At 61.7% G+C, this 52,252-nt stretch carries 50 protein-coding genes and 1 tRNA gene (1 of these 51 running past the window's edge); 24 read left to right on the top strand and 27 right to left on the bottom strand.

The features are described 5' to 3' along the window. The first annotated feature begins 480 nt into the window (after positions 1 to 480). The gene (locus tag HFO71_RS16445) at positions 481 to 2,421 is read left to right on the top strand and encodes a M23 family metallopeptidase (protein WP_077977731.1); all 1,941 of its coding nucleotides are present in this window, start codon (positions 481 to 483) and stop codon (positions 2,419 to 2,421) included. A 101-nt stretch (positions 2,422 to 2,522) separates the two neighbouring features. On the opposite strand, the gene clpB is transcribed toward HFO71_RS16445, so the two are convergent. The 6 genes from clpB to HFO71_RS16415 all read right to left on the bottom strand — a co-directional run bounded on the left by clpB (position 2,523) and on the right by HFO71_RS16415 (position 12,074). Continuing rightward, positions 2,523 to 5,123, bottom strand: a complete 2,601-nt coding sequence (gene clpB / locus HFO71_RS16440; RefSeq protein WP_131640800.1) for an ATP-dependent chaperone ClpB — start codon at positions 5,121 to 5,123, stop codon at positions 2,523 to 2,525. Between the two features lie 250 nt (positions 5,124 to 5,373). Next, positions 5,374 to 6,135, bottom strand: coding sequence for a DUF4167 domain-containing protein (locus tag HFO71_RS16435; RefSeq protein ID WP_077977733.1), 762 nt, complete (start codon positions 6,133 to 6,135; stop codon positions 5,374 to 5,376). Positions 6,136 to 6,477: 342 nt separating this feature from the next. Beyond that, a complete protein-coding gene (gene prmC, locus HFO71_RS16430) occupies positions 6,478 to 7,338 on the bottom strand; it encodes a peptide chain release factor N(5)-glutamine methyltransferase (protein WP_077977734.1) in 861 nt (286 codons plus the stop codon). Then, on the bottom strand, positions 7,335 to 8,414 hold the full coding sequence (gene prfA / locus HFO71_RS16425) for a peptide chain release factor 1 (protein WP_027666756.1): 1,080 nt from the start codon (positions 8,412 to 8,414) through the stop codon (positions 7,335 to 7,337). Before prfA ends, prmC begins: the two co-directional genes overlap by 4 nt. 28 nt (positions 8,415 to 8,442) lie before the next feature. Further along, complete coding sequence (ptsP, locus tag HFO71_RS16420) at positions 8,443 to 10,710, bottom strand: phosphoenolpyruvate--protein phosphotransferase (protein ID WP_077977735.1); 2,268 nt, start codon at positions 10,708 to 10,710, stop codon at positions 8,443 to 8,445. Positions 10,711 to 10,799: 89 nt separating this feature from the next. Then, positions 10,800 to 12,074: an aspartate kinase gene (locus HFO71_RS16415; protein WP_011653679.1), complete on the bottom strand. Its 1,275-nt coding sequence runs from the start codon at positions 12,072 to 12,074 to the stop codon at positions 10,800 to 10,802. 298 nt (positions 12,075 to 12,372) lie between these two features. On the opposite strand from HFO71_RS16415, the gene ubiG reads away from it, so the two are divergent. Continuing rightward, positions 12,373 to 13,119 carry a bifunctional 2-polyprenyl-6-hydroxyphenol methylase/3-demethylubiquinol 3-O-methyltransferase UbiG gene (gene ubiG, locus HFO71_RS16410; RefSeq protein ID WP_077977736.1) on the top strand — a complete coding sequence of 249 codons (747 nt, stop codon included), beginning with the start codon at positions 12,373 to 12,375 and terminating at the stop codon, positions 13,117 to 13,119. A gap of 101 nt (positions 13,120 to 13,220) precedes the next feature. Here ubiG and HFO71_RS16405 read toward each other — a convergent pair whose 3' ends face one another. Genes HFO71_RS16405 through HFO71_RS16390 form a run of 4 tightly spaced genes read right to left on the bottom strand, consistent with a single transcriptional unit; the run spans position 13,221 to position 15,579 of the window. Next, on the bottom strand, positions 13,221 to 13,649 hold the full coding sequence (locus HFO71_RS16405) for a DUF1178 family protein (protein WP_077977737.1): 429 nt from the start codon (positions 13,647 to 13,649) through the stop codon (positions 13,221 to 13,223). Continuing rightward, positions 13,646 to 14,503 (bottom strand): carbon-nitrogen hydrolase family protein, encoded by an 858-nt coding sequence (locus tag HFO71_RS16400; RefSeq protein WP_077977738.1) that lies wholly within the window; start codon positions 14,501 to 14,503, stop codon positions 13,646 to 13,648. Before HFO71_RS16400 ends, HFO71_RS16405 begins: the two co-directional genes overlap by 4 nt. A 10-nt stretch (positions 14,504 to 14,513) precedes the next feature. After that, the gene (gene grxC / locus HFO71_RS16395; RefSeq protein WP_077977739.1) at positions 14,514 to 14,771 is read right to left on the bottom strand and encodes a glutaredoxin 3; all 258 of its coding nucleotides are present in this window, start codon (positions 14,769 to 14,771) and stop codon (positions 14,514 to 14,516) included. A 31-nt stretch (positions 14,772 to 14,802) separates the two neighbouring features. Continuing rightward, on the bottom strand, positions 14,803 to 15,579 hold the full coding sequence (locus HFO71_RS16390; protein ID WP_131640802.1) for a ComF family protein: 777 nt from the start codon (positions 15,577 to 15,579) through the stop codon (positions 14,803 to 14,805). Between the two features lie 183 nt (positions 15,580 to 15,762). Between HFO71_RS16390 and HFO71_RS16385 the strand changes: the two genes are divergently transcribed. Further along, positions 15,763 to 16,647, top strand: a complete 885-nt coding sequence (locus tag HFO71_RS16385; RefSeq protein ID WP_077977741.1) for a methyltransferase domain-containing protein — start codon at positions 15,763 to 15,765, stop codon at positions 16,645 to 16,647. Between the two features lie 15 nt (positions 16,648 to 16,662). On the opposite strand, the gene HFO71_RS16380 is transcribed toward HFO71_RS16385, so the two are convergent. The 6 genes from HFO71_RS16380 to HFO71_RS16355 all read right to left on the bottom strand — a co-directional run bounded on the left by HFO71_RS16380 (position 16,663) and on the right by HFO71_RS16355 (position 20,781). Further along, a complete protein-coding gene (locus HFO71_RS16380) occupies positions 16,663 to 16,830 on the bottom strand; it encodes a Flp family type IVb pilin (RefSeq protein WP_221988225.1) in 168 nt (55 codons plus the stop codon). A 74-nt stretch (positions 16,831 to 16,904) separates the two neighbouring features. After that, the gene (locus HFO71_RS16375) at positions 16,905 to 17,222 is read right to left on the bottom strand and encodes a hypothetical protein (RefSeq protein ID WP_077977742.1); all 318 of its coding nucleotides are present in this window, start codon (positions 17,220 to 17,222) and stop codon (positions 16,905 to 16,907) included. Positions 17,223 to 17,348: 126 nt separating this feature from the next. Beyond that, complete coding sequence (mutT, locus tag HFO71_RS16370) at positions 17,349 to 17,762, bottom strand: 8-oxo-dGTP diphosphatase MutT (protein WP_011653687.1); 414 nt, start codon at positions 17,760 to 17,762, stop codon at positions 17,349 to 17,351. Next, on the bottom strand, positions 17,759 to 18,565 hold the full coding sequence (locus HFO71_RS16365) for a GNAT family N-acetyltransferase (protein WP_077977743.1): 807 nt from the start codon (positions 18,563 to 18,565) through the stop codon (positions 17,759 to 17,761). Before HFO71_RS16365 ends, mutT begins: the two co-directional genes overlap by 4 nt. Continuing rightward, positions 18,546 to 19,787, bottom strand: coding sequence for a bifunctional glutamate N-acetyltransferase/amino-acid acetyltransferase ArgJ (gene argJ / locus HFO71_RS16360; protein ID WP_077978064.1), 1,242 nt, complete (start codon positions 19,785 to 19,787; stop codon positions 18,546 to 18,548). The genes HFO71_RS16365 and argJ overlap by 20 nt, the downstream gene beginning before the upstream one ends. A 112-nt stretch (positions 19,788 to 19,899) precedes the next feature. Then, positions 19,900 to 20,781, bottom strand: a complete 882-nt coding sequence (locus tag HFO71_RS16355) for a peptidylprolyl isomerase (RefSeq protein WP_077977744.1) — start codon at positions 20,779 to 20,781, stop codon at positions 19,900 to 19,902. Positions 20,782 to 21,027: 246 nt separating this feature from the next. On the opposite strand from HFO71_RS16355, the gene secA reads away from it, so the two are divergent. From secA to HFO71_RS16340, 3 genes are all read left to right on the top strand, one after another. After that, positions 21,028 to 23,742, top strand: a complete 2,715-nt coding sequence (gene secA, locus HFO71_RS16350; protein ID WP_221988224.1) for a preprotein translocase subunit SecA — start codon at positions 21,028 to 21,030, stop codon at positions 23,740 to 23,742. Positions 23,743 to 23,923: 181 nt separating this feature from the next. Next, entirely contained in the window at positions 23,924 to 25,339 is a 1,416-nt protein-coding gene (locus tag HFO71_RS16345) for an oligosaccharide flippase family protein (RefSeq protein WP_221970553.1), read from the top strand. Next, entirely contained in the window at positions 25,340 to 26,617 is a 1,278-nt protein-coding gene (locus HFO71_RS16340; RefSeq protein ID WP_077977746.1) for a GNAT family N-acetyltransferase, read from the top strand. A 26-nt stretch (positions 26,618 to 26,643) separates the two neighbouring features. On the opposite strand, the gene HFO71_RS16335 is transcribed toward HFO71_RS16340, so the two are convergent. Further along, the gene (locus HFO71_RS16335) at positions 26,644 to 28,275 is read right to left on the bottom strand and encodes an AMP-binding protein (protein ID WP_077977747.1); all 1,632 of its coding nucleotides are present in this window, start codon (positions 28,273 to 28,275) and stop codon (positions 26,644 to 26,646) included. A gap of 216 nt (positions 28,276 to 28,491) precedes the next feature. On the opposite strand from HFO71_RS16335, the gene HFO71_RS16330 reads away from it, so the two are divergent. Next, positions 28,492 to 29,472 carry an aldo/keto reductase gene (locus tag HFO71_RS16330; protein WP_131640803.1) on the top strand — a complete coding sequence of 327 codons (981 nt, stop codon included), beginning with the start codon at positions 28,492 to 28,494 and terminating at the stop codon, positions 29,470 to 29,472. A gap of 90 nt (positions 29,473 to 29,562) precedes the next feature. On the opposite strand, the gene HFO71_RS16325 is transcribed toward HFO71_RS16330, so the two are convergent. After that, positions 29,563 to 30,141, bottom strand: coding sequence for a TetR/AcrR family transcriptional regulator (locus HFO71_RS16325; protein WP_011653696.1), 579 nt, complete (start codon positions 30,139 to 30,141; stop codon positions 29,563 to 29,565). A gap of 128 nt (positions 30,142 to 30,269) precedes the next feature. Here HFO71_RS16325 and HFO71_RS16320 point away from each other — a divergent pair, with 128 nt between their 5' ends. Together HFO71_RS16320 and HFO71_RS16315 are read left to right on the top strand one after the other, a co-directional pair. Then, the gene (locus HFO71_RS16320) at positions 30,270 to 31,565 is read left to right on the top strand and encodes an MFS transporter (protein WP_062941157.1); all 1,296 of its coding nucleotides are present in this window, start codon (positions 30,270 to 30,272) and stop codon (positions 31,563 to 31,565) included. A gap of 124 nt (positions 31,566 to 31,689) precedes the next feature. Then, positions 31,690 to 31,774, top strand: a tRNA-Leu gene (locus tag HFO71_RS16315). 193 nt (positions 31,775 to 31,967) lie between these two features. On the opposite strand, the gene HFO71_RS16310 is transcribed toward HFO71_RS16315, so the two are convergent. Next, on the bottom strand, positions 31,968 to 32,255 hold the full coding sequence (locus HFO71_RS16310; protein WP_003543268.1) for a hypothetical protein: 288 nt from the start codon (positions 32,253 to 32,255) through the stop codon (positions 31,968 to 31,970). Between the two features lie 169 nt (positions 32,256 to 32,424). After that, entirely contained in the window at positions 32,425 to 32,709 is a 285-nt protein-coding gene (locus tag HFO71_RS16305; protein WP_077977750.1) for a hypothetical protein, read from the bottom strand. A gap of 214 nt (positions 32,710 to 32,923) precedes the next feature. Here HFO71_RS16305 and HFO71_RS16300 point away from each other — a divergent pair, with 214 nt between their 5' ends. Then, on the top strand, positions 32,924 to 34,672 hold the full coding sequence (locus HFO71_RS16300; RefSeq protein WP_062941160.1) for a cation:proton antiporter domain-containing protein: 1,749 nt from the start codon (positions 32,924 to 32,926) through the stop codon (positions 34,670 to 34,672). 51 nt (positions 34,673 to 34,723) lie between these two features. Here the strand turns inward: HFO71_RS16300 and HFO71_RS16295 are convergent, their stop codons facing one another. Together HFO71_RS16295 and HFO71_RS16290 are read right to left on the bottom strand one after the other, a co-directional pair. Further along, the gene (locus HFO71_RS16295; RefSeq protein WP_077977751.1) at positions 34,724 to 35,053 is read right to left on the bottom strand and encodes a hypothetical protein; all 330 of its coding nucleotides are present in this window, start codon (positions 35,051 to 35,053) and stop codon (positions 34,724 to 34,726) included. A 117-nt stretch (positions 35,054 to 35,170) separates the two neighbouring features. Beyond that, on the bottom strand, positions 35,171 to 35,461 hold the full coding sequence (locus HFO71_RS16290) for a hypothetical protein (protein ID WP_077977752.1): 291 nt from the start codon (positions 35,459 to 35,461) through the stop codon (positions 35,171 to 35,173). Positions 35,462 to 35,658: 197 nt separating this feature from the next. On the opposite strand from HFO71_RS16290, the gene HFO71_RS16285 reads away from it, so the two are divergent. Together HFO71_RS16285 and HFO71_RS16280 are read left to right on the top strand one after the other, a co-directional pair. Then, entirely contained in the window at positions 35,659 to 36,249 is a 591-nt protein-coding gene (locus HFO71_RS16285) for a YqaA family protein (RefSeq protein WP_065281419.1), read from the top strand. A 76-nt stretch (positions 36,250 to 36,325) separates the two neighbouring features. Continuing rightward, positions 36,326 to 36,841 carry a disulfide bond formation protein B gene (locus tag HFO71_RS16280; protein WP_221970551.1) on the top strand — a complete coding sequence of 172 codons (516 nt, stop codon included), beginning with the start codon at positions 36,326 to 36,328 and terminating at the stop codon, positions 36,839 to 36,841. A gap of 75 nt (positions 36,842 to 36,916) precedes the next feature. On the opposite strand, the gene HFO71_RS16275 is transcribed toward HFO71_RS16280, so the two are convergent. Both HFO71_RS16275 and HFO71_RS16270 read right to left on the bottom strand, forming a co-directional pair. Next, on the bottom strand, positions 36,917 to 37,474 hold the full coding sequence (locus HFO71_RS16275) for an HNH endonuclease (protein WP_020051813.1): 558 nt from the start codon (positions 37,472 to 37,474) through the stop codon (positions 36,917 to 36,919). 111 nt (positions 37,475 to 37,585) lie between these two features. Continuing rightward, on the bottom strand, positions 37,586 to 38,278 hold the full coding sequence (locus tag HFO71_RS16270) for a DNA-3-methyladenine glycosylase family protein (protein WP_077977754.1): 693 nt from the start codon (positions 38,276 to 38,278) through the stop codon (positions 37,586 to 37,588). Between HFO71_RS16270 and gluQRS the strand changes: the two genes are divergently transcribed. Further along, the gene (gluQRS, locus tag HFO71_RS16265) at positions 38,277 to 39,158 is read left to right on the top strand and encodes a tRNA glutamyl-Q(34) synthetase GluQRS (protein ID WP_077977755.1); all 882 of its coding nucleotides are present in this window, start codon (positions 38,277 to 38,279) and stop codon (positions 39,156 to 39,158) included. The genes HFO71_RS16270 and gluQRS overlap by 2 nt on opposite strands. Here the strand turns inward: gluQRS and HFO71_RS16260 are convergent. Beyond that, positions 39,123 to 40,046, bottom strand: coding sequence for a YihY/virulence factor BrkB family protein (locus HFO71_RS16260; RefSeq protein ID WP_077977756.1), 924 nt, complete (start codon positions 40,044 to 40,046; stop codon positions 39,123 to 39,125). The two genes, gluQRS and HFO71_RS16260, sit on opposite strands and share 36 nt — an antisense overlap. A gap of 76 nt (positions 40,047 to 40,122) precedes the next feature. On the opposite strand from HFO71_RS16260, the gene HFO71_RS16255 reads away from it, so the two are divergent. From HFO71_RS16255 to HFO71_RS16225, 7 genes are all read left to right on the top strand, one after another. Continuing rightward, positions 40,123 to 40,956 (top strand): SDR family oxidoreductase, encoded by an 834-nt coding sequence (locus HFO71_RS16255; RefSeq protein WP_077977757.1) that lies wholly within the window; start codon positions 40,123 to 40,125, stop codon positions 40,954 to 40,956. Between the two features lie 18 nt (positions 40,957 to 40,974). Beyond that, positions 40,975 to 41,178 carry a twin transmembrane helix small protein gene (locus HFO71_RS16250; protein ID WP_020051818.1) on the top strand — a complete coding sequence of 68 codons (204 nt, stop codon included), beginning with the start codon at positions 40,975 to 40,977 and terminating at the stop codon, positions 41,176 to 41,178. A 21-nt stretch (positions 41,179 to 41,199) separates the two neighbouring features. Next, the gene (locus HFO71_RS16245) at positions 41,200 to 41,778 is read left to right on the top strand and encodes a cob(I)yrinic acid a,c-diamide adenosyltransferase (protein ID WP_221970547.1); all 579 of its coding nucleotides are present in this window, start codon (positions 41,200 to 41,202) and stop codon (positions 41,776 to 41,778) included. Positions 41,779 to 41,811: 33 nt separating this feature from the next. Beyond that, on the top strand, positions 41,812 to 42,597 hold the full coding sequence (locus HFO71_RS16240; protein ID WP_221970545.1) for a rhomboid family intramembrane serine protease: 786 nt from the start codon (positions 41,812 to 41,814) through the stop codon (positions 42,595 to 42,597). A 186-nt stretch (positions 42,598 to 42,783) separates the two neighbouring features. After that, positions 42,784 to 43,533 (top strand): electron transfer flavoprotein subunit beta/FixA family protein, encoded by a 750-nt coding sequence (locus HFO71_RS16235; RefSeq protein ID WP_077976785.1) that lies wholly within the window; start codon positions 42,784 to 42,786, stop codon positions 43,531 to 43,533. A gap of 25 nt (positions 43,534 to 43,558) precedes the next feature. Next, positions 43,559 to 44,500 carry an electron transfer flavoprotein subunit alpha/FixB family protein gene (locus HFO71_RS16230; protein WP_221976624.1) on the top strand — a complete coding sequence of 314 codons (942 nt, stop codon included), beginning with the start codon at positions 43,559 to 43,561 and terminating at the stop codon, positions 44,498 to 44,500. Between the two features lie 149 nt (positions 44,501 to 44,649). Next, the gene (locus HFO71_RS16225) at positions 44,650 to 45,531 is read left to right on the top strand and encodes a 3-hydroxybutyryl-CoA dehydrogenase (protein ID WP_003543296.1); all 882 of its coding nucleotides are present in this window, start codon (positions 44,650 to 44,652) and stop codon (positions 45,529 to 45,531) included. Positions 45,532 to 45,543: 12 nt separating this feature from the next. On the opposite strand, the gene tlpA is transcribed toward HFO71_RS16225, so the two are convergent. Further along, entirely contained in the window at positions 45,544 to 46,206 is a 663-nt protein-coding gene (gene tlpA, locus HFO71_RS16220) for a thiol:disulfide interchange protein TlpA (protein WP_131661252.1), read from the bottom strand. 40 nt (positions 46,207 to 46,246) lie between these two features. On the opposite strand from tlpA, the gene argH reads away from it, so the two are divergent. From argH to HFO71_RS16200, 4 genes are all read left to right on the top strand, one after another. After that, on the top strand, positions 46,247 to 47,650 hold the full coding sequence (gene argH / locus HFO71_RS16215) for an argininosuccinate lyase (protein ID WP_077977762.1): 1,404 nt from the start codon (positions 46,247 to 46,249) through the stop codon (positions 47,648 to 47,650). A 133-nt stretch (positions 47,651 to 47,783) separates the two neighbouring features. After that, a complete protein-coding gene (lptM, locus tag HFO71_RS16210; protein ID WP_077977763.1) occupies positions 47,784 to 47,996 on the top strand; it encodes an LPS translocon maturation chaperone LptM in 213 nt (70 codons plus the stop codon). Between the two features lie 11 nt (positions 47,997 to 48,007). Then, positions 48,008 to 49,276: a diaminopimelate decarboxylase gene (gene lysA / locus HFO71_RS16205; RefSeq protein WP_077977764.1), complete on the top strand. Its 1,269-nt coding sequence runs from the start codon at positions 48,008 to 48,010 to the stop codon at positions 49,274 to 49,276. 165 nt (positions 49,277 to 49,441) lie between these two features. Beyond that, positions 49,442 to 52,090 (top strand): TIGR02302 family protein, encoded by a 2,649-nt coding sequence (locus HFO71_RS16200; protein WP_077977765.1) that lies wholly within the window; start codon positions 49,442 to 49,444, stop codon positions 52,088 to 52,090. A 136-nt stretch (positions 52,091 to 52,226) separates the two neighbouring features. On the opposite strand, the gene HFO71_RS16195 is transcribed toward HFO71_RS16200, so the two are convergent. Further along, a protein-coding gene (locus HFO71_RS16195; protein ID WP_020665298.1) for a response regulator crosses the window boundary here: on the bottom strand, positions 52,227 to 52,252 show its final stretch. It continues 334 nt past the right edge of the window; the window shows 26 of its 360 coding nt (coding positions 335–360); its start codon lies beyond the right edge, outside the window; its stop codon occupies positions 52,227 to 52,229.

Raw genomic sequence — 52,252 nt, 5'->3', positions numbered from 1 at the left:
CAGAACACAAACCAGCAATCGCCAATCCGCTTGAGTTTCACTAGAACGAAAGACTTCGTCGCCAGCAGCGCCGCCGCCCTCGTTCAGTGAGTGGGCTTATAGAACTAACCCTCATAAACAGTCAACAGCGCTTTTCGAAAAAATTGATTTTTCTTTCAAGATATTGTTTTTACGGGAAAAATTTCGGACGACGCGCAAATTCGATCATTTCCCGGATTCCGACCGGCCATACACGGCCACGAAAGATGAACGTCTTTCGACTTTTCGTGGAAAGAACGCTCTTTTGTCCCCCGCGCCCCGACATCATCACAATCTGCTGGTCTTAAGAGACACATGATTCACACAGGCAAATGCAGGCAGACTGCCTTTTTCTGAGTGATTTGACTTCCATGCCCAAAATATGCACATCTTTCGCCCCAGCCAGGATGGCCGATACATGCTCCCACAGACGCCTGATGTAAGGACGCGGACCCGACTGCCATGATGACGGAGAAAATGATGATCCGCTCGTTGGGCAACGAGCCTCCGCTTCTGGCCGACGGCAGACGCGCGCCCGACCGGCGCGAAGTTTCCTTGCGCTGGCTCTCGGGCACGTTCCTCACCGGCATTACATCATCCGTCTTGATGGGTGTCGCCCTTTTTGCCGCACTTGACGGCCGCCAGCAATTGGCGATCCCCGCCGAAGCCTATGCGAGTGTTGCGGCAGACGCGCATGAGGATACGACAGTGGTCCGCGGTGGCCGGCTGATCGCGCCCGCCATCGCCGCAAAACCGTCCGACCGTGCCATCATGGAAGTCTCAACCGTCGTCCACGACGGCGAAAAGGAAGTCGTGCGCCGCCAGCCCTTCGCGCACGTGAAGATGACGCTGGCCGCCAACCATGTGGCGACGGAGGACTATCCCGACTTCGATCCTCTGGCGATCTTTTCCGCCGACGAGCCGCAGCCCGCGCCGCAAAGCCGCACAGGCGCGCTTTACGGCTCCGACGTCGAATCCGAAGTCAGCCTGAAGACCATTCCCTTCCCGACCGGCAAGACCAGCATGCAGATGGCATCCGGCCTGTCGCTTGAGGAGGTCGAAGAGAACGTGCGCTCCAACGGCTCGGTGCTGACGGACGGCAACACGCAGCTCGCAGCCCTTTATTACGTCGATCCGCGTCGTTTCTCCAACGAGGACGCCGATGTCGATCTGACCGCCGGTCTGTCCGCCCGCGTGCTCGAACAGAACATGACCGTCTCCGCATCGGAATCGATCACGCCGCAGACCGAAGAATTCGCCGACGACATCCTGCCGGTGCGCATCGACACGCCGATCGCCAAGGCGCTGACGGAGTCAGGCTATCCGCAGCAATATGCCGACGGCATCGCCGGCTATATCGCGCAGCAACTGGGTTCTGGTGATCTCGACAAGGGCGATGTGCTGCGCATCGGCATCATTCAGAAGGGCGAACAGGCAAAGATCATCCGAGCCAGCGTCTACCGCGGCACGCGCCATCTCGTCACCGTGGCCGTCGACGACAAGGGCAGATACGTGCCCGGCAGTGAGCCGCCGATGCTGGATGCCATCGCCACCGCCTTCGATGACAATTCCTTCGCACCTCCCCCCGGCCAGAACCTGCCGCGCGTCTATGACGGCATCTATCGCGCCGCGCTTTCCTACGGCATGACCAAGGATATGACGGCGCTGATCATCAAGCTGCTCGCCAGCAATGTCGATTTCCAGGCGCAACTGAGGCCGACCGACAGTCTCGAAGCCTTCTTCTCCGTCGCCGACAGCGCCGGTCAGGCGACCGAGGATTCCGAACTGCTCTACGTCAACGCCCGTTTCGGCGATACGCAGACGCGCTTTTACCGCTTCCAGGACCCCGAAGACGGCACGGTCGATTATTTCGACGAGAACGGCAAGAGCATCCGCCAGTTCCTGCTGCGCAACCCGGTTCCGAACGGCATCTTCAAATCGGGCTTCGGCATGCGCCGCCACCCGATCCTCGGTTTCGCCCGCATGCACACCGGCGTCGATTGGGCAGCACCCCGCGGCACGGCAATCATCGCCGCCGGCAACGGCACGGTCGAAAAAGCCGGCTGGGATTCCGGCGGTTATGGCAATCAGACGATCGTGCGCCATGCCAACGGCTATGAATCCTCCTACAATCACCAGAGCGCCATCGCCAAGGGCGTCGTCCCCGGTGCCAAGATCCGCCAGGGCCAGGTGATCGGCTGGGTCGGCACCACAGGGGAATCCACCGGCCCGCACTTGCATTACGAGCTGATCGTCAACGGCACCAAGGTCGATCCGCTGCGCATCCGCCTGCCGGGCGGCAAATCGCTGCAGGGCGAGGCGCTGGCGAAATTCGAAGACGAGCGCAAGCGCATCGATACGCTGCTGAACAACCAGACGCCAGACCAGGTGGCGAGCAAGTAATTTCCATTAAACCGACAAGCTGATGACCCGCCGGTCGTTACTCCCGCCTAACGAAAAATGGCGGCCGAAGCCGCCATTCTCATTCATCCGGCAAACCGTATTTACGCCGCTTCGCTCACCGTCTGCCTTGTCCTGAACTGCAGCCGGTCCGAACCGCTCGTCACCGTCACCGTCGATCCATCCGGCACCTGGCCGGACAGGATCTGCTCGGCCAGCGGATCCTGCACGAACTTCTGGATCACCCGCTTCAGCGGCCTTGCGCCGTAGACCGGATCGTAACCCTTGTTCGCCAGCCAGTGGCGGGCTTCCTCGTCGAGATCGATGACGATCTTGCGCTCGGACAGCAGAGCCACCAGCCGCTTCAGTTGGATATCGACGATCGCGCCCATCTCTTCGCGCTTCAGGCGATGGAAGAGGATGATCTCATCGATGCGGTTCAGGAATTCCGGCCGGAAATGTCCGCGCACGACCTCCATCACCTGCTCGCGAACCGTGTCGCTGTCGTCGCCGTCCCTCAACTGCGTCAGATAATCGGCACCGAGGTTCGAAGTCATGATGATCATCGTGTTACGGAAGTCGACCGTCCGACCCTGGCCGTCCGTCAGACGTCCATCGTCCAGCACCTGCAGCAATATGTTGAAGACGTCGGGATGCGCCTTTTCGATCTCGTCGAACAGCACGACCTGATAGGGCCTGCGGCGCACGGCTTCGGTCAGCGCTCCGCCTTCGTCATAACCGACATAGCCGGGAGGCGCACCGATCAGCCGGGCAACGGAGTGCTTTTCCATATATTCCGACATGTCCATGCGCACCATCGCCGTTTCGTCGTCGAAGAGGAAGCGGGCGAGCGCTTTGGTGAGCTCCGTCTTGCCGACGCCGGTCGGGCCGAGGAAGATGAACGAGCCGATCGGCCGGTTCGGGTCCTGCAGGCCGGCGCGCGCACGGCGGACGGCGCGCGACACTGCCTGAACCGCATCGCCCTGGCCGATCACCGATTTCGCCAGTTCGTCTTCCATCCGGAGCAGCTTGTCGCGTTCGCCCTCCAGCATCCTGTCGACCGGAATGCCGGTCCAGCGGGACACGACATGGGCGATATTGTCCGGGGCGACCACCTCCTGCACCATCGCGCTGCGGTCCCCATCCTGCTTCTCGGCATCGACGAGCTGCTTTTCAAGGTCGGGAATGACGCCGTAGGTCAGTTCGCCGGCACGCTGGAATTCGCCTTTGCGCTGGGCAATCGCCAGTTCGTTGCGGGCATCATCGAGCTGCTTCTTGAGATCGGCGGCAAGGCCGAGTTTCTGCTTTTCCGCCTGCCAGCGGGCCGTCAGCGCATCGGCCTGTTCCTCGAGATCGGTCACTTCGGTTTCAAGCCGCTTCAGACGGTCGGCGGACGCAACGTCCGTTTCCTTTTTCAGCGCCTCGCGCTCGATCTTCAGCTGCATGATGCGGCGGTCGAGTTCGTCGAGCTCTTCCGGCTTGGAATCAACCTGCATGCGCAACCGCGCCGCCGCCTCGTCCATCAGGTCGATCGCTTTATCGGGCAGGAAGCGGTCGGTGATATAGCGGTTGGAAAGCGTCGCCGCAGCCACCAGCGCCGCATCGGCGATGCGCACCTTGTGATGCTGCTCGTATTTTTCCTTCAGCCCGCGCAGGATAGAGATCGTGTCTTCGACCGTCGGTTCGTCGACGACGACGGGCTGGAAGCGACGGGCAAGGGCCGGGTCCTTCTCGACATGTTTGCGATATTCATCAAGCGTGGTCGCGCCGACGCAATGCAACTCGCCACGGGCAAGAGCGGGCTTCAGCAGGTTCGAGGCGTCCATCGCTCCATCCGCCTTGCCGGCGCCGACCAGCGTGTGCATCTCGTCGATGAACAGGATGATCTCGCCGTTTTCCGCCTGGACTTCATTGAGCACGGCCTTCAGCCGCTCCTCGAATTCGCCGCGGTATTTCGCACCGGCAATCAGCGCGCCCATGTCGAGCGCCATCAGCTTCTTGTCCTTGAGCGATTCCGGCACGTCACCGTTGACGATGCGCAACGCCAAGCCCTCGACGATCGCCGTCTTGCCGACGCCGGGTTCGCCGATCAGCACAGGATTGTTCTTGGTGCGGCGCGAAAGCACCTGGATGGTGCGGCGGATTTCGTCGTCGCGGCCGATCACCGGGTCGAGCTTGCCCTCGCGGGCTTCGGCGGTGAGATCGCGTGCGAACTTTTTCAGCGAGTCGAAACCCTGCTCGGCATTGGAGGAATCTGCCGTCCGACCCTTGCGGATGTCATTGATGACCTGGTTGAGGCCCTGGGCCGTCACGCCTGCGTTCTTCAGCGTCGAAAAGGTCGAGGCCGAGGATTCGATCGCCAGCGCCTGCAGCAGGCGTTCCACCGTGACGAAGCTGTCGCCGGCCTTCTTCGCCGCTTCTTCGGCGGTCGAAAGCACCTTGGCGAGGGGTTGTGCCAGATAGATGTTGCCGTTGCCGCCGGAAATCTTCGGCAATTTGGCGACAGCCGCGTCATTGGCCAGGCGGGCGGCCTTGGCATCGCCGCCGGCGCGCTCGATCAGCGACGCCGCCATGCCCTGATCATCGTCGAGCAGGACTTTCAGCACATGTTCCGGCGTGAATTGCTGGTGACCCTGCGCCAACGCATAGGTCTGGGCGGACTGGATGAAACCGCGCACCCGCTCCGAATATTTCTCGATATTCATATTCTACCTCCATGGATCGCCCTGCCCTGATAAGGCGCAGACCGATGATTGAGATCGACCCCCTGAAAAGGCAGGTCGCGCTTTGCCCGTAAGGGATTCGGGCGAAGCAGTTCGAAGAGAATATGGTAGCCTGTTCTGCGAGTTTAAAGAGCCCATAAAATGAAATCCCCGGCACAAGGCCGGGGATTTTCAAGCTAATTCGAGCAGATGGCATGAGAGTCAAGCTCTCCCCGTAGGGGAAGCGAAACCCTCATTCCGATGCGGCGTCAGCCAGCACTGGCGCCTCGGCCGAGGCACCCTCGCCTTCAGCGGCTGTTTCTTCGCCCTCAGCGCCGCGACGCGGGCGACGGGGACGGCTGCCGGTGCTGCGGCGGCGGGGCTGGCGTTCGCGCGGCTGGCCGCCGGCACCTTCCTCGTCCATCGCGACTTCGGCCGGAATGCCTTCGATCTCCGGCTGCGGGCCGGTTCCATCGTTGACCTCGGACTGTGCCGGTGCAGGCGCCTGAGCGGCTACCGGCTTCGGCTGTGCCTGCGGCTGGTGCTGTCTGCTCTGCTGCGGCTGGTGCGACCTGCTCTGCGGTGGCTGGACGATAACGACATCGTCGCCGTCATTGTCATTCTCATTCTCATTGTTGTCCATGTCGTCGCCGTCGCGGTCCGCACCGTCGCGATCATTGTACTCGCCGCGGTCGTCGCGCTGGAAGCGTTCCTGCATCTGCGCCTGGGCGCTGGCAATGATACGATTGTAATGTTCGGCGTGCTGGAGATAGTTCTCGGCCATTACGCGGTCGCCGGAGCTTTGGGCGTCGCGGGCGAGCTGCGCGTATTTTTCGGCGATATGCTGCGCCGTACCGCGAATCTTCACATCGGGGCCGGAGCTGTCATAGGACCGGGTCAGCGGATTGCCGCCCTTGCGGTTGAAATTGTTGTTATTGTTATTTCCGCCGCCGCCGCCGCCGTTATTATTGTTACCACGCCCTCGACCGCGCTTGTTCTGCTGTCCTGGCCTCATAGATCGTTCACCTGAATTCTCTGTTTGTGATGGATACATGGCACCAACCGCCATGACCGGAAAACCGGATCAGGACCTTTGTGCCGCGAGCATACTGCGCCTTTGCGCCGACCTGCCGCTTGGTTCTCAAGTCAGTTTGACTGATTCACGCATTGGGTCGTGTTCAACCGTTGAAACTCTCGTTTAAAAGAGCGGCCCCCCGAGGCAAACCAAGTACCGAACGAATCTCGTTCATTCCTCTCTGCCCAACACGTGACCGCAACCTATATTGCTTCACCGGGAAATCCAAGCCTTTTCTTCGCAATAACAATAATGTCTCGTCCAATGCCGCATTATCGTCTTTCACGCGAGCGCGAACACGAGCACCCTGTCGTTCTGACCATAATCTTTCACGGATTTGAGGCACCTGAAGCCTTTCGCTTCAAAGATCGCCGTCACGTCGTTTCGTTGATCGTAGCCGATCTCCAGTCCGACGACCCCATCGGGCCTGATGAACCTTGCCGCATCCTTGGCTATGGCTTTGTAGCCGTCAAGCCCATCCGGGCCGCCATCCAGAGCCGCAGCCGGATCAAATTTAGTCACTTCGGGAGCGAGATCGTGAATGACATTGGAAGCAATATAGGGCGGATTTGAGACAATCGCGTGAAAGGATCCCTGGATGTTCTCGAACCAATTTGACTGTACGGCCTCAAAACGATCCTGCAACCCGTTTCTTTCTGCATTCGATCTTGCCATCAAAAGTGCGTCCGCCGATATGTCGCTGCCGACACCTGACGCATCAGGACATTCGCTCAAAAGCGCAAGGCATATCGCCCCGGTCCCGGTTCCCATGTCAAGGATATGGAGACGGCTTTGCGCCTTTGCAAGGTCTTGGAGATAGATCAGAACCGTATCGACCAGGATTTCCGTATCCGGCCGCGGTTCCAGCGTTTCCGCCGAAAGCCGAAGCGGCAGGCCGTAGAATTCCCGCACGCCGAGAATGCGATGCACCGGCTCATGACCGAGCCGCCGCTCCAGTGCCTTGAAAATCACTTCGGCCTGCTCGGAAGAAAGCCTCTCGGCCGATCGCGTCAACAACTCGGTCGGCGACAGTTTCAGAAGGCCCGCGACAAGCAGCCGCGCATCGGTCGCCGGGTCGACGATACCTGCTTCGGTGAAGCGGCGGCGCGCTTCGGCAAGTATATCGGCGACCGTCGAGCTCATTGTTGCTCGCCGAGCTGCGCCAGCTGGCTGGCCTGGTAGTCGGCCATCAGCGCGTCGACGACCTCCTCGATCTCACCTTCCATCATCCGGTCGAGCTTATAAAGCGTCAGATTGATGCGATGGTCCGTTACCCGCCCCTGCGGGAAATTATAGGTGCGGATCCGTTCCGAGCGGTCGCCGGAGCCGACCTGGCTCTTGCGATCGGCAGAGCGCTCGCTATCGGCTCTCTGCCGCTCGGCATCGTAGAGCCTGGAGCGTAGCACCTGCATCGCCTTGGCGCGATTTTGGTGTTGCGATTTTTCCGAACTGGTGACGACGATGCCGCTCGGCAGGTGGGTGATGCGCACCGCCGAGTCCGTCGTATTGACGTGCTGGCCGCCCGCACCCGAAGAGCGCATCGTATCGATGCGGATGTCTTCAGCCCGGATCTCGATGTCGATCTCCTCGGCCTCCGGCAGCACCGCAACCGTTGCGGCCGACGTATGGATACGCCCGCCCGCCTCGGTTTCCGGCACGCGTTGCACGCGATGCACGCCGGATTCGAATTTCAGCTTGGCAAAGACCCCCCTGCCGGTGATCGTCGCAATGATTTCCTTGTAGCCGCCGGCTTCGCCCTCGCTTGCCGAGAGCACCTCCACCTTCCAGCCCTTTTCCGCCGCAAAGCGCTCGTACATGCGAAACAGATCGCCGGCGAAAAGGGCGGCTTCCGAACCGCCCGTGCCGGCGCGGATTTCGAGGATCGCGCTCTTTTCGTCGGCTGCGTCCTTCGGCAGAAGCAGGATCTGCATCTCCTGTTCCAGCGCCTCGATCTGCTCTTTCACCTCGGGCAGCTCCAGCTCGGCGAGGTCGCGCATCTCGCGGTCGACCGATCTGTCCTCGAGCAGCGTTTCCAAGTCGGCAAGCTCGGCGACGGCCTTCTCATAGACGCGGATCTTCGTCACGACAGGCTGCAGCTCGGAATATTCGGATGCGAGCTTCACATAGACATCGGCAGCCGGACCAGCCGACATGCGCGCCTCGATCTCGCCGAAACGGCGTTCCAGTTCGCGCATCTTTTCAACGGGAAGCTTCGCCACCCTTCACTCCGATTCTTCTTTTATCTGTCTAAAGGGGAATATTGTGGCTCTCGGCGAAGCGGGCAAGCACCTCGCGCATCGGCATCAAGGCATGGTGATCGTCCAGCACCTCGTCCATCGCCTTCGTCAGTGCCCCGACGTCGAGCCCGAGCAGCATCGCCTTCACCGGTCCGATCGAGGCCGGCGACATCGAGATCGAGCGGAAGCCAATGCCGAGCAGCGCCATCGCCGAGATCGGTTTGCTGGCGAGTTCGCCGCAGAGCGTCACCGGCGTCTTGTTCCTGTCCGCCCCGCGCACGATATCGCGCAGGATGCGCAAGAACGGTTTGCCGAGCGGATCGAACCTGTCCGAGACCCGTGCATTGCCGCGATCGACCGCCATCGCGAACTGGAAGAGATCGTTCGAGCCGACCGAGACGAAATCGACCGCCTCCATCAACTCGTCGAGCTGCCAAAGCAGTGCCGGCACCTCCAGCATCGCCCCGAATTGCAGCTTGCGCGGCAGCCCGTGACCGAAACGCGAGAGATGCTGCACTTCTTTCTGCAACAGCTCGCGCACCATCTTCAGCTCGGAAACCTCGGTCACCATCGGCACCATCAGCTTCAGCTCGGTGTCGGCCGATGCCTTCAGCAGAGCGCGCAACTGGGTGCGCAACAGCCCCGGCCGGTCGAGCGATAGCCGGATGGCGCGCCAGCCGAGGGCGGGATTTTCTTCCTCATGGCCGCGGAAATACGGCACGACCTTGTCGCCGCCGATATCGAGCGTACGGAAGGTGACAGTGCGGCCCGCCGCCTGCTTAATCACATTGCGATAGAACTGCTCCTGCTCCTCCGCCTTCGGCATGGTGGAGGCGATCATGAACTGCAGCTCGGTGCGGAAGAGTCCGATCCCCTCGGCACCCGATTCCGAAAGCTGCGGCAGGTCGACCAGCAGCCCGGCATTCATCATCAGCGCGATCCGCTGCCCATCCTTGGTGACCGGCTCGACGGCGCGCAGCGCCCGGAACTGCTCCTGCCGCCTGGCCCGGAAGCGAACCTTTTCCTCGTAGGAACGCCGGTGATCGGCCATCGGCCGCAGATGCACATGCCCCTCGTCGGCGTCGATGATCACAGCATCGCCGTTCTCGGCGAGCGCCACCACGCCCGCCGCCTGGCCGATGACGGGAATGCCCATGGCGCGCGCGACGATTACCACGTGGCTCGTCACCGCCCCTTCTTCCAGCACCAGCCCACGGACATTAGAACGCGGATAATCGAGCAGTTCGGCCGCCCCCATCGCGCGCGCCAGGATGATCGCATCGCTGGGGAAACCTTCGGCGGTCGTCCGGCCGGTATAGCCGGTCAACTGCCTGAGCAGCCGGTTCGCCAGATCCTCGAAGTCATGCATGCGTTCGCGCAGATAAGGGTCGGTCAACCGCATCATCCGCGCCTTGGTGTCGCTCTGCACCTTCTCGACCGCCGCTTCCGCCGTCAGGCCGTTGCGGATCGCCTCCTCGAGCTTGCGCACCCAGCCCTGGTCATGCGCGAACATGCGATAGGTCTCGAGCACCTCGCGGTGTTCACCCTCCATCGACACGTCGCGACGCGACAGCATGTCGTCGATCGAAATCCTGAGCGAGCCCATGGCTTCGGCCAGCCGCCGGATTTCCTTCTCGGCATCCTCGTTCAACAGGTTGGTGACGACGATGCGAGGCTCGTGCAGTACGACGTAACCGAGGCCGATGCCGTCATTATAAGTATCGCCGTCGACAGTGACCGAACGCGTCAGGTCGAGTTCGAGGCCGGGCTTGGTGATCTTCTTGAGCTCGCCGGTGGCGATCATCTCTGCAAGCACCATCGCTGTCGTCTCGAGCGCTTCCACCTCTTCCTCGCGATAGTTGCGGCTTGCCTTATTCTGCACGACGAGAACGCCAAGCGAGCGCCCGGTCCTGAGGATCGGCACGCCGAGGAAGGAATGGTAGATTTCTTCGCCCGTCTCCGGCAGGTAGCGGAAGGCAGGGTGCGACTGCGCGTCGGAAAGGTTGAGCGGCTGGGCCGAGGCCGCGATGGTGCCGACCAGGCCTTGCCCCATCTTCAATTGCGCCAGGTGCACGGCTTCGCGGTTGAGGCCTTCGGTCGCATAGAGTTCGAGTACGCCGTCGGCGCGCAGCACATAGACGGAGCAAACCTCCGCCACCATGTTGCCGGCGATCTGGCGAACGATCCGGTCAAGACGCTCCTGCGGCTCCAGCGGCTCCGCCATCAACTCGCGCAGCCGCCTGAGCAGCACGCGCGGACCGCCGGAAAGGTCTCTCATGGCGTCTCAAGCTCCCGAAACAACGCACTTAGTCCCCGGCGGGCCGGCCTCATCTCCTCAACCTGAAGGGGCAGGCCGCCCGCTGGGAATCAATTCTTATCCAGACCGTAGCAGGAATGCAAAGTCCTGACAGCGAGTTCTGCATAGGGACCGTCGATCAGGATGGAAATCTTGATCTCGGAGGTGGTGATCGCCTTGATGTTGATGCCTTTTTCGGCAAGTGCACGAAATGCGGTAGCGGCAACGCCCGCATGGCTGCGCATGCCGATACCGATGACCGATACTTTCACCAGCCCCGATTCGTTCTGCACGACATCGTAGCCGATCTTCTCCTTATGGTCGCCGAGCACCTTGATCGCCTTCTCGACGTCGCCTGACGGTACGGTGAAGGTCATGTCGGTCTTCGACCCGTCCTCGGAAATATTCTGGACGATCATGTCGACATTGATATGGGATTCGGCGAGCGGCCCGAAGATTGCCGCGGAAACGCCCGGCCGATCGGCAAGACGGCGAAGCGAGATCTGAGCCTCATCCTTGGCATAGGCGATGCCGGTGACTACTTCCTGTTCCACGATTTCATCCTCGTCACAAATCAGCGTTCCGGGCGGGTTCAGCAGATCGCCCATGCCCGGAGCATCGGGATCTTCGAATGATGAGCGCACGAAGGTGCGCACCTTATGCACCATGGCAAGCTCGACCGAGCGCACCTGTAGTACCTTGGCGCCGAGCGAGGCCATTTCCAGCATTTCCTCAAAGGCGATCTTCTTCAGCCTGCGCGCCTTCGGTACGATGCGCGGGTCGGTCGTGTAGACGCCGTCGACATCAGTATAGATATCGCAGCGGTCTGCCTTGACAGCTGCCGCGATTGCGACGGCCGAAGTGTCCGATCCGCCGCGTCCGAGCGTCGCGATCCGGTTGTCGGGTCCCAACCCCTGGAAGCCGGAGATGACGGCGACCTGTCCCTCGCCCATCCGCTTAACGATGTCGGAGCCGTCGATCTCCATGATCCGTGCCGCGCCATGCGCATTGTCGGTGCGGATCGGGATCTGCCATCCCTGCCAGGACCGCGCATTGATATCCATCGCCTGCAATGCGATCGCCAGCAGACCGGAGGTCACCTGCTCGCCGGATGCGACCACCGCGTCATATTCCCGCGCATCGTAAAACGGAGAATTGGCGCCGATCACCTTCGGCGTGCCCTGGACCCAGCCGACCAGTTCATTGGTCTTGCCGGACATGGCCGAGACGACCACCGCCACCTCGTGCCCGGCATCGACTTCGCGTTTTACGTGGCGGGCAACGTTCTTGATGCGGTCCAGGTCAGCGACGGACGTGCCGCCGAATTTCATTACGATGCGTGCCATATGCCTCTACCACGACTGGCGCCGGGAAAGCGGAAAACCGGACCCGGCATCACGAAAGCTCTGGGGCAGACCGCTTGGGCCAGAGAGCCGGATTCCCAACTTCCGGAACCGCTCTAAAAGCCCAGGCCCCAAAGACCCCAAGTTGCGGCGTCTCTTAGCGAGTTTGGCGGGGGGAGGCAAGCACGCGCGATAAAAGCTATTGGCGAGCGGTTCCGCGCTCACCAATCCCCTGATCTGCGCCCCTTGACTTATGCCCCCGATCGTCCGACTTCACATGTCACGAATGAAGGAGTGGACGATGACGGAAGGCGCCAGAAGCACGATCGACCAGGGCGAAGTGGACCGCTTCTCGGCGATGGCGGCGGAGTGGTGGAGCCCGACCGGCAAGTTCAAACCGCTGCACAAGTTCAATCCCGTTCGGCTCGCCTATATCCGTGACAAGGCCTGCGAGAATTTCAGCCGTGATCCGAAAAGCGTGCGCCCGCTGGAGGGGCTGCGCGTGCTCGATATCGGCTGCGGCGGCGGCCTGTTGTCCGAACCTGTCGCCCGCATGGGCGCTTCCGTCGTCGGCGCCGATCCGTCCGAGAAGAATATCGGCATCGCCTCCACTCATGCGAAGGCCTCCGGCGTCTCGGTCGACTATCGCGCCGTCACCGCCGAGGAGCTGGCGGAGGCTGGCGAGACCTTCGATATCGTCTTGAACATGGAAGTTGTCGAACACGTCGCCGACGTCGAGTTCTTCATGACCACCTGCTCGAAAATGGTCCGCCCCGGCGGCCTGATCTTCGTTGCCACCATCAACCGCACGATAAAGGCGGCAGCGCTTGCCATTTTCGCCGCCGAGAACATTCTGCGCTGGCTGCCGCGCGGCACGCATCAGTATGAAAAGCTGGTACGCCCGGAAGAACTGGAAAAGCCGCTGGTGGCAAGCGGCCTTGAGATCACCGACCGCACCGGCGTCTTCTTCAATCCGCTGTCGAACCAGTGGAACCTGTCTAAGGATATGGACGTCAATTATATGCTGCTAGCAAAGCGGCCGGCATAGTTCCCACCGTCAACAAGCCGGCTACACTTTCAGCAGTACGACATGCAGGCAGCAGTGCGACATGCAGGCCGAAATTGTAGACGGCCACTCGGACTGCATGGTCAGTTCACGTCCTCCGGCAAAACGGGAATGGCCGCGATCTCGATGCCTTCTTCCAAGAGCGCCTGCGCCTCGTCGACCGTCGCCTGGCCGATGATGCCGCGGGCCTCGGCCTCGCCGTAATGGATCTTGCGGGCTTCCTCGGGAAATTGCGTGCCGACGTCCTCGGAATTGGCCTTGACCGCAGCAACGGCCTCCTTGAGTTTTTGCAAGGCCTCGCGGCGCATGGCATCCATTGCCAGCGTCTGCATCGTGTCTTTCCCACGCGCGGTCGATACCGACGGCGCCATCAACAGCTTGGAAATGGCGGCGGAATGACAGACCGGGCAGGTCAGAAAACCGGTTTCGACCTGACGATCGAAATCGGCGCTTTCCGAAAACCAGCCTTCGAATTCATGGGCATTGTCACAGGTGAGGGAATAGCGGATCAAGCGGCGACGCCTCCGGCGATTGCGTCCGCAATCCTTTCGACCGAGAATTCCCGCCCATTCCTCAGGTTCGGGATCTTGTCATGCGCAGCCTTGACCGCGCTCGGATCGATCTCGGCGACGATGACCGCCTCACCGGTGGCGCCGGCCGACGCCAGCACCGTGCCCCAGGGATCGACGATCATCGAATGGCCGAAAGTCTCGCGCCCATCCTCATGCGAGCCCGCCTGCGCGGCAGCGATAACGAAGACCCCGTTCTCGATCGCGCGTGCCCTGAGCAGGATCTCCCAATGCGCTTCGCCGGTCTGCTTGGTGAAGGCGGCAGGAACTGTCATCACCTCGGCGCCGGCAACCGCCTGGGCGCGGAAGAGGGCGGGAAAACGTACGTCGTAGCAGATCGCGAAGCCAATTTCGGCAAAGGGCAGCGACAGGACGCGGGCCTCCGAGCCGGCCGTATAGGCGGCACTTTCACGCCAGCTCTCGCCATTGTCGAGGTCGACGTCGAACATATGGATCTTGTCGTAACGATTGAGGATCTTGCCGTCGGGGCCGAACAGGAAACCCCGATTGGCGATCTTGCCGTCGGCAAGGGCGATCGCCGTCGAACCGACATGCATGTGGATGCCGAGTTCCCCAGCGAGCTCTGAGCCGGTCTTGACGATGATGTCATGCGCCTCATCGGCAAGCACGGCGCGTGCCGCTGTACGGTCGCGCTGCAGCATGCCGGTCATCTCGGGCGTCTGCACATAGGTCGCGCCCTGGCCAGCGGCCTCGCGCACCAGCCGTGCCATGGCGGCGGCATTCTTCACCGGGTCGACCCCGGAGCACATCTGGACGGCGGCGGCCTTGAAGCTCATCGGTTCTTCCTCAGGCTGCCAGCATCGGATCGAGCTTGCCGGCCCGATCGAGCGCAAAGAGATCGTCGCAACCGCCGACATGATCGGCGCCGATGAAGATCTGAGGAAAAGTGGTACGCCCGTTCGACTTGCCGATCATCTCCCGGCGAAGATCCGGCGAAAAGGTCGCGTCGTGCTCGACATATTCGACACCCTTTTCTTCGAGAAGGGACTTGGCGCGGCTGCAATAGCCGCAGAACTGCCGTGTATAGATTGTGACGGGTACCATAGTCTCTCCAGACCGATGCCGGGTATTTCTGTCATATAGGCTCGGAGAGAGCCCTTGCAAAGGTCAAAACCGTTATGTCAGCCGCACCCGCCTTGCGCAGCGTCCGGCTTGCCGCAGCGACCGTTGCCCCTGTTGTATAGACGTCGTCGATAAGGACGATGCGCTTGCCGAAAATGTCGTTTTCGCAGCCCTTGGCGATCGCAAAGGCGCCCCTGACATTGTCTTCGCGCGCCTTGGCGCCAAGGCCGACCTGCTGGCTGGTGCGCTTGACGCGCATAAGCGTGGCGGCAAGCAGCGGCTTGCCCGAGAGCTTTGCCATGTGGCGGGCAAGCTCGGCTGCCTGGTTGAACTTGCGCGTCAGCATACGGCTACGGTGCAGCGGCACCGGCATCAGTGCATCGCAGCTTTCGACCGTCCCGTCGGAAGCGCGCAGCATCCAGGCTGCCATCATCGGCGCCAGATCGGTGCGATCGCGATATTTGAGCCCATGGACGAGATCGCGGACCGCGTGGTCGTGGGTCGCCGCCGACCGCAGCCGGTCGAAGGGCGGCGGGTTGGCGATCGCCTCGGCGCTGAGGATGCCGGCACCGAGATCGTGCGAGAAGGGAATGCCGAGCACCTCGCAATAGGGTCGTTCGATGAAGCGGATGCCGGACCAGCATTTCGCGCAGAGCCCGCGATGGCCGCCGGTCGAAATGCCGCAGACGGAGCAGGCGGGCGGATAAAAGAAATCGGCAAGCGCCGAAAACGGTCGCAAGAGATGCGCCCGCAAGAACTCTGACGGATTTTCGACGTTGATCAGTCTCATGCCGCAGAGATTAGCGCATAACCCCGAAAATCGGAATCGATTTTCGGAAAGGATTATCCGCAGATTCAAAGTGATAGAGCGTCCTTAGCGCGTCCTGTGGAAGCGCTAAGGACGCACTAGCGTGTTCTTCGCGAAAGGAAAATCGTCTTGCCGCGCAGGCAGTGCGGGACTAAGGACATCGCCATGGAAACGATCTTCGACAAAGCCGTGATCGCCGCACATCGGCGTCGCGCGCTTGTAAACAACGACCCGAAAGCCGCCTTCCTGCTCGACGTTGCCGCTGAAGAGATGGCCGAGCGGCTTACGGTGGTCGAGCGGACCTTCGGAACCGCCGTCGAACTGCATGGCGCGACCGGTGCTGCCGCCCGGGCCGCACTGGCAACGGGCAAGATCGGCACGATGATCCGCGTCGAAAGTGAGAAGGCCTATGCCGGGCCGGACGAAATCTTGATCGAGGCGCCGCTCGAGGACGTACCGCTCGAACCACAATCGGCCAATCTCATCCTTGCGCCGCTCAGCCTGCATCTGACCAACGATACGCCGGGTGTCTTCATCCAGATCCGCCGCGCCCTGAAGCCCGACGGCTTGTTCCTGGCCGCGATCCCCGGCGCCGGCACGTTGCAGGAACTGCGTGACGTGCTGCTGGCCGCCGAGGTCGAGATGACAGGCGGCGCAAGCCCGCGTGTCATTCCCTTCGCCGATGTGCGCGATGTCGGCAGCCTCATGCAGCGCGCCGGCTTCACGCTGCCGGTGATCGATGCGGAGAATTATACGGTGCGCTATGATTCGCTCTTTCCCCTGATGCGGGATCTAAGGGCGATGGGCATGAGCAATCCGCTTGCAGCCCGCGCCCGGATGCCGCTGACACGTGCCTTCTTCCTGCGCGCAGCGGAGATCTACGCCGAACGTTATTCCGATACCGATGGACGTATCCGCGCCACCTTCTCGATCATCTATGTTTCGGGATGGGCTGCCCACGAGAGCCAGCAAAAGCCGCTCAGGCCGGGTTCGGCCAAGGCGCGCCTTGCCGATGCACTGAAGGTGGACGAACACAAGCTCAAGCAGTAGCCGCCGGCTACTTCTTCAATTCACCGTCATATTGTTATCGATCACGTTGAAGACGTCCTGCAAGGCGCCGGTGAAGAACCCCAGACCGGAGATGAGTGCGCCACAAATGAGGGCGGCGATCAAGCCATACTCAATTGCCGTCGCACCTCTGCGATCTGCAAGAAATGCTTTCAAAATACGCATTATTACGAGACCCTCTGAGCGAGACCGACGGCAAACGACCAATTCCACGACCATCGGGCGACGGCCGGCATTTTTCAGCAACCGGCGCCGACGCCATAGCCCTGGACGACGCAGACCGAACCGGGCGTATCCTGGAGGACGCTGCGGCGGATCGTATACCGCTTGCCACTCTCAGTCTTTGGGATTGATCCCGTAGTGATCGTATCGAAATCCGCCGGAGCACTGGCAAAGACGCTTTTCTTCGAGGAATCCGCAAGCATTGGCGTCAGGATAAGCGTCAGCGCGACTACCGCCGTGCCGAACAGGAGGGCGATATTCAGCGCACCCGTCCTGCGCGAGGCAGACGAGGCCCGTTCCTTTTCCCGGACAGCTTTCCAGAAATCATCGTCCATGAGGTCAAGCCTTTTAATACACGCACGCCAGATGCTTGATTGAGGCCGATCTTTGGCAGAAGGTGTTAAACGATCCATTAATATCCACAGCCGAAAATGGTGTGGCACAATAATAATCAGATAATGCTAAAGTAAATCCTGCAACATCGGGATGAGCGGCTCGTCGGCCGGCGGCATCGGGTAATCGCGCAGCGCCTGCGGACGCACCCATTTCAGCGCCTGCCCCTCCCGGCCCTGGGGAATGCCCTCATAGCGCCGGCAGATATAAAGCGGCATCAAAAGGTGGAAGGTCTCGTAGGAGTGGCTGGCAAAGGTAAGCGGCGCGAGACAGGCGATCTTGGTGTGGATGCCGAGCTCTTCTTCGAGCTCGCGCACCAGCGTTTCCTCCGGCGTCTCACCGGGCTCGACCTTGCCGCCGGGAAACTCCCACAACCCGGCGAGCGACTTTCCCTCGGGGCGCTGTGCCAACAGGATACGCCCATCGGCATCGATCAGCGCACAGGCGGCGACCAGCAATATCTTCCGGCCCGCCTCGCTCATCGCGGCTCCTTTTGCCAATAGCAATAATGATAGGCGTCGCGAAAACCGAGGCGCTCATAAAGTGCGATGGCCGGACGGTTGGACAGCTTCACCTGCAGCCAGGCCGAACGGGCGCTGCGCATGCGCGCCCAGCGCAATGCCGAGGTGAGGATTTCGGTGCCGAGCCCCTCACGCCGCCGCGCCTCGGAGACCGAAAGCGACACGATGCCGGCGAGGTCGTTGTCCTGGACGCAGAGCACGGTTGCAAGCGGGCCGTCCACCGCGTTCTCGATCATAAACAGGCCGGATGGCGGCTTGATCGCCGAAATGATCTCGGCAAGCGCCGGCTTCAGCCTCAGTGGCGCCTGGTCGACGGCGAGGTTGGCGTCGACGAAACGACCGACATCATGGGTCGGCAGGTGATCGAGCGTATCCGGCAGCTCCGCCTCGGCAAGGTCGCATGTCATCACCACCGTATCGTCGAAGCGCGTCCAGTTCTGCGCGCGCAGAAGTTCGATCAGCACCGGCGAGGCAAGCGGCGTCTGGCGGACCACGGCGGCGCGGCCATAGGCCTCGAACTTCCGGCTCGCCTTTTCCAGGCGGATTTCGACGTCGCGATGATCCGAGGGATCGAGCGGTACGATCGAGTTCAGCCGGTTGGACGGGTGACCGGCCGTCAGCCGCACCTGCCAGCTGCCGTCATATTGCACGGAAGCCGCCGGCCAGGCGCGGAAGCCAACGGCCTCCAGCCTACGCACCAGTGGCAGATTGTGTGAAGAAATGGATGCCTGCGCCAATGAACGATCAGCTCCGATAGTCGCCATTGATCGCAACATATTCCTTGGTGAGGTCGCAGGTCCAGACGGTTGCCGAACCAGTGCCGAGCCCGATATCGACTTTGACGGGGATATCCTGCGCCTTCATGACGTCCGAGGCAGCCGCCTCGGAATAATCGGGATCACGCTCGCCATTGACGGCGACCCTGATATCGCCGAACCAGATGGCGAGCCGGTCGCGGTCGGCCATCTCGCCGGATTTGCCGACGGCCATGACGATACGGCCCCAATTGGCGTCTTCGCCGGCGGCCGCGGTCTTGACCAGCGGCGAATTGGCGATCGACAGCGCGATGCGCTTGGCGGCGGCATCGCTCTCGGCCCCCGTCACGGTGATTTCGAGCATCTTGGTGGCACCCTCGCCGTCGCGCACCACCTGCAGCGACAGATCCTTCAGCACTTCGTTGAGCGCGGCCCGGAAGGCGGCAAGCCGCGGGTCGTCGGCGCGTTCGATGCGGGCCTGGCCGTCCTCGGCCGCCGCACCCGTCGCAAACAGCATCAGTGTGTCCGAGGTGGAGGTGTCGCTGTCGACGGTCATGGAATTGAAGGTCGGGCCGACGCCGTCGGACAGCAGCGCCTGCAGCGCGGCAGGCGCAATGTCGGCATCGGTGACGACGAATGAGAGCATCGTTGCCATATCAGGCGCGATCATGCCGGCACCCTTGGCGATACCGTTGATCGTCACGGCCACGCCGCCGATCTCGGCGCTGCGGGTCGAAACCTTCGGATAGGTGTCGGTCGTCATGATCGCCTTGGCGGCCTCGAACCAGAAATCGCCGGTCGCTTCGACCTGCATCCGATCTAGAACGCCTGCGAATTTGGTGGCATCGAGCGGCTCGCCGATGACCCCGGTCGAGGCCAGGTAGACCTCGTTTTCGGCGCAGCCGACGGCAGCGGCAGCCGACTTCGCCGTCAGCGCGGTCGCCTGGCGGCCCTTCAGGCCGGTGAAAGCATTGGCATTGCCTGAATTGACGACGACGGCACGCGCGCTGCCATGGGGGAGATTGGCCCGGCAGAAATCGACCGGCGCCGACGGGCATTTCGAGCGGGTAAAGACGCCCGCGACAGCCGCCGGCTTATCGAAGACCATCATCAGCACGTCGGTGCGGTTCTTGTACTTGATGCCGGCGGAAGCCGTCGCCAGGCGCACGCCGCGCAGCGGCGGCATCGAGACGAAGGATTTCGGAGCGAGCGGAGAGACGGAACCGGACATGATGAGACCTGCCAATGAGCATTTCCAGGCGAAATGGAAACCGGTTCGCCGTCCGGAAATGCGACAACCACGATAGTGAAGGGCCCGGAAGAACCGGGCCCTGATGCGACTATTACTGCTGCGGCACCGGCGCGACGGGCTCGCTGCCCGGCTCCGGCTGTTTGTTTGCCTGGTCGTAACCCTTGCGCAGCGTCTCGTCCGTGATCTCGATCTTGGCGGACGCCTTCGCCTGGTTCAGAAGCGCAAGATACTTGTCGCGCATGACGAGTTGACGAACCTGATCCTGCACCTGCTCGAAGGGCGGCGGCGGGGCATCGCGCTTATCTTCGACCTTGATGACATGGAAGCCGAAATCGGTCTTGACGGGCGTCTTGGAATAGGTGCCCTTCTCAAGCGCGAAGGCTGCGTCTTCGAATTCCTTGACCATGCGGCCGCGCGAGAAATAGCCGAGATCGCCGCCTTCCGACTTGTTCGGATCGGTGGACTTTTCCTTGGCGAGTTCGGCGAAATCCTTGCCGGCGTCGAGCTGCTTGATGATGTCCTTGGCTTCGTCCTCGGTCTTGACGAGGATGTGGCGGGCGTGGACTTCCTCCTGCTTCGGCAGGGCGGCGACTTCCTTGTCGTAACGGGCTTTGACTTCGTCAGGCGTCACGATATCGACGACATGTTTCTTGAAATAGGCATTGTGCAACTCGCGGTCGGAGAGATACTGCATGCGCTTCTTGAATTCGTCGGTCTGATCAAGCTTCTCGGTGGCAGCGTCGGCGGCGAGCAGCTTCACGTCGATGGCTGCGGAAAGGGCTGCGACCTTCTTCTGGTCATCGGGAAGCTGCGCCAGCTGGGGATCGAGATTGGCGACGGCGAGGTCGAGTTCCGACTGGTGGATCTCCAGGGTGCCAACCTTGGCGATGACGGCGTCATCGGCATAGGCCGGGGCCTGGAGCGCAACAAAGGTTGCAAACGCCAGAACGGCAAGTTTGTTGGTGCTCAACATGAAATACCCTTCACAGTTACATTGCCGGTTTCAGCATCCCCTGAATCCAGCCCAAAATAGCCATCAACACTGGATTGTGGCCTTTCTGTATCCGCCAAATCCGTTGACATCATTCGACCCCCCTCTTATCTGTCACGCAACCTCGCGTCCAGAACAGTTTCCGGGCGTTTTAAGGCGCGCGCCTGATTTTCGGCTGGGCCGCGAACAAGAAACGCCGGGGATGAATATTGAGAAAGGGCCAGTCATATGGTCAGCTTTGGCGGTATAGCCCGCAAGTTATTTGGGTCTTCGAATGACCGCCGCGTGCGGTCCTACCAGCCGAACGTCACTGCCATCAACTCTATCGAAGAGAAGACGAAGGCCCTGACGGACGAGCAGCTCGCGGCAAAGACCGCGGAGTTTCGCGCCCTGCTCGCCGAGGGCAAGACGCTCGACGACATTCTGATCCCGGCCTTTGCCGTCGTGCGCGAAGCCTCGCGCCGCGTTCTTGGCCTGCGACCTTTTGACGTACAGCTGGTCGGCGGCATGATTCTGCATTCGAATGCGATCGCCGAGATGAAGACCGGCGAAGGCAAGACCCTCGTCGCCACCCTGCCGGTCTATCTGAACGCGCTTTCCGGCAAGGGTGTGCACGTCGTCACCGTCAACGATTACCTCGCCCAGCGCGATGCCGCCACCATGGGCCGCGTCTACGGCTTCCTCGGCATGACCATCGGGGTCATCGTCCACGGTCTCTCCGACGAGGAGCGCCACGCGGCCTATGCCTGCGACATCACCTACGCCACCAACAACGAACTCGGCTTCGATTATCTGCGCGATAACATGAAGTACGAGAAGAACCAGATGGTCCAGCGCGGCCACAACTTCGCAATCGTCGACGAAGTGGACTCGATCCTCGTCGACGAGGCGCGCACGCCGCTGATCATCTCCGGTCCGCTCGACGACCGCTCCGAACTCTATAATACGATCGACGCCTACATTCCGCTGTTGGAGCCCAGCGACTACGAGATAGACGAGAAGCAGCGCTCCGCCAACTTCTCCGAAGAGGGCACCGAGAAGCTGGAAAACCTGCTCCGCCAGGCCGGCCTCCTGAAGGGCAACGCGCTCTACGACATCGAGAACGTTGCGATCGTCCACCACGTCAACAACGCGCTGAAGGCCCACAAGCTCTTCCAGCGCGACAAGGACTATATCGTCCGCAACGACGAAGTCGTCATCATCGACGAGTTCACCGGCCGTATGATGCCGGGCCGCCGCTATTCGGAAGGCCAGCACCAGGCGCTCGAAGCCAAGGAAAAGGTACAGATCCAGCCGGAAAACCAGACGCTGGCCTCGATCACCTTCCAGAACTATTTCCGCATGTACGACAAGCTCGCCGGCATGACCGGTACGGCGCAGACGGAAGCGGAAGAATTCGCCAACATCTATAATCTCGATGTCATCGAGGTCCCGACCAACCTGCCGATCAAGCGCCTCGACGAGGACGACGAGGTCTACCGGACCTTCGACGAGAAGTTCAAGGCGATCATCGAGGAGATCCTCGACGCCCACAAGCGCGGCCAGCCGGTGCTGGTCGGCACCACCTCGATCGAGAAATCGGAACTGCTCGCCGAGCGCCTGCGCAAGCAGGGCTTCGACGACTTCAAGGTTCTGAACGCCCGCTACCACGAGCAGGAAGCCTATATCGTCGCCCAGGCCGGCGTGCCGGGTGCCATCACCATCGCCACCAACATGGCCGGCCGCGGCACCGACATCCAGCTCGGCGGCAACCTCGACATGCGCATCGAGCGCGAACTCGGCGAAGTCGAAGCCGGTCCGGAGCGTGACGCCCGGATCCAGGCGATCATCGAGGAGATCAAGGAACTCAAGCAGAAGGCGCTCGACGCCGGCGGCCTCTACGTCATCGCCACCGAACGCCATGAAAGCCGCCGCATCGACAACCAGCTGCGCGGCCGCTCCGGCCGTCAGGGCGACCCCGGCCGCTCGAAGTTCTACCTGTCGCTTCAGGACGACCTGATGCGCATCTTCGGCTCCGACCGCATGGACAGCATGCTGACCAAGCTCGGCCTCAAGGAGGGCGAGGCGATCGTCCATCCCTGGATCAACAAGGCCCTGGAGCGCGCCCAGAAGAAGGTCGAAGCCCGCAACTTCGACATCCGCAAGAACCTCCTGAAGTATGACGACGTTCTCAACGATCAGCGCAAGGTGGTCTTCGAGCAGCGCCTCGAACTGATGGAATCGACCAATATTTCCGAGACCGTTTCCGACATGCGCCGTGAGGTGATCGAGGACATGGTCGAAAAGCATATCCCAGAGCGCGCCTATGCCGAACAATGGGATGCCGCCGGCCTGAAGACCGGGGCTTTGAACATCCTCAATCTCGACCTGCCGGTCGAGGACTGGGTGAAGGAAGAAGGCATCGGCGAGGACGACATCCGCGAGCGCCTGACGGAAGCCGCCAATGCGGCCTTCACGGAAAAGGCCGAGCGTTTCGGCGACGACATCATGCATTATGTCGAACGCTCGATCGTCATGCAGACGCTCGATCATCTCTGGCGCGAGCACATCGTCAACCTCGACCATCTGCGCTCCGTCATCGGCTTCCGCGGCTATGCCCAGCGCGATCCGCTGCAGGAGTACAAGTCGGAGGCCTTCGAGCTCTTCACGGCGCTGCTCAACAATCTGCGCGAGGCCGTCACCGCTCAACTGATGCGCGTCGAACTGGTGCAGCAGGCCCCTGCCGAGCCTGAACCGCCGCTGATGCAGGCCCATCACCTGGATCCGACGACCGGCGAGGACGATTTCGCCCCGGCGATCTACCAGGCGTCGGAAGTCGTTTCTCCTGAAAACCGCAACCCGGATGACCCAGCCACCTGGGGCAAGGTCGGCCGCAACGAGACCTGCCCCTGTGGTTCCGGCAAGAAATACAAGCACTGCCACGGCGCCTTCGAGCAGGTCTGAGGCAAGCCCGCAAAGATCCGCGAAAATGCCGCCTTCGGGCGGCATTTTCTTTTCTGCGGCAATGCCGGAAAGCCGGAATTTCAGCGTCGGGCGGCAGACCCTATCCGGAACCGTTTCTTAACCCTGTTCTGTCAAGACTTCAGGGGCGATTTGCCTGACCTCAGAGTTTTGCGTGTTCATCATGGCGGTCATAGAAACAGCGGAGAAGATGCTGCCCGCGGGCCTGCGCCCGATCGGCGGCCGCACGCTGCGTTTGCTTGCTGCCGTGCTCACCGAGCGCGGTGAGAGGGCGGCCGCCCAGCGCATGGCGCTGACGGCCTTTTCGATCCGTATCCTCAGCGCCGCACTCGCCTTCGTCTCGCAGATCGTGCTCGCCCGGCTGATGGGAGAATATGAATACGGCATCTTCGTTTTCGTCTGGGTGCTGGTCGTCGTCTTCGGCGATCTCTCATGCCTCGGTTTCCACACCGCGATCGTCCGCTTCCTGCCGCAATACAGGGCAGCGGGCGCTTTCGAGGAAATCCGCGGCCTGACCGGCACGGCGCGCATCTTTGCGCTGCTGTCCGGCACGGCAGTGCTCGCAGCCGGCATGCTCGGGCTGCATTTCTTCGGCGGTATGATCCAGGTCTATTATCTCGTTCCGATCTTCATCGGCCTGCTCGCCATGCCGATGATCGCACTCGGCGACATTCTGGAAGGCACGTCACGGGCAAACCATTGGCCGGTGATGGCGCTGGGCCCGGTCTATATCGCCCGCCCGATTCTCATCATCCTCTTCATGCTGATCGCGATTGCCATCGGCGCCGAACACACGGCCGTCACCGCGATGCAGGCAGCGCTCGCCGCCACCTACGTCACTGCTCTCGGCCAATATGCCGCAACGCTCTACCGCTTTCGCCGGCATTATGACGACGGCCCGCGCAAGGTCGACTTCCTCGCCTGGTTCAGCGTCGCCTTTCCGATTTTCCTGATCGAGGGCGTGAGCTTCCTGCTGACCAATTCCGACGTCGTCGTCGTCGGCATCTTCCTCGAGCCGCACGATGTCGCCATCTACTTCGCCGCCGCCAAGACGATGGCGCTGGTGCATTTCATTAATTTCTCGGTCAAGGCAGCCTCCGGCCCGCGCTTTTCCTCGATCATCGCCGAAGGCGACCAAGACCAGTTGGCAGCAGCTGCCATCGACTCCGCGCGCTGGACCTTCTGGCCGGCGCTCGGGGTCGGCCTTGTCGTGCTTGCGGCCGGCCATCTGCTGCTGTCGCTCTTCGGCGGCGCTTTTACATCAGGTTATCTGGTCATGGCGATCCTGCTCGCCGGCATCCTCGCCAAATCGCTGGTCGGCCCGGCCGAAACGCTGCTGATGATGGCGGGCAAGCAGAACCTCTGCGTCGCGCTCTATGCCGGCGCACTGACGGCCAATGTCGGCCTCAACCTCGCTTTGATCCCGCATTACGGCATCGAAGGCACGGCGATCGCCACGGCCTCCGCCATGGCCGTTGAGGCAATCCTGCTGCATGTCGCCGTGCGCCGCACCCTCGGCATCGTTCTTTTCGCCTTCGCCAGCCCCTCCGCCGCAACGCCAGAAATGAGAGTTCGATAGATGGTGCGTGTTCCCCCCGTTACCGAAAGTACCGACAGCGCAGCAAACCGCATGGTGCATGATCTCGCAGCGCTGCATTTCGAAGCGCCGCAGGCCGAGGCCCGCGCCGAGATCGGCCGGCCGGGGCGCGAGCTCTGCCTCTATCCGGGCAAGCTCGGCTATGAGCTTCAGGATGAGCTCGATTTCCTCTCCAACCGGGCGATGGAACCGAACGTCTTTTTCTCCGGCCGTTTCCTCGCCCCCGCCATGCCGCGGCTCGAAGACCGGCAGGTGAACTTCGCCCTGATCCGCGATCACAATGCCGGCCGCAGCCGCATGCGCTTCCTCTTGCCATTTTCGGTCGACAAGCCGGGCTTTGCCGTCGGCCCGTCAATCATCCGCGGCTGGTCGAACAGCTTTGGTCCGCTCGGCACGCCGCTCGTCGATGGCGAGGATGCCGCCGAAACCCTCGACAACCTCTTCGACGGGCTGACCGCGCGTGATCTCAATCTGCCCAGCATAATGGTCCTGCCGGATCTCAGGCTGAACGGGATCTTCGTGCGCATGGTCAAGGCCGTTGCGCTCAGCCGCAATCTTCCCGTCACCGTTACCAATCCATACCTGCGCCCGATGCTGCAGAGCGAGGAAGAGGCGCCGGTCTATCTCGGCAAAACCATCTCCTCCTCGCATATGCGCGAGATGCGCCGCCAGTGGCGCCTGCTGGAGGAAAAGGGAACCGCGGTCTATGCCGTCGCCCGCCAGCCGCGCGAAATCCATACCCGCTTCGAGGAATTCCTGGCGATGGAAGCCGGTGGCTGGAAGGGCAAGCGGCGAAGCGCTCTCGTCACCGATCGTTATCACACGGCATTCGCCCGCGAGGCGGTGTCGAACCTTGCCGCCGGCGATGCCGTGCGCATACACACGATCGACCTCAACGGCAAGGCGATCGCCGCCATCGTCGTGCTGATGATGGGCGGCGAGGCCTATACCTGGAAGACCGCCTACGACGAAAACTATGCCCGCTATTCGCCGGGCAAGCTGCTGATGAGCGAACTCACCGAATGGCATCTCGACGATGCCAATATCGTCCGCTCCGATTCCTGCGCCGTCTCGGATCATCCGATCATGAGCCGCTTCTGGCAGGAGCGCGAGGAGATGGGAACGCTGGTGATCGGCCTGACGCAGAACAGCGACCGCGACATGCGCCAGGTCACCGCCCAGCTTCACATGTACCGCAGCACCCGCAATATGGCGAAGATGCTGCGCGAAAAGATCATGTCGCTTGCCGGCCGGGGCTAAGCATTCCAGCAAAATGCGTAGCGGTTCTATCCTTCGCTGGCAGCCCTTTCGCGCAGCAGCCGGCGGATCACCTTGCCGGTGGTGGTCAGCGGCAATGCATCGATGAATTCCACTTCGCGCGGATATTCGTGCATCGAAAGCCGCGTCTTCACCCATTCCCTGATGTCGGCGGCCAGCGCCTCGCTTGGATGATGGCCTGGTGAAAGCACGATATAGGCCTTGACGATTTCGGTGCGCACGGCATCGGGTTTGCCGACGGCGGCGGCAAGCTGTACGGCGGGATGGCCGATCAGGCAGTCCTCGATCTCGGCGGGGCCGATGCGATATCCCGACGAGGTGATCACGTCGTCGTCGCGTCCGTCGAAGGTAATATAGCCCTCAGCGTCCTGCCGGCCGATATCGCCGGTGAGCAGCCAGCCTTTGACGAATTTTCGTTCCGTCGCTGCCATGTCGTCCCAGTAGCCGAGAAACATGACAGGATCGGGACTGGCGATCGCGATCTGGCCCGGTTCGCCGACGGGCAACTCGTCGCCCGTCTCGCTGACGATCGCAACGCGGTGCCCGGGCACCGCCCGTCCTATGGCGCCCGCCGTGGTGACGCCATAGGCAGCGCTCGACGCAAGCACGAAATTGCACTCCGTCTGGCCGTAGAATTCGTTGACGGTGATGCCGAGCGTATGGCGCGCCCATTCATAGGTCTCGCGGCCGAGCGCCTCCCCGGCCGAACCGATGGTGCGCAGCACCAGATCATATTTCGAGCGCGGATCGGACACGGACCGCATCAATCTCAGCGCCGTCGGCGGAATGAAGGCATTGCGCACCTTCATTTCGGCCATGATGCGATAAGCCATGCCGGCATCGAATTTCTGCGCCGGCGACGAAACGACGGGAACACCGAGCAGAAGGCTTGGCAGCAGCGCGTTGAGCAGCCCCCCGGCCCAGGCCCAGTCGGACGGCGTCCAGACCTTATCGCCCGGCCGCGGAAACCCCTCATGGGCGAACTGCATGCCCGGAATATGGCCGGGCAGGACGCGGTGGCCATGCAACGCGCCCTTGGGCGGCCCCGTCGTTCCCGACGTGAAGATCATCAGCGCCGGGTCGTCCGGACCAGTTTTGGCGATGTCGAAGACAGGGGGATGGCCATCCACCAGTTCGGCAAAAGCAGTCGCATCGGCACACGTCCCGTCGATGCTGACGATATGCTTCAACGCCGGCAGGCGTCCGCGGATCTGCCGGATGCGTTCGAGACCAAAGCCGTTGGTGACGACGGCCGCGGCACCTGCCGCCTTCAGCCGATATTCCAGCGCCTCGACGCCGAAGAGCAGCGCCAGTGGCAGCGCAATCGCGCCGGTCTTGTAAATCGCCACATGTGCGATCACCGTTTCGAAGGATTGCGGCAATAGCAGCGCGACGCGATCGCCGCGTTTGATATCTAGTGAGACGAGCGCATTTGCGAAGGCCGAGGAACGATCGGCGAGCGCGCGATAGGTCATCGCACGGTGATCGCCGTCGGGGCTGAAATGCTCAAGGCAGACGCGCTCCGGATCTTTCGCGGCCCAGTCGTCGCTGACGGCGCGGCCGATATTGAAATCCTCCGGAATCCGCCAGGAGAAATCGCGATAGAGATCGTCATAGCGATCGTGGGACGGCAGTTGCATGGTCGGATTCCGGTAAAATGCTGCATCAGCTAACATCTTGCGGCGCTGATGTGCAAGCTGCAGCCGGAATCGACAGCGATGAGCCTCAGAAGGCGATCACGGATCATTGTGCGCATGCAGCATAGATTCTTCATCTGCCGCCCTGCGACTTTGGCCATCTCGCGCTAAATCATGGAAAGCCGCCTGGGGTTATCAAATTCATCACGGAGCCGTTTCATGGAATACGCAAAATTTGGCAAGACCGGTCTCGAAGTGTCGAAAATCTGCTTGGGCTGCATGACCTTTGGCGATCCCGGCCGGGGCAATCATGCCTGGAGCCTCAGGGAAGAAGAAAGCCGGACGATGATCAAGCAGGCGATCGACCTCGGCATCAATTTTCTCGACACCGCCAACACCTACTCCAATGGTTCCTCGGAGGAGATCGTCGGCCGGGCCATAAAAGACTTCGCCAAACGCGAGGACATCGTGCTGGCGACCAAGGTGTTCAACCGCATGCGGCCGGGCCCGAACGGCGCCGGCCTGTCGCGCAAGGCGATCTTCGACGAGATCGACAACAGCCTGCGTCGCCTCGGCACCGACTACGTCGATCTCTACCAGATCCACCGCTTCGACTACACGACGCCGATCGAGGAAACGCTGGAAGCGCTGCACGACATCGTCAAATCGGGCAAGGCCCGTTATATCGGCGCCTCCTCCATGTATGCCTGGCAATTCGCCAAGGCGCTTTACGTCTCCAGACTGAACGGCTGGACCGAATTCGTCAGCATGCAGGATCACCTGAACCTGCTCTACCGTGAGGAGGAGCGCGAAATGCTGCCGCTCTGCGAGGATCAGAAGATCGCCGTCATCCCCTGGAGCCCGCTTGCCCGCGGCCGCCTGACTCGCGACTGGGACGAGACGACGGCCCGCAGCGAAACCGACGAATTCGGCAAGACGCTCTACACCCAGTCCATCGATGCCGACCGCAAGATCGTCGGGGCCGTGGCCGAAATCGCCAAAGCCCGCAACATCTCCCGCGCCCAGGTCGCAACCGCCTGGATCCTGCAGAAGAATGCGGTGACCGCCCCGATCATCGGCGCGTCCAAACCGAACCACCTCACGGACGCCGTTGCCTCGCTCTCGGTCAAGCTTACCGACGAGGAAATCGCTGCACTGGAGGCACCCTACATCCCGCATGCCATCGCCGGCTTCAAGTAGCCGCTGGCTTCTCGGTCCTCAGGCACATGCAAGATAGATCCCTCTCCACGTGGAGAGGGAGATCGAAACCAGCGCCATTCGCGACTGAGATTATGTCTGGCTTTCAGGATCGAGCTGCCGGCGCATCGTCACCAGAAACTGCTCGGCAAGCGCTCTGTCTTCGACAGCACGAGCAAGAATGACGGCACCCATCATCGATGAGAGTGTCGTCGTCGCATTGGCGCGGCGCTCCTCTTCCGTTTCCCCGGGAACGATATCGGCAAGCGTGTCGACCAGCACAGACAGCCCATCGCTGAAGACCGCGCGGACCGCGCCGCGGCTGCGGCTGACTTCCTGGATCAGCGTTGCAAAGACACAGCTGCCGCCCGGATCGTCAACCGTGCGCCAGTGGATATAATGATCGAGAAGCGCTGCCAGCGGCCGGTCCGGCGATTCGGCGATATGCTCCTTCCAGCGCGTCTCGACCTTGTCGATCAGCTTGCGGCTGACCTCAAGCGCCAAGTCGTCCTTCGAACCGAAATGACCGTAAAAGCCGCCATGCGTCAGCCCGGCCGCCTTCATGATGTCGGCAACGCCGACCCCGTCGAAACCGTTTTCGCGGAAAAGCACGCCGGCAACGCTCAGGATCTTTTCGCGGTTCTCGGCAAATTTTTCGCGGCTGACCCGCATTTGTCATCTCCAGAAATAGTCGCTTGACAAAATATATGACGTCCATCATCAATACGCAAGAAATATGATGACCATCATGTAAATCGGTCCTGTATTTCCCGAACCTGAATTCAACCGGAATCTTGCCCATGGTTTCCACCGTCCTCGCCTCCACCCTTGCCCGGCGCAACATCCACTACGGCTGGGTCGTCGTTGCCGCGACCTTCCTCACCATGCTGGTCACCGCCGGCGCCATGGGCGCACCCGGCGTGCTCATAAAGCCGCTGCAGGACGAGTTCGGCTGGGAGACCTCGCAGATTTCCTCGGCCCTTGCGATCCGCCTGATCCTGTTCGGTTTCATGGGTCCGTTCGCCGCTGCCTTCATGAATTATTTCGGCGTGCGCAAGGTCATCGTCTTCGCACTGGCGCTGATCGGCGCGGGCTTCGTCGGTTCGCTGTTCATGACGACTCTGTGGCAGTTGCTGCTGCTCTGGGGCATCGTCGTCGGCTTCGGCACCGGCCTGACGGCGATGGTGCTCGCCGCGACCGTCTCTTCCCGCTGGTTTACCAAGCACCGCGGCCTCGTCGTCGGCATGCTCTCGGCAAGCTCGGCCACAGGCCAGCTCGTCTTCCTGCCGCTGATGGCGGAGCTGACGGAACGCTACGGCTGGCGCTCGACGGTGTTTTTCGTCTGCGCCATGATCATGGTCGCAGCCCTTGCCGTGCTGGCTTTCATGCGCGACCGCCCGGCCGACCTCAACCTGCCCTCCTTCGGCGAAACGCAGGTAACGCCGCCGCCGGCAAGCACCTCGCTTGGCGTCGCGCTGATGACACCGATCACTGTCCTCAGAGAAATCTCGAAGACCTCGACCTTCTGGATCCTCTTTGCCACCTTTTTCATCTGCGGCCTCAGCACCAACGGCCTGATCCAGACCCATTTCGTCACCCTTTGCGGCGATTTCGGCATCGTGCCGGTGGCCGCCGCCAGCGTGCTGGCTGTCATGGGCATCTTCGATTTCTTCGGCACCATCGGTTCCGGCTGGCTGTCCGATCGCTTCGATAATCGCTGGCTGCTGTTCTGGTATTACGGCCTGCGCGGCCTGTCGCTGCTCTACCTGCCCTTCAGCGATTTCAGCTTTTACGGCCTCTCCATCTTTGCCGTCTTCTACGGCCTCGACTGGATCGCGACCGTGCCGCCGACCGTCAAGATCGCCGCCGACCGCTTCGGCCCTGAAAAGGTCGGCCTCGTTTTCGGCTGGGTCTTTGCCGGCCATCAGCTGGGAGCCGCGACTGCCGCCTATGGCGCCGGCCTCTCGCGCACGGAGCTTTCGAGCTACCTGCCCGCCTTCTTCGTCGCCGGTGCCTTCTGCCTGCTGGCCTCGATTCTGGCGATCACGCTGAAGAAGTCCGGCCTGAGCAGCCCGGCCCCCGCCGCCGCCCATTGATATCAGACGGGATCCGGCCTCCAGCGAGGCCGGATCTCTCTACCGGATCAGTCCGATAACTTCGTTTGCCGGTCTTGCGCGTCCGGGCGCTCGCATGTTAGACAGCCGCCCGTTCATATCCGTTGCCCCATTGGCGGAATTGGTAGACGCGCTCGACTCAAAATCGAGTTTCGAAAGAAGTGCTGGTTCGACTCCGGCATGGGGCACCAGCCTACGCTCTGCGAGCTTCGGCTCGGCAAGCCGAAGAGAGCAGCTAAGCGGAGGCTGTCGCGCCGTAGTTCCGTCAGGAACGAAGGCGGACCGGTTCTATAATGCTCCGGTTAGCTGCACCATCATCTCAAATGGCTAGCCTGCTCAAAGAACCGATGGCCCTACGGAACGAATTTCGCATCTAAGCGAAGCTTACTTATTCTTCAGCAGCCACATCTTGCCGGCCATCGTGATGCCGTAGACGTCTTTTGATGCGTCGTCATCCAGGTGCCGCCTTTCGAGAAAACCCGGCTCCTTCAACTCGCCCAACGTCTTGGCAGTGACCGACTTTATTTTCTGAGGCCGCTCTTTCCACCGGTCAGTTTTGGCGTAAGTCACTGTCGCGTTCTCGTGCGTCCATTTATTGGCTGGCTGAGGATAAAGGTCTCCATCCCTGGCGAGTTTAAGTGCGGCGATCTGGGACGGCGTAAGCTCAATCATTCTAAAAAATCCTGTGCGGGCGGTGTTTGCGCTAGGAATGCGCTTTTACCAAAGGCGTGCTCATAACACCGACAGACGACTTTCACCACTGCATTGAGATATTCGTGCCACGAAAGGCGAAAACCCGGCTCGTCGGAACCGGGCTTCGCCCTTATCGCATATTTTTTCGTTAATAGCAGCGCCGGACCGTCCTGGTGACCTCGCCTTCGTCGGTCTGTCGGGTGACGCTCCTGGTTTCGCAGCCATTATCGCGATAGCGGCGGTGCCCACGTTCGCGCACGGCACCGAAAGTGACGCCACGTTCGCTGATGGTGATGCCGGGTCTTACCCGCTCGTGGCGATAGCCATCGTCATAGGAACGCTCTCTGACATAAACGCTGTCGGCAAGAACAGGCGCTGCAAACGAGCAGGCGGCAAGGGCCGCCACAGTACAGTTCAAGATGATCTTCCGCATGCCGTTTCTCCTTTCTTGATGAAAAGGCAACGAGACAAGACGCAGGTGGTTCCAACATCGGTGACGGCCGGATGGTGCCTTGAACGACGTCTGCGCCTCACTAGCCAGGATTGAGAACAAAGGCCTCAAACTGTAGCCCATCCCCCAAATCAACTGTTTAATTTTGCTCGCGCTTCGTCCAAAGTGGCCGCCGCGATCACAAGTGAGGGCGGACGTGCATCAGGAAGTAGGACTTATCGCGACGGTCGCCGTCAGTTTCGTTTTCGCGGCGATCCTGGGCTATGGCGCCGACCGGCTTCGGCTGCCTCCACTCGTCGGCTACCTGATGGCGGGCATCCTGATGGGGCCGTTCACGCCGGGCTTCGTCGCCGATACCGCCCTTGCCGGCCAGCTCGCCGAAATGGGCGTCATCCTGCTGATGTTCGGCGTCGGCCTGCATTTTTCCGCCTCCGACCTGCTCGCCGTGCGCGGCATCGCCGTGCCTGGCGCGATCGGACGGATTATCCTCGCGACCCTCTTGGGCATCGGCCTTTGCAAACTCTGGGGCTGGAGCCTCGGCGCCGGCATCGTCCTCGGTCTCAGCCTGTCGGTGGCGAGCACTGTCGTGCTCTTGAAGGCGCTGGAGGAGCGCAATCTCGTCAACGCGGCAAGCGGACGCGTCGCCGTCGGCTGGCTGATCGTCGAGGATTTGGTGATGGTGCTGGCGCTGGTGCTGCTACCGGCCCTCGCAGAGCTTCTGGGCGGCAACGCCAGCACTACGACCAACCACGGCCTCGGCGACCTGCCGCTGGCGCTGACGATCGGCCTGACGCTGCTGAAGGTTGCGGCCTTCGCCGCCATGGCGATCTTCCTCGGCCCTCGCATCGTGCCCTGGCTGCTGACGATGATCGCCCGCACCGGCTCGCGCGAACTCTTTACGCTGACGGTGTTGGCGATCGCACTCGGCATCGCCTTCGGCTCGGCGGCAATCTTCGGCGTCTCCTTTGCACTCGGCGCTTTTTTCGCCGGCGTCGTCATGAGCGAATCCCAGCTCAGCCACAGGGCCGCCGCCGACTCGCTGCCGTTGCAGAATGCCTTCTCCGTGCTGTTCTTCGTCTCCGTCGGCATGCTCTTCGATCCCTCGATCCTGGTGCGCGAGCCGCTGGCCGTGATCGGCGCGCTGGCGCTCGTCATCCTCGGCAAGGGCATCATCACCTTCCTCATCGTCATGCTGCTCAGATATCCGATCAGCATGGGACTGACATTAGCCGGCGGCCTTGCCCAGATCGGGGAGTTTTCCTTCATCCTCGCCGGCCTCGGCGTATCACTCGGGCTTTTGCCGCATGAGGGTCAGGATTTGATCCTGGCTGCCGCGATCCTGTCGATCACACTCAACCCGATCGTGATCTTCGCAACCGACGGCCTGAAGAAAGTTATCCATTCGAGGTGGCCCTCCCTCTGGGAGAGCTACGGCAGAAGCAGGCAGAAGGCGCTCGGCAAAGAACTGGAAAAGATCAGGGCGCTCGGCGAAGAGCGCGAGCGCCAGCATCAACTGAAGATGCAGCAGCTGATCGAGACTTTCCCGCTGTTCTCCCAAGTCAACGAGGACGCGCAAGAGGAGCTGCTGCTGCTCTTCAAGGCGAAATCGGCGCCGCCCGGCGAACGCGTCATCCGCCGCGGCGACCGCGGCGACAGCATGTATTTCATCTCTTCGGGTGCGGTGGAAGTGCGGCTCGCCAGCGGCGCGATCCGCCTGGAGCCGGGAGCTTTCTTCGGAGAAATGGCACTGCTGACCGGCGCACGGCGCACCGCCGACGTCATTGCCGTCGATTTCTGCCAGTTCGAGGTTCTCGAACGGCGCGACTTCAACATGTTCATGTCGCACCACCCACATCTGCGCGCCGCCGTTAGCGAAATGGCCCAGAAGCGGACGGAAATGAACGTCCTGCGTCAGCAATGGGAAAAGTCGATGGACCTGTCCTGAAAAGGAAGCCGCAGCTCCCGAAGGAGCTGCAGCGTTTCGGCAAATAGTGGACTACTTGTCAGGGCAGGCTTCGCTGGTCGTCGTGCCGCTGTTGCCGCCTTGCGTCTGAAGCGACTCACCGCTCGGTTGGTCCGGGCAATTCGCCTTGTTCATCGGCATGTTCATCGAACTGGCGGAGCCATTGTTCGTCGTGCTGTTCGTTGCATTCGGATCCAGTGGTACAGTCGTGCCGCTGCCGCTGTTGCCGGTGCTGTCATATTCCGAGCTGCTCGGCGTATTGGCGCCGCTGTTGGTCGGAGCCTGCGGCGGGTTGGCCTGTGCGAAAGCCGACGTCGCCATGCCAAGGGCGAGCAGCGAGGCGGCAGCAAGTTTCATCCGCATGGGAATATCCTCCTCGGGATTTTTTGATCATGAGAAGGAAACCATGCAGTCAAGCCGTTGTTCCGACAGGCGTCGGGATTAAATACCCGGACGCGCGGCGCCGTAAGCGTGATTGCCTCAGCCCGCCGGCCAATAGCCATCGGCGCGGAAATCGTCCGGGATTGGGTCGAGCCGCGACAACGCCTCGGCTGCGAAGTCGATCTGTAGCGACAAGTGTTTGAGAGAGGCCAGCATCGGCACGCCGGTCGCGAATTCCCGGATGCGGGACAGATGATAACCGCTGTCGTCGATCCGTCGCGCGGCCTCCCGGCGCACGTCGTCTCTGCTCGGTCCCCGCCCCTTCTCGGACCGGTCATCCATTTGCACGGCCCGCCCACGGCCACCTTCGATCACTTTGAACATTCTCATGCCGCCCTGCACGTCGACCCTAAATCAGCTTGCCGCAGAATGGCCGATTCGCAATCCCGTGAAATCTTGGGAGAGGTGCTGACACCCGTCATCACGAAATTTTTTTGACGGCGGTGGCACGAAGGACACGGACGAGCATTTACAGCGCCGCGCACGGCCCCTAAAGCTCTTTTGCACTGCAACAGGAAGGAAACGGAATGCTCCGCAGACTTTACGACTGGACCATGTCTCTGGCCGCACGCAAATCGGCCGAAATCTGGCTCGCCGTCATCGCCTTCGTCGAAAGCTCCGTCTTTCTCGTTCCCGCCGACGTGCTGTTCCTGCCGATGGCGCTTGCCAGGCCGGAACGCTCCTATCGCTACGCGCTGGTCGCGACCGTCGCTTCCGTACTCGGCGGCATCGCCGGCTGGGCGCTCGGCTTTTACGCCTATGAGACGGTGGCGCGGCCGGTGCTCGAATTTTACGGCAAGCTCGATGCCTTCGAGCAGATGAAGGCCTATGTCACCTACGAGTGGATCCTGCTGCTGCTTGTCACATCAGGTCTTGCGCATTTGCCGCCGATCAAGATCGTGACGATCCTGTCCGGCGTCATTCACGTCAATCTGGGCCTTTTCATTGTTTCGGCGATTATTGCACGCGGCGCGCGTTTCCTCTTCCTCGCATGGCTGCTGCGCCACTACGGCGAGCCGATCCGTGACTTCATCGAGAAGCGCCTCGGCCAGATCGTTGGCATCGGTGCCGCTACGGTGATCGTGCTATATGTCGGCTACCGCTCTTTCGCTCACTAGGCGAGGATGATTTTCGGCCGAACAGGCCTAAAATCAATCCGCATCTCATGCTCTACTAAACTCGCGGAGCTCCGCCATGACTATTTCCTCGCCGCTCGCCCGCCCCGGCTTTGTCTATTCCATGTTGCTCGCCACCGGCATGGCGGCGGCCGTCGGCACGGCGCTCGGCTTCCAGTATATCGGCGGCTATATTCCCTGTGCGCTCTGCCTGTTGCAGCGGCAGCCCTATTATTACGCTATCCCGATCGCGATCCTGGCCGCAATCTCCGAGCTCGTCGGCCTGCCGAACTGGATCACCCGGGCGCTCATTCTCGCCGCCGGCATCCTGATGCTGGTGACGGCAGGCATGGGTGTTTATCACGCCGGTGTCGAATGGCACTTCTGGCCGGGCCCGGCCACCTGCTCGACGACGGCAAGCAGCATGACGACCAATGCCGGCGATCTGCTTGGTGAGCTCAACACCATCAAGGGCCCGTCCTGCACCGATGCGGCGCTGCGCGTGGTCGGCCTGTCTTTTGCGGGCTGGAACGTGATTGCCGGAATCCTGCTCGCAGCCTTCGCCTTTGTCGGCGTTCGCAAGGCCGCCTCGTAAAATTATGCAGCATTCGAATGGGCTGCAGCGTCCTTTGCGCCTCTGAAAGGACGCGCGGCGCTGCAGGCCGTTCGATCAGGGCTGCAGTTCGGTATCCCAATAGAGATAGTCGAGCCAGCTTTCATGCAGATAGTTCGGCGGGAACAGACGGCCGTTATTGTGCAGATCCTGCACCGTCGGCTGGTACGGCTTCTGCGCCGGAAACATGGCTGCCTGCTTCGGAAGTTTGCTGCCCTTGCGCAGATTGCAGGGCGAACAGGCTGCCACGACATTCTCCCAGGTCGTCTCGCCGCCATGGGCGCGCGGGATGACGTGGTCGAAGGTCAGGTCGTCATGGGCGCCGCAATACTGGCATTCGAACCGGTCGCGCAGGAAGACGTTGAACCGGGTGAAAGCGGGATTGCGGGAGGGCTGGACGTAAGTCTTCAGGCACACGACGCTCGGAAGCCGCATCGAAAAGCTCGGCGAGGAAACCGAATGTTCATATTCTGCAATGATGTTCACACGGTCGAGAAATACCGCCTTGATCGCGTCCTGCCAGGACCACAACGACAAGGGGTAATAACTCAGTGGCCGGTAGTCAGCGTTCAGGACGAGCGCCGGCAGGGCCTGTGGGGAGACTGCAATCGTCAAGGGACTCTCCTGATCGATTCGGCATCTGCACCTGTATATTAGGCCGGTTGTTACAGGATTGTGAAGTCCAATAAATTCAGAGGATAAAGGCATTTTGAAGAGTGTTGCCGATCAGCCGATCGGCACCACGTCACGGCGCACCTTCGTGGCGTAGTAGGCCCAGAAAAGCCGTGCCGCCACCGAGCGCCACGGCGACCAGACTGCCGAAAGCTCAGCAAGCATCTTCGCCTGCGGCCGTGCGGCAAGACTGAATGCGGTCCCGACGGCATTCTGCAGCGCGACATCGCCGGCCGGGAAAACATCGGCATGACCGCCGCAAAACATCAGATAGACCTCTGCCGTCCACGGCCCGACACCCTTCAGCGCGGTCAGTTCGCCAAGCGCCTCGGCCGGCGGCTTCAGGCAGAGCCCGGAGAGATCGAGACGGCCGGAAGCGACCGCTTCGGCAATCCGCGACAGCGTCTCGGCCTTGGCGCGCGACAGACCGAATTCGCGCCACGCCTCGGCGTGAAGCAGTGCGTAGCCTTCGGCCGTCAGCGAACCGTCCGCCGGCAGCATGCGCCGCCAGATCGCCTCGGCGCTGGCGCGCGATACCATCTGCGAGACGATGATATGGGCAAGACCGGCAAAGCCTGGCTCGCGCAATCGCAGCGGAATGGGTCCAGCGTCGGCGACGATCGGCACAAGACGCGGATCGAGGCGAAGCAGCGCTTCGAGCCCCTGCCTGACGTCATCGTCGTTGCGGATGATCTGCACATTGCCTCGCAGTGGTTCAAAAGCCGAATCCATGGCAGAAGAAAGCATGACCACGAGTGAGCGTCAAAAACCTGTCTTTCGTTTTGCGCCGAGTCCCAACGGACCGTTGCATCTCGGCCATGCCCTCTCGGCCCTTCTGAACCGCGACATGGCAGAGGCCGAACAAGGCCGCCTGCTGCTGCGCATCGAGGATATCGACCAGACCCGCTGCACGCCCGAGTTCGAGGCCGGCATCCTGAGGGATCTCGAATGGCTTGATATCAGCTGGGAAAGCCCGGTGCGGCGCCAGTCGGAACATTTTCCCGAATATCAGGCGGCGTTGCACGCTCTGATCGAGCGCGGGCTGGTCTATCCAGCTTTTCTGACGCGCGGCGAGGTGAAGGCGCGCGTCGTCGCCTACGAGGCGGCGGGTGAATCCTGGCCGCGCGATCCCGACGGCGCCCCGCACTATCCCGCAAGTGATCGTGAGCGTCCGGCAGACGAATGGCGGGACATGCTGACCTCGGGGAAGAAACATGCCTGGCGGCTCGACATGCGCAAAGCGCTCGACCTGATCGGCGAACTGCTGTTCTGGACGGAAACCGGCGACGGCAGGACAGGCGAGATCGCCGCCGAGCCCGACGTCTGGGGCGACGTCATCCTGTCCCGCTCGGATGCGCCATCGAGCTATCATCTTTCCGTGGTCGTCGACGATGCGCTGCAGGGCGTCACCCATGTCGTGCGTGGGCTCGACCTCTTCCACGCCACATCGGTGCACCGGCTGTTGCAGGTGCTGCTTGGCCTGCCGCAGCCGGTCTATCACCATCATCGTCTCATTCTCGGCGCGGATGGCCGCAAGCTTTCGAAAAGCCAAGGTGACACCGGGCTTGGCGAATTGCGCGCCCAGGGCATGTCAGGGGCGGATATTCGCCGTCTTGTCGGGCTCTGATTGCCTTTCGACACGCTCTCTGCCGACGATCGAAAGCGTGTGCGAAAACATCCGGAAGACGCGGAACTTGATCAGCGCTGCATTGATCTCCGCCCCGATGATGAAGATGACGCCGACCATGTAGAGGAAGATCAGCACGATCATGACCGAGGCGAGACCGGCATAGGTTGCCGTATAATTGGCGAAGGTCGCGAGATAATAGGCAAAGATCAGCGCTCCGGCGAGCCAGAGAAGCAGCGTCAGCAGCACGCCCGGAATGACGTCGAAGACCCGCCGCTTGCCGGCCGGCAACCACAGATGCATGACCAGCAGTCCGACGGTCAGAACCACCAGCGTGCCGTAGATGCGCCAGCTGAAAACGATGTCGAGCGTATCGGCGAACAGCGGGAACCATCTCCTCGAATAATCGAGCGCCAGCGGCAGGGCGACCAGCAGGATGCTGATCGCCGTGAAGATGATGACCGCGATCAGCACGTAGCCGAGGCTGGCGAGACGCGTGAAATACCAGGCCCGTGTTTCCTGTACCCGGTAGGCGCGGTTGAGCGAGATGCGCAGCGCCTCGACACCGTTCGAGGCGAAATAAGCGGCGGCCAGCACCGAGATCGTCAGCAGCCCGCCGCGCGGAATGGTCAGCACCTGCAGCACCTGGTCGGCGAGCGGTTTGGCGATCGCCTCGGGCCAGGTGTCGAAGATCAGATGGATGGCCGTCGAGGAAAATTGATCGGCGCCAAGGAAGCTTGCGAGCGCCGTGCCGAAGATCAGGAAGGGGAAAACCGCAAGCAGGCTCGACAGCGCCACATGGCTTGCCATCGCAAAGCCGTCGTCCTCGACCATATGACAGATCGCGTCATAGACCACGTCATAGATCGTGCGCAGCACCTTCGGCATTCCGTCTCCGGCTTTCCAGATTGTATCCTCTGGCCGAATATGGGAAACGAGTCCCATTTTGTACAGGAATCATTCCATGGCGGGAGAGCGCACCATCGTCGTGACCGGATGTTCGTCCGGTATCGGCGCTCATTGCGCGCGGTCGCTGAAAGCCGATGGCTGGCGTGTCTTCGCGACGGTGCGCAAGCCGGAAGATTTGCCGGGGCTGGAAACCGAGGGCATCGAGGCCTTCCTGATGGACTATGCCAGGACCGAGACGATTTCCGACATGGTCGGCGCGGTTCTGGAACGCAGCGGCGGTCGCATCGACGCACTCTTCAATAACGGCGCCTATGGCCAGCCGGGCGCCGTCGAGGATCTGTCGACAGCAACGCTGCGCGCGCAGTTCGAGGCGAATTTCTTCGGCTGGCATGAGCTGACGCGGCAGGTCATTCCGCCGATGCGCAAACGTGGCCAAGGGCGGATCGTGCAATGCTCGTCAATCCTTGGCGTCGTTCCCTATCGCTATCGCGGCGCCTACACCGCGTCCAAATTCGCGCTCGAAGGCCTTAGCATCACCCTGCGAATGGAGCTGCAGGGCAGCGGCATCCATGTGAGCCTGATCGAGCCGGGTCCGATCGCCACACGTTTTACCGCCAATGCGCTGGCAAAGATCAAGGAACATATCGACCTCGAGAATTCGCCGCACGCGGTCGATTACATCAGGCAATTGGCGAGACTCGACGGATCGGGGCCGGTCAACCGCCATAAACTCGGCCCGGAAGCGGTCTATTCCGTATTGAAACACGCATTGAACTCGACAAATCCGAGGCCACATTATCCCGTAACGACTCCGGCTAAGCAGGGCATGTTCCTGAAGCGGCTGCTTCCGGCAGACCTCTTCTACCGCCTGATGCGCTGGACGGACTGACTGAGAAAGCTGAACGCCATGTCCACGGTCACCTATATCCTCGCGATTATTGTCATGGGCGTCGTCGCCCTCGTCCTGATCCGCGGCCTCTTCAACATGATGAAGGGCGGCGATCCCAACCGTTCCAACAAGCTGATGCAGCTTCGTGTGCTGTTGCAGGCGATCGCCGTCATCCTGATCATGGTGACGCTCTGGATCACCGGCGGGGGCCGCCCGACCTGATCGAACTTCAAGGGGGAAACCGTGGTCAAGCTCAACAAGATCTACACGAAAACAGGCGATGACGGCACGACCGGGCTGGTGTCCGGCCCGCGCCGGCTGAAAGACGATCTGCGCGTCGAGGCCTACGGCACGATCGACGAGGCCAATTCCGCGATCGGCATGGCGCGGCTGCACACGGCCGGCCTGCCTGAACTCGACGCCATGCTGATGTCTATCCAGAACGACCTCTTCGACCTCGGCGCCGATCTCGCCACCCCTGACACTGGTGAGCCGCCGGCCTATGAGCCGCTGCGGATCGCCGAGACGCAAGTCGACCGCGTCGAGCGTGATATCGACCGGTTGAACGCCGGCCTGGAGCCGCTGAAATCCTTCATCCTGCCAGGCGGCAGCCCGGCTGCCGCGCATCTGCATCTTGCCCGCACGATTGCGCGGCGCGCCGAGCGTTTGATGGTGGCGCTTGCCCGCACCGACGGCGAAATTGTCGGCGAGCCGGCGATGAAATATGTCAACCGGCTCTCCGATTTCCTCTTCGTCGCGGCACGTCATGCAAATGACCGGGGCCATGCGGATGTGCTTTGGGTTCCGGGAAAAAACAGATAGGCTTGTCGCGATCACGATCGCCGAGGGGCCTTTATGTTCATACCTCTTCACGATGCCAATACGCTGAAACATATCAAGGTTCAGTGGGTAACGCTCGCACTGATGGCGCTGAACTTCGCGGTCTGGCTATTGACCAGCCTGGAGAGCGAGCATGCGGCCCAGGCGACGACCGTCGGGCTCGGCTACATCCCGGCAGTCGCCTTCGGCCACGCGGTGCTGGCGCAGGGACTCGAAATCGTGCCGGAGCCGCTGACCTACCTCACCTATGCCTTCGTCCATACCGGCTTTTGGCATCTGGCCGGCAACATGATCTTCCTCTGGGTCTTCGGCGATAATGTCGAGGATGCGATGGGGCATCTGCGCTTCCTGATCTTCTATTTCGTTTGCGCGGCCGCCGGCGCGCTCTGCCACGGCCTGCTGATGATGACCTCGGAAGCGCCGCTGGTCGGCGCATCGGGGGCGGTCTCCGGCGTCGTTGCCGCCTATGTCATGCTGCATCCGCGCGTGCGGGTATGGGTGCTGGTGTTTTTCCGCGTGCCGCTGCCCCTGCCAGCCTTCGTGCCGCTGCTTTTGTGGATCGGGCAGCAGTTCTTCATGCTGGCGATCGCACCTGACGGCGACGTTTCCTGGGGTGCGCATGTCGGCGGCATCCTTGCCGGGGCTTTGCTGATCCTGGCGTTGCGCCGGCCTGGTGTGCCGCTCTTCGACCGGCAGATCGTCACGCCCCGCGCCGTCAGAAACGACCCGGGCGCTGGCCAGGCCATCGCGGCCGGCACGGACGGGCGAACCGCGCAGCGCTTTCCCTGGGGCCGACGCTAAGCAACGATATTGACGTGAACGTAAACGTCCATATATTGCCGAGGCAAATCGCCGGCGGCGTCATGGAAGCGTTGAATTTGGAGGAAAAGCGCGTATCCATGTCGCCATTCGACAATCGGAGCGGCGCTCGAGCGCGCATTTTCTAAAAAAGTCTCTGAAGCCAGTTTCTCCTGAAGGAAGGACCCCATGAAGATACTCGTCCCAGTCAAACGGGTTGTCGATTACAACGTGAAGATCCGGGTGAAGCCGGACGGCACGGGTGTCGAGCTTGCCAATGTGAAGATGTCGATGAACCCGTTCGACGAGATCTCGGTGGAAGAGGCGCTGCGGCTGAAGGAAGCCGGCAAGTGCGAGGAAGTGGTGGTCGTCTCGATCGGTCCGGCCAAGGCCGAGGAGACGCTGAGGACCGCCCTTGCGATGGGTGCAGACCGGGCGATCCTCATCGAGACCGACGATCAAGTCGAGCCGCTCACGGTTGCCAAGATCTTGAAGGCTGTCGCCGATGCCGAACAGCCGGGGCTGATCATATCAGGCAAGCAGGCGATCGATGACGACAGCAACCAGACCGGCCAGATGCTGGCGGCGTTGATGGGAGTTGCCCAGGCGACCTTCGCCTCGAAGATCGAGATCGGCGATGGCAAAGCAACCGTCACCCGCGAAGTCGATGGCGGCCTGCAGACGATCGAGATCAAGCTGCCGGCTGTTGTGACCACCGATCTGCGCTTGAACGAACCGCGCTATGCCTCGTTGCCTAATATCATGAAGGCGAAGAAGAAGCCGCTCGACAAGAAGACGCCAAGCGATTTCGGTGTCGACACAACGCCGCGCCTCAAGGTGTTGAAGACCGAGGAGCCGTCGGGCCGCAAGGCCGGCGTCAAGGTCAAGTCGGTCGCCGAACTGATCGACAAGCTCAAAAACGAAGCCGGCGTGCTGTAATCAGCTTGGAACAGGAGCCATCATCATGACCATTCTTCTTCTGGCTGACCACGACAATGCCAGCCTGTCCGACCAGACCGCCAAGGCGCTGACGGCAGCCGCAAAGATCGCCAAGGAACAGGCAAGCGATATTCATGTGCTCGTTGCCGGCAAGGCTGCCAAGCCCGCTGCCGAACAGGCGGCAAAACTTGCCGGCGTCTCCAAGGTGCTGCTGGCCGAAAGCGACGACCTCGCCAACAATCTGGCCGAACCGCTCGCCGACCTGATCGTCTCGCTGGCCGGCAGCTACGACACGATCCTGTCTGCCGCCACCTCGGTCGGCAAGAACGTGCTGCCGCGCGTCGCTGCCCTGCTCGATGTCGCTCAAGTCTCCGAGATCATCGAGGTAATTTCCTCAAACACCTTCAAGCGGCCGATCTATGCCGGCAACGCCATTCAGACGGTACAGGCGAGCGATGCCAAGAAGGTCATCACCGTGCGCACCGCATCCTTCGCCTCCGCACCGGAGGGAGGTTCGGCAACGATCGAGGCAATCCCGGCGGTTTCCGATCCGGGGCTTTCGACCTTCGTCGGCGATGCGCTGTCGGCCTCCGACCGGCCGGAGCTGACCTCTGCCAAGATCATCATCTCTGGCGGCCGGGCGCTCGGCTCGGCGGAAAAATTCAGGGAGGTCATCCTGCCGCTTGCCGATAAGCTCGGGGCCGCCGTTGGCGCTTCCAGAGCCGCCGTCGACGCCGGTTACGCGCCGAACGACTGGCAGGTCGGCCAGACCGGCAAGGTGGTGGCGCCGCAGCTTTACATTGCCTGCGGCATTTCAGGCGCCATTCAGCATCTGGCCGGCATGAAGGATTCGAAGGTCATCGTCGCCATCAACAAGGACGAGGAGGCGCCGATCTTCCAGGTCGCCGACTATGGATTGGTCGCCGATCTCTTCGACGCCTTGCCGGAATTGCAAAAGGCGCTCTGACCGCGTCAAATGCTTTTCTTTCGCACGTGCGAATGACTGGAAAATTATCTTTTATCGGGCTACTACTGCTGCCGGGCGATCCTTCGTCCGGCAGTATTGCTAGAAAAATGCGGCGGCGCGGGGGCGAATGCCGTGCGGGGGGTTTGGAGATGAATGCGGTGTTGAAGAATATTGGTATTATTGGTGCCGGCCAGATGGGCTGCGGCATCGCGCATGTTTCGGCCGCCGCAGGTTACAGGGTTCACATTTACGATCTCTCGCAGGACCGCATTGAATCCGGCCTTGCCACCATCAACGGCAACCTGGCCCGCCTGGTGACGAACGGCAAGATGACCGAAGAGGAACGAAAGTCGACCTTGTCGCTCATCACAGGCTCGTCCGATGTCAACGATCTCGCCCCCTCCGATCTCGTCATCGAGGCCGCCACCGAGGATGAAACGGTCAAGCGCAAGATCTACACCCAGGTCTGTCCGGTCCTGAAGCCGGAAGCACTGCTTGCCACCAACACCTCTTCCCTGTCCATCACCCGGCTTGCTGCCGCCACCGACCGCCCCGAGCGCTTCATGGGCATACATTTCATGAACCCGGTGCCTGTCATGAAGCTGGTCGAACTGGTGCGCGGCATCGCCACCGACGAGAAGACCTTTTCCGCCGCCAAGGAATTCGTCGGCACGCTGGAAAAGACAATCACCGTCGCCGAGGATTTCCCGGCCTTCATCGTCAACCGCATCCTGCTGCCGATGATCAACGAAGCGATCTACACGCTCTATGAAGGCGTCGGCACGGTCGACGCCATCGATACGGCGATGAAGCTCGGCGCCAACCATCCGATGGGACCGCTGCAGCTTGCCGATTTCATCGGCCTCGACACCTGCCTCTCGATCATGCAGGTGCTGCATGACGGCCTGGCGGACTCCAAATATCGTCCCTGCCCGCTGCTGGTGAAATATGTCGAAGCCGGCTGGCTCGGACGCAAGTCCGGCCGCGGCTTCTATGACTATCGCGGTGAAGTGCCTGTCCCGACGCGGTAAACGCTCGCGGGTCTACGATCCGATCGCGCCCTTGATCAGTGCTTTGGCATCCTCGCTGTCCCAGGCAGCCGGCCCGTTCATCGCCGAAATCAGGCATCCCTTGTCGTCGATCAACAGCGTCACCGGTAGTCCCATGGCGAGGCCCTCTTTCTTCAGGCTGTTGAACACCGAAATCGTATTGTCGCGATAGAGCTGCAGCGCATCGACGCCGATCTCCGTGAGGAAGGTCTTTGGCTTCTCGTCGTCGCCACTATCGATATTGACCGGCACCACCTGGAACTTGTCGCTGCCCATCTCCTTCTCGAGCGCATTCAGCGCCGGCATCTCCTCGCGGCAGGGAACGCACCATGTCGCCCAAAGATTGAGAAGCACGGTCTTGCCGGCGAAATGGTCGAGCGTCAGCGGCCTGCCGTCCGGCCCGTTGAAAGAAACAGCGGTCAACTTGCGCGGTTCAGTGGCGGCGACCATGGCGGCCACCTGGCCCTTCATCAGCGGCGTAATGCCGGCAATGCGGTCTTTGGCGAGCTTGCATTCGGCCGATGCCGTTTCACCGCCGCCATTGCCAATCCCCGCCTCCTTCACGTATACCGCTGCCGCACCGGCAACGACACCCGCAACGGCGGCCATCGCGATCCATCTCAGGGATGGCAGCCCGAGGGGTTTTCTTGTCGTCATTTCATTCTCCTGGACATGCATCCTCAAGGCGGACACCTTCATGGCCGACGACACCACGGACACCAAATCCTCCAACCAGATGTGGGGCGGTCGCTTCGCCTCCGGCCCGGACGCGATCATGGAGGAGATAAATGCCTCGATCGGTTTCGACAAGAAGCTATTCGCGCAGGATATCCGCGGTTCGATTGCCCATGCGACGATGCTCGCCCATCAGGAGATCATTTCCACTGACGATAAGGACAAGATCGTTCACGGGCTAAACACGATCCTGTCAGAAATCGAAAGCGGCAATTTCGAATTCTCGCGTCAGCTCGAAGACATCCATATGAATATCGAAGCACGCCTGGCGACGCTGATCGGCCCGACGGCCGGCCGCCTGCACACCGCCCGCTCGCGCAACGATCAGGTGGCGCTCGATTTCCGTCTCTGGGTAAAGGAAGAGCTTGAGAAGACCGAGCGGATGCTGACCGGCCTGATCGCGGCCTTCCTCGATCGCGCCGAAGAGCATGCCGAAAGCGTCATGCCGGGCTTCACCCATCTGCAGACCGCCCAGCCCGTTACCTTCGGCCATCACTGCATGGCCTATGTCGAAATGTTCGGCCGCGATCGCGCGCGCGCGCGCCACGCCATCGAGCATCTGGATGAAAGCCCGATCGGTGCCGCCGCACTTGCCGGCACCGGCTATCCGATCGACCGCCACATGACGGCCAAGGCGCTCGGTTTCCGCGAGCCGACCCGCAACTCCATCGATACGGTTTCCGACCGCGATTTCGCCATCGAATTCCTGTCGATCGCAGCGATTGCGGGCATGCACCTGTCGCGTCTGGCAGAAGAGATCGTCATCTGGTCGACCCCGCAATTCGGTTTCGTGCGCCTCTCCGACGCCTTCTCGACCGGCTCGTCGATCATGCCGCAGAAGAAGAACCCGGATGCCGCCGAACTGGTGCGCGCCAAGACCGGCCGGATCAACGGCTCGCTGGTGGCGCTGCTGACGATCATGAAGGGCCTGCCGCTCGCCTATTCCAAGGACATGCAGGAAGACAAGGAACAGGTCTTCGACGCCGCCGAGAGCCTGGAACTGGCAATTGCCGCCATGACCGGCATGGTGCGCGACATGACCGTCAACACCGCGCGCATGAAGGCGGCGGCCGGCTCCGGCTATTCGACGGCGACCGATCTTGCCGACTGGCTGGTGCGCGAAGCGGGCCTCCCCTTCCGCGACGCCCATCACGTCACCGGCCGGGCCGTAGCACTTGCCGAAAGCAAGGGATGCGACCTTGCCGAGCTACCACTCGCCGATCTGCAGTCGATCCATGCCGACATCACCGACAAGGTCTACGACGTGCTGACCGTCGAGGCCTCGGTCGCCAGCCGCAAGAGCTTCGGCGGCACGGCACCGTCCGAAGTGCGCAGGCAGATCGCCTTCTGGCGCGCCCGCAACTAAGAGATACCAGGCGTGGCGAAAAGCCGCCGCGCCCTTCTGCGGGGTGCGCAAAGACCGCCAACAATCAGGGTGCACAAGGCGGATAAACTTCGCTATGAAGATGTCCATCGTTCGATATGAATGATGCCATCAAATGCCGCAGAAGAGGATATCCATGAAGAGCTTGCCGCACCTCGTCCGCCTGACGGCGGTTTTCGCCGTCATCGGCCTTGCCGCTGCCGGATGCGGGCGCAAGGGCGACCTCGATCCGCCGAGCGCTGCGGCAAGCAAGGGAGGCGACGTTTCCAAGCCGACGAAACAGCCGGGAACCGTCGACAAGCCCTTCCTTCTCGATCCCCTTCTTTAAGGCATAAACCCGTGAATCATTTCGAATACCGTGACGGCGTCCTTCATGCGGAGAACGTCCCCGTTCCCGAGATCGCCAAGGCAGTCGGCACGCCGTTCTACGTCTATTCCACCGCAACGCTGGAGCGCCACTACCGCGTCTTTTCGGAAGCTTTCGCCGACATGGACTCCATGGTCTGCTATGCGATGAAGGCGAATTCGAACCAGGCGGTGCTGAAGACACTGGGCCGCCTCGGCGCCGGTATCGACGTCGTCTCGGAGGGCGAGCTGCGCCGCGCGCTTGCCGCCGGCATTCCGCCAGACCGCATCATGTTCTCAGGTGTCGGCAAGACGCCGTCCGAGATGGATTTCGCCCTTGAAGCCGGCATCTACTGCTTCAACGTCGAATCCGAGCCCGAGCTCGAGATCCTCAACCAGCGCGCCGTCAGCGTGAGCAAGAAAGCGCCGGTCTCCTTCCGTATCAACCCGGATGTCGATGCGAAGACGCATTCCAAGATCTCTACCGGCAAGAAGGAAAACAAGTTCGGCATCTCCTGGGAGCGCGCCCGCGCCATCTATGCCCATGCCGCCAAGCTGCCCGGCATCGAGGTCACCGGCATCGACATGCATATCGGCAGCCAGATCACCGAGCTGCAGCCTTTCGACGACGCCTTCAAACTGCTGCACGACCTTGTCGCGACGCTCCGCGCCGATGGCCACACTATCCATCACGTCGATATCGGCGGCGGCCTCGGCATCCCCTACAAGGACGACAACAATCCGCCGCCACTGCCGGATGCCTATGCGGCAATCGTCAAGAACCAGCTGCGCGGCCTGGACTGCAAGATCATCACCGAACCCGGTCGCCTGATCGTCGGCAATGCCGGCATCCTCGTGACCGAAGTCCTCTATGTGAAGGATGGCGGCGAAAAGACCTTCGTCATCGTCGACGGCGCGATGAACGATCTCATCCGCCCGACGCTTTACGAGGCCTATCACGAAATCCGCCCGGTAACGATTTCGGCGGCCAACGCGCCTCGCATCCGCGCCGATGTCGTCGGCCCCGTCTGCGAGACCGGCGATTATCTGGCACTTGACCGCGAGATGGCGATGCCGAAGCCCGGCGACCTGATGGCGGTCAGCACTGCGGGCGCCTACGGCGCGGTCCAGGCAGGCACTTACAACAGCCGCTTGTTGGTGCCCGAAGTTCTGGTCAGGGGCAGCGATTTCCATACGATTCGCCCGCGCAGAACCTATGCCGAACTGATCAGCCTTGACTCCGTTCCGGCCTGGCTCGACTGAACAAGCCATCACTTTTTGGCGAATTAACGTGAAAAGCCGGTAATACCGGCCGCTCGCCCTCGCCTTCGCCACAAAGAGTGTTATCCTTTCGTTCATGAGCGTATTGCCCTGCAATCGCCGGAAGCGCCCTCTGTTCCAGAACGCCAGATCGCGGAGACCGGACCGATGAAAAGCCCCTCTCGGCAGAAGAAAGGTGCATTTGCGTTCCGTCCGTCGCTTGCCCGGCTGGTGACGACGAAACGCCTGCTGGCGCGCATCGTGCTCTTTTTCGAGCAGCTGCTGCCGCCTTTGATGCCGGTACTGTCCGTCATCGCCTTTTATCTCTGCGCTTCCTGGTTCGGCCTCTTCCGCAGCGTGCCGGACTGGCTGCGCATCCTGCTGCTGATTGCCTTTGCCGCCGCTTTTCTGGTTTCGCTCCTCCCCTTCCGCACCCTGCGCTGGCCGAGGGTCGCAGAAGCCGACCGCATGCTGGAAGAGCGCAACGGCCTGCCGCACCAGCCGGTCACCGTCCAGGAAGACGAGCCGGCCTTCGATACCCCCTTCGGCCGGGCGCTCTGGCGCGAGCACCAGACGCGCATGGCCGAAAAGATCGCAGCGCTCGATGCCGGACTGCCGCGGCCTGATATCGCCGCGCATGACCGTTTCGCGCTGCGCGCCGTCCCGGCGCTGCTGCTTGTCACTGCCTTCGGTTATTCGCTGTCGATCAACGGCGGCTCGATCCGCGACGCGTTGCAGGCAGCACCCGAGCAGGTGGTCAGCAATCCGGCAGTACGCATCGATGCCTGGGTGACACCGCCTTCTTATACCGGCCGCGCGCCAATTTATCTGACGGCCGATGGCAGCGAGCAGGCGCCGATCGGCATTCCGCAGTTTTCAGGCCTCACTGTGCGGGTCAGCGGCGGAAAGACGGCGGAAAAAGTCGTGTTCCGCAAGGCGAACGGCGAGGCGCAGGATATTGCCGTGCAGGCCGATACCAAACCGCAACAAACGGCGGCATCAGGCAGCGAGCAACAGACGGCGGCACCGGCCAGTCAGGCTCTCGTCGCGCAGACGCATATGATGAAGCTCCAGGAGAACGGTGCACTCGAGGTCAACGGCCGCCGCTGGAGCTTCGACGTTCTCCCCGATAAGGCGCCGGAGATTGCCTTCGACGGCCTGCCGAAGCCCAGCGTCAACGGCGCGCTTGAAATCGGTTTCACCGTTAAGGACGATTACGGCGTCCAGGAGGCGCATGCGGAGATCGTTCCCGTCGAAACAGACCCGACGGCAACGCCGCTCTATCCGCTGCCGGAGTACCGGCTGGATGTCCCCCGCCGCAACGCCCGCGACGCCAAGGGCGTGACCAGCCGGAACCTGACCGAACATCCGCTTGCCGGCAAGCGCGTGCGCATCACGCTCGTCGCCAAGGATGCCGCCGGCCAGACCGGCCGCAGCCCGCCGCATGAAATGACGCTGCCGTCGCGGCCCTTCAACGAGCCGCTTGCCGCAGCCGTCGCCGAGGAACGGCAGGTCTTCGCGCTCGATACGCGCAAGATGCCGCAGGCGATCGCGCTGAACGAGGCGCTGACCATCCGCCCTGAAGAGACCATCCCCAAGCTCACCAACTATCTGCTGCTCGAATCCGCCCTGGCGCGCATGAAGCTCGCAAAGAGCGAGGATGCGCTGAAGGATACCGCCCAATATCTGTGGGAGATCGCCCTCGGCATGGAGGACGGCGATCTATCGCTGGCCGAGCGCAAGCTGCGCGAGGCCCAGCAGAAGCTTGCCGACGCGCTGGACCGCAACGCTCCCGACGCGGAGATTAAGAAGCTGATGGATGAGCTGCGCAAGGCGATGCAGGATTATATGACCGAACTTGCAGAGCGCATGCAGAACGCGCCGATGCAGCCGAACCAGAACGCACAGAACACCCTGCGCCAGCAGGATCTGGAACGGATGATGGACCAGATCGAGAATCTTGCCCGCTCCGGCAATCGTGACGCGGCCCAGCAGATGCTGTCGGAATTGCAGCGGATGATGAACAACCTGCAGGCGGGCCGGCCGCAGCGCGGCCAGCAGGGTCAGGAAAACAGCGAAGCCCGCAAGCAGATCGACAAGCTCGGCGAAATCCTGCGCGACCAGCAGAAGCTGATGGAACAGACCTTCCGGCTCGACCAGCAACTCCGGGACCGCATGCAGCGCGGCGAGACTGACATGGGCGAAAACGATCCGCTGCTCGACGAGATGAACCCTGGAGAAAACGGCGAGCCGCAGGACCAGCAGGGCCAGCAAGGCAAGGAAGGCCAGCAGCCCTCCGACCAGATGACGGCCGAGCAGCTGCGCGAGGCGCTGAAACAGCTGCGCGCCCAGCAGGATGCGCTCGGCAAGCAGCTCGGCGAATTGCAGAAGAGCCTTGGCGAGATGGGCATGAAGCCCGGCCCGGGCTTCGGCCAAGCGCAACGCGAAATGGAAGGTGCCGGCCGTGAACTCGGCCAGGGCCGCGGTCAACCGGCCGTCGAGGGCCAGGGCCGCGCGCTCGAAGCGCTTCGCCAGGGCGCGCGCGACATGATGAACCAGATGATGCAGGCGCAGCAGGGTCAGCAGGGTCAAGGCCCGAACGGCCAGGTGGGCCAGGGCGACCAGAACGGTCGCGACCCGCTCGGCCGACCACGCCGGACCCAGGGACCTGATTTCGGCGATAACGTGAAGGTGCCTGACGAAATCGACGTTCAACGGGCGCGAGAAATCCTCGACGCGATCCGCGAGAAACTCGGCAACAATCCGCCACAGGAAATGGAACGGCGCTATCTCGAGCGGCTGCTGGACATCCAATAATCCTTCCGCCGCCGCACAATAGCAGGCGCGAACGGGATGGTTTTAGGCCGATCCGACCAAAATCTGAATCCCGTTCCAAATCAAGGAGGGTGAGCCGGATGCCGTCCGAAAACCGCTCACACTGTCGGCGTCATGCTTAAGAGACGAGCGCCCGGGCGACTG

It is taken from the genome of Rhizobium laguerreae (genome assembly GCF_019778565.1).
Classification (GTDB): Bacteria; Pseudomonadota; Alphaproteobacteria; order Rhizobiales; family Rhizobiaceae; genus Rhizobium; species Rhizobium laguerreae.
Note: the sequence above shows the minus strand (reverse complement) of the source record. Positions and strands in the feature narration are given on the sequence as shown.

Bases quoted from the DNA above. Each gene is read 5' to 3' on its own strand.
- HFO71_RS16230 (WP_221976624.1), top strand. From the start codon at position 43,559: ATGACCATTCTTCTTCTGGCTGACCACGACAATGCCAGCCTGTCCGAC.
- secA (WP_221988224.1), top strand. From the start codon at position 21,028: ATGGTCAGCTTTGGCGGTATAGCCCGCAAGTTATTTGGGTCTTCGAAT.
- HFO71_RS16305 (WP_077977750.1), bottom strand. From the start codon at position 32,709: ATGCGGAAGATCATCTTGAACTGTACTGTGGCGGCCCTTGCCGCCTGC.
- HFO71_RS16295 (WP_077977751.1), bottom strand. From the start codon at position 35,053: ATGCGGATGAAACTTGCTGCCGCCTCGCTGCTCGCCCTTGGCATGGCG.
- HFO71_RS16320 (WP_062941157.1), top strand. From the start codon at position 30,270: ATGGTTTCCACCGTCCTCGCCTCCACCCTTGCCCGGCGCAACATCCAC.
- argH (WP_077977762.1), top strand. From the start codon at position 46,247: ATGGCCGACGACACCACGGACACCAAATCCTCCAACCAGATGTGGGGC.
- lptM (WP_077977763.1), top strand. From the start codon at position 47,784: ATGCCGCAGAAGAGGATATCCATGAAGAGCTTGCCGCACCTCGTCCGC.
- HFO71_RS16355 (WP_077977744.1), bottom strand. From the start codon at position 20,781: ATGTTGAGCACCAACAAACTTGCCGTTCTGGCGTTTGCAACCTTTGTT.
- HFO71_RS16285 (WP_065281419.1), top strand. From the start codon at position 35,659: ATGCTCCGCAGACTTTACGACTGGACCATGTCTCTGGCCGCACGCAAA.
- HFO71_RS16340 (WP_077977746.1), top strand. From the start codon at position 25,340: ATGGTGCGTGTTCCCCCCGTTACCGAAAGTACCGACAGCGCAGCAAAC.
- grxC (WP_077977739.1), bottom strand. From the start codon at position 14,771: ATGGTACCCGTCACAATCTATACACGGCAGTTCTGCGGCTATTGCAGC.
- tlpA (WP_131661252.1), bottom strand. From the start codon at position 46,206: ATGACGACAAGAAAACCCCTCGGGCTGCCATCCCTGAGATGGATCGCG.
- ubiG (WP_077977736.1), top strand. From the start codon at position 12,373: ATGACGGAAGGCGCCAGAAGCACGATCGACCAGGGCGAAGTGGACCGC.
- HFO71_RS16375 (WP_077977742.1), bottom strand. From the start codon at position 17,222: ATGGACGATGATTTCTGGAAAGCTGTCCGGGAAAAGGAACGGGCCTCG.
- HFO71_RS16200 (WP_077977765.1), top strand. From the start codon at position 49,442: ATGAAAAGCCCCTCTCGGCAGAAGAAAGGTGCATTTGCGTTCCGTCCG.
- HFO71_RS16240 (WP_221970545.1), top strand. From the start codon at position 41,812: ATGTTCATACCTCTTCACGATGCCAATACGCTGAAACATATCAAGGTT.
- prmC (WP_077977734.1), bottom strand. From the start codon at position 7,338: ATGAGCTCGACGGTCGCCGATATACTTGCCGAAGCGCGCCGCCGCTTC.
- argJ (WP_077978064.1), bottom strand. From the start codon at position 19,787: ATGTCCGGTTCCGTCTCTCCGCTCGCTCCGAAATCCTTCGTCTCGATG.
- HFO71_RS16255 (WP_077977757.1), top strand. From the start codon at position 40,123: ATGGCGGGAGAGCGCACCATCGTCGTGACCGGATGTTCGTCCGGTATC.
- HFO71_RS16260 (WP_077977756.1), bottom strand. From the start codon at position 40,046: ATGCCGAAGGTGCTGCGCACGATCTATGACGTGGTCTATGACGCGATC.
- clpB (WP_131640800.1), bottom strand. From the start codon at position 5,123: ATGAATATCGAGAAATATTCGGAGCGGGTGCGCGGTTTCATCCAGTCC.
- mutT (WP_011653687.1), bottom strand. From the start codon at position 17,762: ATGAGCGAGGCGGGCCGGAAGATATTGCTGGTCGCCGCCTGTGCGCTG.
- HFO71_RS16365 (WP_077977743.1), bottom strand. From the start codon at position 18,565: ATGGCGACTATCGGAGCTGATCGTTCATTGGCGCAGGCATCCATTTCT.
- HFO71_RS16235 (WP_077976785.1), top strand. From the start codon at position 42,784: ATGAAGATACTCGTCCCAGTCAAACGGGTTGTCGATTACAACGTGAAG.
- HFO71_RS16385 (WP_077977741.1), top strand. From the start codon at position 15,763: ATGGAAACGATCTTCGACAAAGCCGTGATCGCCGCACATCGGCGTCGC.
- HFO71_RS16435 (WP_077977733.1), bottom strand. From the start codon at position 6,135: ATGAGGCCAGGACAGCAGAACAAGCGCGGTCGAGGGCGTGGTAACAAT.
- HFO71_RS16445 (WP_077977731.1), top strand. From the start codon at position 481: ATGATGACGGAGAAAATGATGATCCGCTCGTTGGGCAACGAGCCTCCG.
- HFO71_RS16400 (WP_077977738.1), bottom strand. From the start codon at position 14,503: ATGAGCTTCAAGGCCGCCGCCGTCCAGATGTGCTCCGGGGTCGACCCG.
- ptsP (WP_077977735.1), bottom strand. From the start codon at position 10,710: ATGAGAGACCTTTCCGGCGGTCCGCGCGTGCTGCTCAGGCGGCTGCGC.
- HFO71_RS16225 (WP_003543296.1), top strand. From the start codon at position 44,650: ATGAATGCGGTGTTGAAGAATATTGGTATTATTGGTGCCGGCCAGATG.
- HFO71_RS16390 (WP_131640802.1), bottom strand. From the start codon at position 15,579: ATGAGACTGATCAACGTCGAAAATCCGTCAGAGTTCTTGCGGGCGCAT.
- gluQRS (WP_077977755.1), top strand. From the start codon at position 38,277: ATGACCACGAGTGAGCGTCAAAAACCTGTCTTTCGTTTTGCGCCGAGT.
- HFO71_RS16310 (WP_003543268.1), bottom strand. From the start codon at position 32,255: ATGATTGAGCTTACGCCGTCCCAGATCGCCGCACTTAAACTCGCCAGG.
- HFO71_RS16330 (WP_131640803.1), top strand. From the start codon at position 28,492: ATGGAATACGCAAAATTTGGCAAGACCGGTCTCGAAGTGTCGAAAATC.
- HFO71_RS16250 (WP_020051818.1), top strand. From the start codon at position 40,975: ATGTCCACGGTCACCTATATCCTCGCGATTATTGTCATGGGCGTCGTC.
- HFO71_RS16335 (WP_077977747.1), bottom strand. From the start codon at position 28,275: ATGCAACTGCCGTCCCACGATCGCTATGACGATCTCTATCGCGATTTC.
- HFO71_RS16345 (WP_221970553.1), top strand. From the start codon at position 23,924: ATGGCGGTCATAGAAACAGCGGAGAAGATGCTGCCCGCGGGCCTGCGC.
- HFO71_RS16325 (WP_011653696.1), bottom strand. From the start codon at position 30,141: ATGCGGGTCAGCCGCGAAAAATTTGCCGAGAACCGCGAAAAGATCCTG.
- HFO71_RS16270 (WP_077977754.1), bottom strand. From the start codon at position 38,278: ATGCTTTCTTCTGCCATGGATTCGGCTTTTGAACCACTGCGAGGCAAT.
- HFO71_RS16290 (WP_077977752.1), bottom strand. From the start codon at position 35,461: ATGAGAATGTTCAAAGTGATCGAAGGTGGCCGTGGGCGGGCCGTGCAA.
- HFO71_RS16380 (WP_221988225.1), bottom strand. From the start codon at position 16,830: ATGCGTATTTTGAAAGCATTTCTTGCAGATCGCAGAGGTGCGACGGCA.
- HFO71_RS16415 (WP_011653679.1), bottom strand. From the start codon at position 12,074: ATGGCACGCATCGTAATGAAATTCGGCGGCACGTCCGTCGCTGACCTG.
- HFO71_RS16280 (WP_221970551.1), top strand. From the start codon at position 36,326: ATGACTATTTCCTCGCCGCTCGCCCGCCCCGGCTTTGTCTATTCCATG.